At 44.9% G+C, this 41217-nt stretch carries 42 protein-coding genes and 3 pseudogenes; 22 read left to right on the top strand and 23 right to left on the bottom strand.

What is annotated here, in order from left to right:
• The 8 genes and pseudogenes from MiSe_RS27085 to MiSe_RS27120 all read right to left on the bottom strand — a co-directional run.
• The coding region (locus MiSe_RS27085) for a formylglycine-generating enzyme family protein (protein WP_226586322.1) at nt 1-1495 on the bottom strand (1495 nt) is incomplete at its 3' end.
• A 14-nt stretch (nt 1496-1509) separates the two neighbouring features.
• Nucleotides 1510-2328, bottom strand: coding sequence for a VWA domain-containing protein (locus MiSe_RS27090; RefSeq protein ID WP_226586324.1), 819 nt, complete (start codon nt 2326-2328; stop codon nt 1510-1512).
• Nucleotides 2329-2470: 142 nt separating this feature from the next.
• Nucleotides 2471-2617 carry a hypothetical protein gene (locus MiSe_RS27095; RefSeq protein WP_226586326.1) on the bottom strand — a complete coding sequence of 49 codons (147 nt, stop codon included), beginning with the start codon at nt 2615-2617 and terminating at the stop codon, nt 2471-2473.
• Between the two features lie 51 nt (nt 2618-2668).
• Nucleotides 2669-2920, bottom strand: coding sequence for a hypothetical protein (locus MiSe_RS27100; protein ID WP_226586328.1), 252 nt, complete (start codon nt 2918-2920; stop codon nt 2669-2671).
• The gene (locus tag MiSe_RS27105) at nt 2921-3115 is read right to left on the bottom strand and encodes a hypothetical protein (protein WP_226586330.1); all 195 of its coding nucleotides are present in this window, start codon (nt 3113-3115) and stop codon (nt 2921-2923) included. It abuts the gene before it with no gap.
• 129 nt (nt 3116-3244) lie between these two features.
• Nucleotides 3245-3430, bottom strand: coding sequence for a hypothetical protein (locus tag MiSe_RS27110; RefSeq protein ID WP_226586331.1), 186 nt, complete (start codon nt 3428-3430; stop codon nt 3245-3247).
• Nucleotides 3431-3674: 244 nt separating this feature from the next.
• Nucleotides 3675-4166, bottom strand: a pseudogene (locus MiSe_RS27115) (hypothetical protein); the annotation flags it as partial.
• Nucleotides 4167-4223: 57 nt separating this feature from the next.
• Nucleotides 4224-4526: a hypothetical protein gene (locus MiSe_RS27120; RefSeq protein WP_226586334.1), complete on the bottom strand. Its 303-nt coding sequence runs from the start codon at nt 4524-4526 to the stop codon at nt 4224-4226.
• 219 nt (nt 4527-4745) lie between these two features.
• Between MiSe_RS27120 and MiSe_RS27125 the strand changes: the two genes are divergently transcribed.
• Both MiSe_RS27125 and MiSe_RS52945 read left to right on the top strand, forming a co-directional pair.
• Nucleotides 4746-5030: a hypothetical protein gene (locus MiSe_RS27125; RefSeq protein WP_226586336.1), complete on the top strand. Its 285-nt coding sequence runs from the start codon at nt 4746-4748 to the stop codon at nt 5028-5030.
• A gap of 171 nt (nt 5031-5201) precedes the next feature.
• Nucleotides 5202-5399 (top strand): hypothetical protein, encoded by a 198-nt coding sequence (locus MiSe_RS52945; protein ID WP_226586392.1) that lies wholly within the window; start codon nt 5202-5204, stop codon nt 5397-5399.
• Nucleotides 5400-5690: 291 nt separating this feature from the next.
• On the opposite strand, the gene MiSe_RS27135 is transcribed toward MiSe_RS52945, so the two are convergent.
• The 3 genes from MiSe_RS27135 to rimI all read right to left on the bottom strand — a co-directional run bounded on the left by MiSe_RS27135 (nt 5691) and on the right by rimI (nt 8976).
• Nucleotides 5691-8159 carry an ATP-dependent Clp protease ATP-binding subunit gene (locus MiSe_RS27135; protein ID WP_226586338.1) on the bottom strand — a complete coding sequence of 823 codons (2469 nt, stop codon included), beginning with the start codon at nt 8157-8159 and terminating at the stop codon, nt 5691-5693.
• Nucleotides 8152-8328, bottom strand: coding sequence for a hypothetical protein (locus MiSe_RS27140; protein WP_226586339.1), 177 nt, complete (start codon nt 8326-8328; stop codon nt 8152-8154). The genes MiSe_RS27135 and MiSe_RS27140 overlap by 8 nt, the downstream gene beginning before the upstream one ends.
• 96 nt (nt 8329-8424) lie before the next feature.
• A complete protein-coding gene (rimI, locus tag MiSe_RS27145; protein ID WP_226586340.1) occupies nt 8425-8976 on the bottom strand; it encodes a ribosomal protein S18-alanine N-acetyltransferase in 552 nt (183 codons plus the stop codon).
• 65 nt (nt 8977-9041) lie between these two features.
• On the opposite strand from rimI, the gene lysA reads away from it, so the two are divergent.
• The 3 genes from lysA (at nt 9042) to uppS (ending at nt 12516) form a co-directional block, all read left to right on the top strand.
• Nucleotides 9042-10466 carry a diaminopimelate decarboxylase gene (gene lysA, locus MiSe_RS27150; RefSeq protein WP_226586341.1) on the top strand — a complete coding sequence of 475 codons (1425 nt, stop codon included), beginning with the start codon at nt 9042-9044 and terminating at the stop codon, nt 10464-10466.
• A 362-nt stretch (nt 10467-10828) separates the two neighbouring features.
• A complete protein-coding gene (gene cdaA / locus MiSe_RS27155; protein ID WP_226586342.1) occupies nt 10829-11767 on the top strand; it encodes a diadenylate cyclase CdaA in 939 nt (312 codons plus the stop codon).
• Nucleotides 11764-12516, top strand: a complete 753-nt coding sequence (uppS, locus tag MiSe_RS27160; protein WP_226586343.1) for a polyprenyl diphosphate synthase — start codon at nt 11764-11766, stop codon at nt 12514-12516. Before cdaA ends, uppS begins: the two co-directional genes overlap by 4 nt.
• A gap of 73 nt (nt 12517-12589) precedes the next feature.
• On the opposite strand, the gene MiSe_RS27165 is transcribed toward uppS, so the two are convergent.
• From MiSe_RS27165 to MiSe_RS27195, 7 genes are all read right to left on the bottom strand, one after another.
• The gene (locus tag MiSe_RS27165) at nt 12590-12862 is read right to left on the bottom strand and encodes a DUF3143 domain-containing protein (protein ID WP_226586344.1); all 273 of its coding nucleotides are present in this window, start codon (nt 12860-12862) and stop codon (nt 12590-12592) included.
• A 1-nt stretch (nt 12863) separates the two neighbouring features.
• The gene (locus MiSe_RS27170) at nt 12864-13379 is read right to left on the bottom strand and encodes a J domain-containing protein (protein WP_444980558.1); all 516 of its coding nucleotides are present in this window, start codon (nt 13377-13379) and stop codon (nt 12864-12866) included.
• Nucleotides 13380-13572: 193 nt separating this feature from the next.
• Nucleotides 13573-13797: a SpoIIE family protein phosphatase gene (locus tag MiSe_RS27175; protein WP_226586346.1), complete on the bottom strand. Its 225-nt coding sequence runs from the start codon at nt 13795-13797 to the stop codon at nt 13573-13575.
• 45 nt (nt 13798-13842) lie between these two features.
• A complete protein-coding gene (locus MiSe_RS27180) occupies nt 13843-14718 on the bottom strand; it encodes an HNH endonuclease (RefSeq protein ID WP_226586348.1) in 876 nt (291 codons plus the stop codon).
• Complete coding sequence (locus MiSe_RS27185; protein WP_226586350.1) at nt 14709-14987, bottom strand: hypothetical protein; 279 nt, start codon at nt 14985-14987, stop codon at nt 14709-14711. Before MiSe_RS27185 ends, MiSe_RS27180 begins: the two co-directional genes overlap by 10 nt.
• A 359-nt stretch (nt 14988-15346) precedes the next feature.
• Entirely contained in the window at nt 15347-16705 is a 1359-nt protein-coding gene (locus MiSe_RS27190; protein ID WP_226586352.1) for an O-antigen ligase family protein, read from the bottom strand.
• Nucleotides 16706-16776: 71 nt separating this feature from the next.
• Nucleotides 16777-17625: a YaaW family protein gene (locus MiSe_RS27195; RefSeq protein ID WP_226586353.1), complete on the bottom strand. Its 849-nt coding sequence runs from the start codon at nt 17623-17625 to the stop codon at nt 16777-16779.
• Between the two features lie 331 nt (nt 17626-17956).
• On the opposite strand from MiSe_RS27195, the pseudogene MiSe_RS27200 reads away from it, so the two are divergent.
• Nucleotides 17957-18374 (top strand): annotated as a pseudogene (locus MiSe_RS27200) (RNA-guided endonuclease InsQ/TnpB family protein); the annotation flags it as partial.
• 152 nt (nt 18375-18526) lie between these two features.
• Here MiSe_RS27200 and MiSe_RS27205 read toward each other — a convergent pair.
• Nucleotides 18527-20152: a mechanosensitive ion channel family protein gene (locus MiSe_RS27205; RefSeq protein ID WP_226586355.1), complete on the bottom strand. Its 1626-nt coding sequence runs from the start codon at nt 20150-20152 to the stop codon at nt 18527-18529.
• Nucleotides 20153-20563: 411 nt separating this feature from the next.
• On the opposite strand from MiSe_RS27205, the gene MiSe_RS51215 reads away from it, so the two are divergent.
• The 5 genes from MiSe_RS51215 to MiSe_RS27225 all read left to right on the top strand — a co-directional run bounded on the left by MiSe_RS51215 (nt 20564) and on the right by MiSe_RS27225 (nt 25028).
• Nucleotides 20564-20686 carry a hypothetical protein gene (locus tag MiSe_RS51215; protein WP_264196707.1) on the top strand — a complete coding sequence of 41 codons (123 nt, stop codon included), beginning with the start codon at nt 20564-20566 and terminating at the stop codon, nt 20684-20686.
• Between the two features lie 188 nt (nt 20687-20874).
• Entirely contained in the window at nt 20875-21603 is a 729-nt protein-coding gene (locus MiSe_RS27210; protein WP_226586357.1) for an AIM24 family protein, read from the top strand.
• Between the two features lie 478 nt (nt 21604-22081).
• Nucleotides 22082-23101 (top strand): NAD(P)/FAD-dependent oxidoreductase, encoded by a 1020-nt coding sequence (locus tag MiSe_RS27215; protein ID WP_226586359.1) that lies wholly within the window; start codon nt 22082-22084, stop codon nt 23099-23101.
• A 162-nt stretch (nt 23102-23263) separates the two neighbouring features.
• Nucleotides 23264-23611 (top strand): hypothetical protein, encoded by a 348-nt coding sequence (locus tag MiSe_RS27220; RefSeq protein WP_226586361.1) that lies wholly within the window; start codon nt 23264-23266, stop codon nt 23609-23611.
• Nucleotides 23612-23675: 64 nt separating this feature from the next.
• Nucleotides 23676-25028 carry an FAD-dependent oxidoreductase gene (locus tag MiSe_RS27225; RefSeq protein WP_226586364.1) on the top strand — a complete coding sequence of 451 codons (1353 nt, stop codon included), beginning with the start codon at nt 23676-23678 and terminating at the stop codon, nt 25026-25028.
• Between the two features lie 105 nt (nt 25029-25133).
• Here the strand turns inward: MiSe_RS27225 and MiSe_RS27230 are convergent, their stop codons facing one another.
• Complete coding sequence (locus tag MiSe_RS27230) at nt 25134-25751, bottom strand: Uma2 family endonuclease (RefSeq protein ID WP_226586366.1); 618 nt, start codon at nt 25749-25751, stop codon at nt 25134-25136.
• A 148-nt stretch (nt 25752-25899) separates the two neighbouring features.
• Nucleotides 25900-27648, bottom strand: a complete 1749-nt coding sequence (locus tag MiSe_RS27235; protein ID WP_226586368.1) for an ABC transporter ATP-binding protein — start codon at nt 27646-27648, stop codon at nt 25900-25902.
• Nucleotides 27649-28095: 447 nt separating this feature from the next.
• Between MiSe_RS27235 and MiSe_RS27240 the strand changes: the two genes are divergently transcribed.
• A complete protein-coding gene (locus MiSe_RS27240) occupies nt 28096-28773 on the top strand; it encodes a response regulator (RefSeq protein WP_444980557.1) in 678 nt (225 codons plus the stop codon).
• Between the two features lie 82 nt (nt 28774-28855).
• On the opposite strand, the gene MiSe_RS27245 is transcribed toward MiSe_RS27240, so the two are convergent.
• Nucleotides 28856-30139 carry an alkaline phosphatase gene (locus MiSe_RS27245; RefSeq protein WP_444980559.1) on the bottom strand — a complete coding sequence of 428 codons (1284 nt, stop codon included), beginning with the start codon at nt 30137-30139 and terminating at the stop codon, nt 28856-28858.
• A gap of 274 nt (nt 30140-30413) precedes the next feature.
• Here MiSe_RS27245 and MiSe_RS27250 point away from each other — a divergent pair, with 274 nt between their 5' ends.
• The 10 genes from MiSe_RS27250 to MiSe_RS27290 all read left to right on the top strand — a co-directional run bounded on the left by MiSe_RS27250 (nt 30414) and on the right by MiSe_RS27290 (nt 40547).
• Nucleotides 30414-30887 carry a hypothetical protein gene (locus MiSe_RS27250; protein WP_226586373.1) on the top strand — a complete coding sequence of 158 codons (474 nt, stop codon included), beginning with the start codon at nt 30414-30416 and terminating at the stop codon, nt 30885-30887.
• Entirely contained in the window at nt 30869-31204 is a 336-nt protein-coding gene (locus tag MiSe_RS27255) for a type II toxin-antitoxin system VapC family toxin (protein WP_226586375.1), read from the top strand. The genes MiSe_RS27250 and MiSe_RS27255 overlap by 19 nt, the downstream gene beginning before the upstream one ends.
• A 160-nt stretch (nt 31205-31364) precedes the next feature.
• Nucleotides 31365-31496 carry a hypothetical protein gene (locus MiSe_RS51220; protein WP_264196708.1) on the top strand — a complete coding sequence of 44 codons (132 nt, stop codon included), beginning with the start codon at nt 31365-31367 and terminating at the stop codon, nt 31494-31496.
• 366 nt (nt 31497-31862) lie between these two features.
• Nucleotides 31863-32540, top strand: a complete 678-nt coding sequence (locus tag MiSe_RS27260; RefSeq protein ID WP_226586378.1) for a sigma-70 family RNA polymerase sigma factor — start codon at nt 31863-31865, stop codon at nt 32538-32540.
• A complete protein-coding gene (locus MiSe_RS27265; RefSeq protein WP_226586380.1) occupies nt 32537-33715 on the top strand; it encodes a DUF1822 family protein in 1179 nt (392 codons plus the stop codon). The genes MiSe_RS27260 and MiSe_RS27265 overlap by 4 nt, the downstream gene beginning before the upstream one ends.
• Nucleotides 33716-33723: 8 nt before the next feature.
• Nucleotides 33724-35796 carry a PhnD/SsuA/transferrin family substrate-binding protein gene (locus MiSe_RS27270; RefSeq protein WP_226586382.1) on the top strand — a complete coding sequence of 691 codons (2073 nt, stop codon included), beginning with the start codon at nt 33724-33726 and terminating at the stop codon, nt 35794-35796.
• 672 nt (nt 35797-36468) lie between these two features.
• On the top strand, nt 36469-37146 hold the full coding sequence (locus MiSe_RS27275; RefSeq protein ID WP_226586384.1) for an actin-binding WH2 domain-containing protein: 678 nt from the start codon (nt 36469-36471) through the stop codon (nt 37144-37146).
• Between the two features lie 61 nt (nt 37147-37207).
• A complete protein-coding gene (gene xrtO, locus MiSe_RS27280; protein ID WP_226586386.1) occupies nt 37208-38836 on the top strand; it encodes an exosortase O in 1629 nt (542 codons plus the stop codon).
• Nucleotides 38837-39061: 225 nt separating this feature from the next.
• Complete coding sequence (locus tag MiSe_RS27285; protein ID WP_226586388.1) at nt 39062-39211, top strand: hypothetical protein; 150 nt, start codon at nt 39062-39064, stop codon at nt 39209-39211.
• A 103-nt stretch (nt 39212-39314) separates the two neighbouring features.
• A complete protein-coding gene (locus tag MiSe_RS27290; RefSeq protein WP_226586390.1) occupies nt 39315-40547 on the top strand; it encodes a TIGR02921 family PEP-CTERM protein in 1233 nt (410 codons plus the stop codon).
• On the opposite strand, the pseudogene MiSe_RS27295 reads toward MiSe_RS27290, so the two are convergent.
• Nucleotides 40544-41217: pseudogene (locus MiSe_RS27295) on the bottom strand (RNA-guided endonuclease TnpB family protein); the annotation flags it as partial. The gene MiSe_RS27290 and the pseudogene MiSe_RS27295 sit on opposite strands and share 4 nt — an antisense overlap.

Consider the following 41217-nt stretch of genomic DNA (forward strand, 5'->3'; position numbering starts at 1 on the left):
GCGCAGAAGCGTGGGGAAAGTTTCCGTTGTAATTGACTAAATCGGGGGTAATAGTCTCGCCAAAGTGGAAAGGTGTCGTTGTACCCGCACGACAAGCATATTCCCATTCTGCTTCGCTGGGTAGGCGGTATTCCCGTTTAGTTTTTTGCGACAGTCTGGCGCAAAACTCAACGGCGTCTAGCCAGGATACATTTTCTACAGGTCGGTTTTCTCCTTTGAAATAAGATGGATCGGATTCAAGGTCGCGGTTGATTTTAGGCAGAGCAGCAACAGCTTGCCACTGCGCCTGCGTTATTTGGTATTTTCCCATAAAAAAGGACGGAACGCTAACCAAATGTTGCGGTTCTTCATATTCATACCGTTCTGCCTCTGTTTCCGGCGAACCCATGAGGAAAGTGCCGCCGGGGATGGCGACCATTTCTAGAGAGATGTTGTTGCCTAAGTCTTCTGTAAAATAGCTCGCTTGCTTGCGTTCTCGCGTCACAATTTCGCCGCGCGAGTTGACAGTAACAACCTCAAATTCAAACGTTGGCAGTTTGGTTACACCCGGATTTTTTAACTTTACCCCTGCAACGGTTAATTCTGCTGGCAATTGGTTAAATTGTTCGTCAGCACCCTTTTGATTTCCCCTCGCCAAACGTCCCAAACCGCGGGCAAAAGTCAGCAATGGCTGAAAATCAGATTCTGCTAAAGGTTCAGAAAAAGTCGCCACCAAAGAAGCGGCATGAATTTGGTCTTGTTTATCCCCCGCATAAAGTTGTTGTAACCTTAAAGCCAATTGTCGTGCTAGTTCGTTTGGTTCCGTATAAGCTAAAGCAATCCATCGGGGATTTTCGCCAAAATCTGCGGCTTCCCCATCGGGAATTTTTTGCCAGATATAAAACAGCAAGGCATCGGATAGCTGGTTCAACCGTTCGTTACCAAATCTGGGATTTGATTTGAGGTGTTTTAATAATAAATGCCGGACAGCACTATCCATTTCATACAAGCAATACCCCCTCGGTTGACAAAGATTGGACAGTAACAAATCCGGTATCCCGAGCCAAGGAATATCGTAACTCTTTCCTTGGCAATCAAATTGAAAATTTGCCCGCAGGTAGTAGAGTAAATCTGGTGTCAAGGCGAGGGGAAAGGCAGCAAGATAGGCGAGTTCTAAATAATGCTCTCCCCTGCCAGCAAACGAGCAAATCCGACGCGCAGCAATTTGGTACTTGAGCGCATCTTCCTCACATCTTGCACCAAGAGGCAGAGCCTCAGTATTCTCGTTCCCAGGTTCAACCTGGGAACGATGTCCGGGAGGTTCTACCTCCCGTGGTGCAAGATCTGAGTTTTCCCCATCCAGAAACCTGGTATTATAATTCCTCAGAAACTCTTGTGGGGTAGGCGTCTCGCCTGCCTTTGAGCTTAGATCTTGGAGACTTGTATCGCTCATCAATCCTTGTCCGCGCAAATTCCCGATAGTCTTTTGCCATCCAGATAAACTAAATTCAAACATTGGCACAAATTCAGCTATGGCATCAGCAGTTGCGGGATAGGATTAAGCCAAGTCACCTGTTTTACCATCGGTTTAATCCGCCCAAAAAACTCGCGAGTTAATCTAATTCTGCCAGGATTGAAACCTCCCCGCGCTGCACCACCATCGCTGAAAATAAGTATCGTCGTTCGATTTTGATGCCAATGGATAGTCAAATCAGTAATTTTATCTTTTTTAAACGGTTCCAAGTTCGGTTGCAGATACAGAAAATCGCGAATAGCGTTGTTAAAATAATAAACTTTAACCTGACCCACCCGTTCCCCATCCCTAGCTGTTGCGATTAAACGCTCTGCTAAATTATGGAAAGGCAGCATCGAATTACTTTGGTCAATCAGCAGAATTAATTCAATTTTGTTCGCGCGACTGGAAGCCAAGACAGGTTCGAGAAAAAATCCCTGCTGAGAAATGCGTTTAACTGTGGCGTCTACATCTAATTCCGCCGCAATTCCGGAGCGAATTGGATAGCGCAAATACCGCCAACCTCGTCGCAGTTGCCTGCGCGTGACAGGAAAATATTCATGATTGAGGCTAAATTTAATAACCGGAGTTTGCCTATCTGGTTGAATCCCTTGGGTAACAGCTTGCGCGACTTCAATTTCTGCGGTTACTTCGGTTGTTGTAAGCGGATTATTCTGAGGTGTTTTGGCGGTAATTTCTGCCGCAGTTTGAGGCGGCTGCTTTAATTCTGTTTCCGGTGCATTAGGGATTATTCTTGCTGCTTGAATCCCAGCTTCTGTATATAGTTCAAAATCATCATCAAAGCACTTTTTCTCAGCCAGTGACTTGACCCACAAACGACGGCACAATTGCTTTAATTATTGATAACTTTTCGGCTGAAACCCGCGTTCAACCGCTTGCAGCAATAGTTAATAATCTTCTAAGCGCAAGGGCAATCCTGCCGTTCGCAGTCCCGAATATAATTTCCAAAGGTGAGAGTCATTCACTGTCACGGCGTTGTCTCCAATAACGTTTTACCTCATCTGGAGTTTTCAACAAAGTACCTAAAAAAGGAATTCCTTCCTTGAGTTTTTCGGGGACTTGTTTCAGATCGGATAGCAACAGTGCTTTTATCCAATCAAGCAATTCGCTGGTACTGATGCGCTTGTTGCTAACTTTCTCGGTATTGTCACGCAGTTATAAAAAAGTATCGATAATTTCCTCGGTTAAAATTTCCGGTAACTGTTCGCCAAAATGAGCTTTGATAATATTATACAGTTCCTCGGCGATCGGCGGATCAAAGTAGTGAAAAAAGCAGCGTCTTAAGAAAGCGTTGGGTAAATCTCTTTCCCCGTTGCTGGTAATAATTACAATCGGCGGTGCTGCAAGTTGCTCTGGCGAGGGAATTTCCGTTTGGGTTTCTTCAAAAAAAAACCGTTTTTCTTCCATTTATAACAGCAATTCCTTGGGAAATTCTATATCTGCTTTATCGATTTCATCAATTAAAACAATCGTGCGAAACTGACTTTGAAACGCTTTACCCAAGGCACCAAATTTGATATACCCTGCTTGGGTTTTATCTTTTAGGCGTTTAATTCCTTCCTCGTCGAGTTGTTTTACTCCTGCTAGTTGAGCATCGCGCAAGCGCGCGACAGAATCGTAAATATAGAGTCCATCTCTGCCACGACTGGTGGATTTGACATACCAAGCTTCCTAGGGATATTTTTGCAGGTTTGCTGCTTGTAATATCTGCTGATTTTTCTGGGTAAATTCCTAGGCAATGGCACTGGCTAGTTTAGTTTTACCACAACCTGGATCGCCCATAAGTAACAAGGGTCGTTCGAGGTTAATTGCCAGTTTTACAGATTCTAGTAATTCCTGACTGGGAAGGTAGGGACAGGCAGGAACGAGAATTTTTCCGGTGTATTCTAGATTGCATTGAGGAAGTTGATCGTTCATAGGTTTAGTCAACAGATATTTCGTCCCAATTATAGCCACATCGCTTACAAATATTGTTCATTACCATTTCGGGAATTCCTTCGTAACTTCTGTCCAAAAGCGTTTTCGTTATTTCTTGTATTTTTAGAGGTTCCGGAAGTAATTCTTTTAATGTTGTTTGATGCGATCGCCGCCAGTTTTCAATGATTACTCTGGAAAAGTTTTCGATAGGTTGTAAGTCGATAATTTTATCAGGCTGCCATTTTTATAAAGTAACTAAATCGATCTCCCATTTTTCTGAAAAATTGCAATTATCAACCAAAAACATTAAAAAATATGAGTCGCAATAGTTTGAGCGATCGCTCAGCATTGCTACCAAATTTTGCCAAAACTCTTGCAGCATCTTTTTCGGTTCAGTTTCGTAGAGTTGGTCGAGATTATCAAATATTAAAATCACCGTACCATCTTGCCAACAGTTATACAAGTAGTTGACTATTTCTCCAACTGAAGCAGTACGACTTAATTGCAAACTATCCCTAAATCGACTCCATAAATCATCGATATAAACTTCGCGGTTATCAGGAAGTGATCTAAAAATTTTTTTGGCTGTTGTCACATCAAGGCGAAACTCTCGCACCAATCTATTAACTAGCCAACGTTGACAGCTTGCTGGCTTTCCCCGAACTAAAAAAGCGCCAATTTTAGTACTGGTGTCTTGATACCATAAATCATCAAATAATTGTGCTTTTTTTCGATAATTTAAACTCCGTAAAGCGGCTTTAAATTCCGTTTTATTTGTTTGTTTTTGTTTATTTTAAGATGTTTTGTAAATTTTATATGTGGAAGGGTTTGGAGGATTATCATCTATTACTTCTACACAATCCTCATCTGTCAATGTGAGTTTAAGCTTGATGAATAAATTTTCTAGCGGGCCTCGATTTCCAGCAAATTTCTCATTTCTGATTGCGGCGATGGTGTCGCGACTACAACCCAGAGTTGCGGCTAAAGCATGGTCAGAAAGATTTTGTATACCCTCAACAAACAGTGCGTGATTGAATCTTTCTTTGCCATCTTTAGTTAATCTCCACCTCTTTTTGGCGTATTTAGATTTTGGCACGGTGCGCTCCGAGTTGCTGACGATCCTTAGGTGATTGAGGAAGATCCTCAGTGGTTAGACTTCAAGATGGGTGTGGCTGAAAACCTGTCTGGGAAAAGATTTTCGCCTTTTTTGTAATTTCGAGCAAAGTTGAAGATTATCCGCACGGATCATCAGCAGTGCCAATTTTCGCTCCTTATAAGCTGGTGAATGTAAGGGTTAGAGAGGCTTATAACCAATATGTCACAGCCAAACAAAAAACGCGATCGCGATCGCTCTGATGAATTCCTCATCAAGATTTCGGTTAAGCTTCCCCCAAACCATGAAATGCATCTAAAGATTTCCGGTTTATCCGAGGAAATGCAGCGCTGGTTGCTAAGTTCGGTGGGTTCGGTACTGGTGACGGTTTTGACAACAGTGGTATTTCAGTCACCGACACCGCAGCAACCGACACAACCGACTATCCCTGCGGCGGTAGATAGCAGCCTAAGTAGTTCGCTGCAAAAGAAACCCGGTTTTTTTTAGAAAAACCGGGTTTCTGATGGGGATTGATGAAAGATAGAATACAGCTGCTCAGGGGAAAGAGTGCGATCGCTGCTTCAGGAACATTTTCAGCCTCCCAGCACTCCTATTATTGAGCAGCTTGAAACATCACATCCCAACCGCAATCCCTCGATTAATGAGGGGGTGTCTATTATGATTCTGATTCGCGAGGTTGTTCAACAAGTTCTCAATACGGGTTATCTGAGCATTGAAGCAGAAAATCAACTGCGGCGGCTTTTAAGCAGCAAGTACGATACGGAAGACCTCAACGCCTTCCTATCATTACAACAAGCAGCGAGTGAAGGTCGTGTTAAACAAGAGTCCCGCGAACTTTTAAGAACGGCAAGATAAATGATATCTGTTAATATCGCTAATGGTTAATGGCTAATGGCTAATGGTACATTTGGAAACTACCACGAGCAATTAGCTATTAACTCAAGTTGCTATTTATCTCAAACGTGCAGCTAATGGCTAATGTGAGGAAAAATACTATATTAGCAATTAGCAATTAACAATTAGCAATTAACAATTAGCAATTAGCAATTAACAATTAGCAATTAGCAATTTTTAGGCGGAAGATCGGGTTAATAAAAAAACGCTCGAATATTAATTCGAGCGTTTTTGGGTTATTTAAAAGTTGGGTTATTCAGCAGCTCCAGGCGCAAGGACGCGCTTTTCGCCTTGAACGACCTTGACTTTACCTTCTTCATCTACATCCACAACTGCGATATCGCCGCTCTTGACGCTACCCGACAGGATTTCTTCTGCTAGGGAGTCTTCCAACAGGCGCATAATGGCACGACGTAAGGGTCTTGCACCGTAGCTGGGGTTGTAGCCTTCGGTCACCAGGCGGTCTTTGAACCGTTCGGTGACTTCCAGGGTAATTCCCTGCTCTTTCAGGCGACCAAACACCTCTTTGAGCATGATATCGGCGATTTCTTTCACCTCGTCGCGGTTGAGTTGGCGGAAGACGATGATTTCATCGAGACGGTTGAGGAACTCTGGACGGAAGTATTGCTTCAGTTCTTCGTTCACCAGGGACTTAATCCGGTTATACTGGGCATCGGTTTGATTTTCGGCAAAATCGAAGCCCAAACCGCCGCCGCCTTTTTCAATCACCTTGGAACCGATGTTAGAAGTCATGATCAGCAAGGTATTCTTGAAGTCTACCGTGCGACCTTTAGCATCGGTGAGGCGACCGTCTTCCAGGATTTGCAACAGCATGTTGAATACATCGGGGTGAGCTTTTTCGATTTCGTCGAATAGCACCACGGTGTAGGGACGACGGCGCACTGCTTCGGTAAGCTGACCGCCTTCGTTGTATCCTACGTAACCTGGAGGCGAACCGATGAGTTTGGAAACCGTATGGCGTTCCATATATTCGGACATATCCAGGCGAATCATCGCCTCTTCCGACCCGAAGAAGTAAGAAGCCAAAGACTTCGCCAATTCTGTCTTCCCAACCCCGGTGGGACCTGAGAAGATAAAGCTGGCAATCGGTCGGTTGGGGTTCTTCAGACCCACCCTTGCCCGCCGGATGGCGCGGGAAACGGCGGTTACTGCATCGTCCTGACCGATTAAGCGCTGGTGCAGGGTATCTTCCATGTGCAACAGCTTTTCCGATTCGGATTCGGTGAGTTTGTTTACCGGGATACCCGTCCAGGAGGCGACGATTTGGGCGATGTCTTCTTCGGTGACAACGGGAGAAACATCGCGATCGGTTCCTTCGGATTTTTTAGTGGCGGAAATTGCCCGTATTTGGGCTTTGATTTCCATTTCCCGATCCCGCAATTCTCCGGCGCGGTCGAAGTCTTGGGATCTAACCGCGTCGTCTTTTTCCTTAAGTACCGCCCTCAGTTCCTTATCGAGTTCCTTCGCTGCTGGGGGCAGTTGGGAGTTAATCAGACGTACCCGCGATCCTGCTTCGTCGATCAAGTCGATAGCTTTATCGGGCAAATACCGATCGCTAATATACCGATCTGATAACTTCGCGGCTGCAAGTAGCGCCTCATCGGAGATTTTCAGCTTGTGGTGTTGCTCGTAGCGATCGCGCAACCCATACAATATTTCGATTGTTTCTTCTACACTGGGTTCGCCCACCATCACGGGTTGGAATCGCCGTTCTAGTGCTGCGTCCCGTTCGATATGCTTGCGATACTCATCTAACGTTGTGGCGCCGATGCACTGGAGTTCACCCCGTGCTAAGGCTGGTTTTAGAATATTCGCTGCGTCGATTGCACCCTCTGCTGCCCCTGCGCCGATCAGGGTATGGACTTCATCGATCACGAGGATGACATTCCCCGCGCTGCGGATTTCGTCCATAATTTTTTTCAACCGTTCTTCAAATTCACCCCGATATTTAGTACCTGCTACGAGCAGCCCTATATCGAGAGTAACGACCCGCTTGTCTTCCAGGATGTCGGGAATGTCGTTATTGGCGATGCGTTGGGCTAACCCTTCTGCGATCGCGGTTTTTCCGACCCCTGGTTCCCCAATTAACACCGGGTTGTTCTTGGTACGACGACCCAAAATTTGAATTACCCGTTCGATTTCTTTCTGGCGTCCCACGACGGGATCCAGCTTGCCTTCCGTCGCCATTTGGGTCAAGTTCGAGCCAAATTCGTCTAAGGTTGGCGTCTTAGTGCGTCCAGATTGAGCGCCCGTTGTCACTTCTGCGGTTTCGCCCAACATGCGAATCACCTGGGTTCGTACCTTTGACAGGTCTACCCCCAGGTTTTCCAGGACTCTTGCTGCGACGCCTTCCCCTTCCCTGATCAGGCCCAAAAGCAGGTGTTCTGTGCCAATGTAGTTATGACCTAGTTGGCGAGCTTCTTCCAAGGACAGCTCCAGAACTCTTTTGGCGCGTGGGGTAAAAGGAATTTCAACCGCTACGAACCCCGAACCCCGACCGATGATTTTTTCTACTTCAATCCGGGCGTCTTTGAGGTTTACGCCCATAGATTTCAGCACTTTGGCGGCGACGCCGGTCCCTTCTCCAATCAGACCCAATAAGATCTGTTCTGTGCCTACGAAATTGTGTCCCAGGCGACGAGCTTCTTCCTGGGCCAACATGATCACTTTAATGGCTTTTTCTGTAAACCTTTCAAACATGGCGTTCCATCACCTGCTCAGTGCCGGTAAGCTTGATTTTAGCATAGGGAATTTCGCCAGCTATCGTCCACAAGCGATAGAGGGCTGTACTGATTCCCCCATAGGGAATAGATCGGTTTTTACTGAGAGCGGGTAAGTGGACGTACAACATCGACACCCCTACAGGCAAGGATGTATTCGCTGGCCTTGGGAGTTGCGCTCGCTGCTAATTTTCCACCAAGTGGAGATTGTCGGTACAGAGTGACCTCACCGTCAAGCGGTTTGGTCAATATAAATTCCATCCAAAGGAGGCAAGGCGCGAACTTATTTCCCCGTACCAGGAGGCCAAGGTTTGCTCAAACTGAGGATATCCCAGCCCGCTGCGCCATAAAATTAAAGCATCTTCATTATTGTCTTGGTAGTAGCGTCGCCGTCGTCCAGCCGTCTGGAAGCCAAACTTCTGGTAGAGCGACAGTGCTGTAGTATTAGATTCCCGGACTTCCAGGGTGGCTCGCTCCATCCCGCGCGTCCTTGCCGATTTTAGCAGACCAAAGAGCAATGCCTGACCCAAACCTTGTCCTCGGTATTGGGGATGCACCGCCACCATCGTAATGTGAGCTTCATCCACAATTGCCCACTGACAACCTACTGCCAAAATAGGAAGATTGTTGTCGGCTTCTGGAATCGACAATACCAATAAATCGCTGTTGGGGCCCTCTAACTCTCTTTGGTATGCTTCTTGAGTCCAAAGTCCGTTAAAACAAAGCCTATCAAGTTCTACGACAGCCGGTAGCATTTCGGCTGTTATCGGTTTGAGTTCTAAGGGAGTTACACCCATACAAATGTAAACTGGAAAGGGAATAAAATCACGCCCCTGACTTAAGCAAGGACTATCACCGCATCATGGTATCGATTCAAGCTCCAGAGGTTCGCAATTCTGGCAGTCAGTATTTGCGGAGTAACGCTAGGACGCCAGAAATTGTTTCTCCCAACCAAGAACTTTTACCCCTGACAGCCAAGGTCAATAGCCGAGATTGCTTAGAAATTGGTGGCTGTGACGTGACAACGTTGGTTGAGCAATTCGGCTCCCCACTTTATATTTTGGATGAAGAAACGCTGCGAACTGCTTGCCGTCAGTACCAAGATGGCTTTAAACGCTACTACGGGGGTGAGTTTGAGGTCGTTTATGCCTCCAAGGCTTGGAATTGTATCGCGGTTTGCGCCATCGCCGCTGCTGAAGGTTTAGCCATCGATGTCGTATCGGGAGGCGAACTCTACACTGCCAGCGTTGCCGGGGTTCCTGGTGAAAAACTCTATTTCCACGGTAACAATAAATCTCGCGACGAACTCCAGCTGGCGATCGCTATCGGCTCCACGATTATGGTCGATAATTGGCTGGAACTGAAAACCCTCGCCGAACTTAGCCAACTCCCTAACTCAGTATCCAAAACTCGCATCATGTTGCGGGTAACACCAGGTATAGATTGTCACACGCACGAATATATTCGCACGGGACACTTAGATAATAAATTCGGCTTCGATCCAGATCAAATGGAAGAGGTGCTAGCATTTGTCAGCCAGCAACCAACGCTTTCTTGCATCGGACTGCACGCCCACATCGGCTCTCAGATTTTTGAATTGCAAGCCCATCGGGATCTACCAGAAGTAATGGTGCAGTGGTTTAAGAAAGCGGCGGCAATGGGTTTGCCGGTGGAATGTATAAATGTTGGCGGAGGGTTAGGTATTTGCTATACAGAATCTGACGATCCCCCTAGTATTGACGAATGGGTGAAAACAGTCAGCCTCGCGCTCAAGGCAGCTTGCGAAACCCAGCAAGTACGCTTACCTAAACTGATGTGCGAACCGGGACGGTCTTTAATTGGCCCTGCCTGCGTGACGGCTTATACTTTGGGCAGTCGCAAAGAAGTTCCCGGGATCCGGACTTATCTGGCAGTGGATGGCGGCATGTCTGACAATCCCCGTCCGATTACGTATCAATCGGTGTACCGATGTGTAGTAGCAAACCGGATGTCCGAACCCATCACGGAAAAGGTAACAATTGCCGGGAAACATTGCGAATCGGGAGATGTTTTAATTAAAGATGCCTTATTGCCGAAAACGGAAGCGGGAGACATTCTCGTGGTGATGGCAACGGGAGCGTACAATTACAGCATGGCTTCCAATTACAATCGCGTCCCGCGTCCGGCGGCGGTATTGGTGAAAGATGGAGAAGCGAATATTATATTGCAGCGGGAAAGTTATAAGGATATTACTCGCAGCGATCGCTTACCCGAACGCCTGCGACTAGACGCAGCGCGTGTAAATTGAGGATCTAGCAGCAGTAGGGGGGCACATCACCAACGCGCCCCTTGACTACACCGAAATACCACGCAATTTGTGCGCTGTCAAAGTGTTGTGCAACCAAAAATCTGTAACGGGTGGCGAGGGGCGAATTGGGAAAAAAGCCCCACAAATTGACTGCAAAATCCCTGGGCTGCCAAAACTCGCCTAGAGAGCAAATCTGGTGAGACTATTTGAGCGCTCGCCAACAACAGAAATGTTAGAAGTACTATCGTGGGTTAGCACAGGTGTGTGCCCCTAGCCGAAACCAGAATATCGAATTAATCGGAGATGATATGAGAGACTCGCCCCAAGCTAGAGTTTGGGTAGGGTAGTTTATTCCAGATGCGATGGCAGATGCGTTAAGGCAATGGCTGACCAACTACGACTGGACTAAGTCCTTGCTTGATTTTGGCAGCTGGGCTAAGTCGTTGCTCGATGTCGGTTTGGTGCTGGCGCTCACTTATATGGTGTTGGTGATTATTAGCGAGCGTCGCACGCTTTGGGTGGTGCGAGGATTTATTGTCCTGATGCTGGCGACGGTTGTCAGCAATAGTTTAGAACTGAAACTGTTGAGTTTTGTGCTGGAAAAGTTGGTAGTCGGATCTGCCGTAGCGATGGCTGTGATCTTCCAGTCCGAGTTTCGCCGATTTCTGGAACAATTAGGTCGGGGCGAAATTCGCCAGCTGTTTCAACAGTCCGGTTTAGCCGTCCCCAAGCCCGACAGCGTGATCGATGAAATTGTGGTTGCAGTCAAAGAACTGTCCCAAAAGCGCATCGGTGCTTTACTAATTCTAGAAACCAGCAGTCCTATTGATGAGCGAGATTTTTCCGTACCTGGGGTAAAACTGAATGCAGAAGTTTCTAAGGAACTATTGCAGACTATTTTCCAGCCGACTACTCTATTGCATGATGGGGCTGTTTTGATTCGGGGGTCGCGTATTGTGGCTGCTGGGGTGATTTTGCCGCTTTCGGAACGCACGGCGTCGCGACAATTGGGAACGCGCCATCGCGCTGCTATGGGAATTACAGAGCGAGTCGAAAATTGCTTGTGTGTGGTTGTATCTGAAGAAACAGGATCTATTTCGTTAGCGGAAAAGGGAATCCTAAATCGGCCCTTGACCAGCAGTAAACTGAAGGAACTGCTGGAGGCGAGATTCTCTCCATCGGTAGAGCGGGATGTTTCCCCGGCTTTACGCAGTTGGGGGCGCCAGATAGAGTCCAAGGGGTTAGCATTGGTTTCGCGTTTACTCCGTCGTCCATCATCTGCTTCACGGGAAAGAAAATGACTGCAAAGCAAATTATTTTACAAGAGTTGCCTGCTGACCTGGATCGAGAACGACTGCCCAGACATGTGGCGGTGATTATGGATGGGAATGGTCGGTGGGCAAAGCGCCAAGGTTTGCCCCGGATTATGGGTCATAAGCGGGGGGTGGATGCGCTGAAGGAACTTTTACGCTGCTGTAAAGATTGGGGAATTGAAGCGCTGACTGCCTACGCTTTTTCGACGGAAAACTGGGGACGCCCGTTAGAAGAAGTCGATTTCTTGATGACGCTGTTTGAGCGAGTACTGCGGCAAGAATTGCGGGAGATGATGGAGGAGGAGGTTCGCATCCGGTTTGTAGGAAATTTGTCAGCTTTGCCGCGCAGTCTGCAAGCTGAAATTGAAGGATCGATGGCTCAAACTCAGCACAATCAAGCGGTTACATTTACGGTGGCGACGAATTATGGGGGACGCCAGGAGATTGTAGAAGCTTGTCGAGCGATCGCATCTCAAGTCCAACAAGGTTTGTTACAACCAGATCAAATCGACGCGGCTTTATTTGAGCGCCATCTTTATACATCAGGCATTTGCGACCCAGATTTGCTGATCCGCACCAGCGGAGAGATGCGAATTAGCAATTTTCTGCTTTGGCAAATGGCTTATGCCGAATTATATATTACCGAAACGCTTTGGCCCGATTTTGACCGCGCCGAGTTTCACCGCGCTTTATGTGCTTATCAGCAGCGCGATCGCCGATTTGGTAAAGTCCGATAATTTTAGATGGCAGATTTTAGATTTCAGATTTGGTTTTAAATCTAAAATCTCAAATCTCAAATCTAAAATTCTCTTAGGGGCCAGCAAAAACAGCTTCTTCTACATCCTGTCTGCTGAGGGAGTATTTAAACGAGCGTTGTACGTCTTGACCGTTCTCGCCTGCTTTAAGATAGCGGACTGTGAGCTGATCGATATCTAGCCATAACTCGGCTTTCCAGTCGGATTGCTCTACTTTCCAACAATGCAGTTCTCTGCGGTCTTGTTGACATCCCCGCTGTTTTAGCCACTGTTCAATTGCCGGGAGGGGATGGTTATAAAGCGGGGTATCGGAAGGAGGAAGAATCATATCAACGATTTAATTCAAAATGAGATAACTTTTCGTTTTTCTTACTGTATACCTGTTGCTCTTGCGATGCTGAATTTGTCGCCAGGGGTTCAAAGCCGACATCTCCACGGGTTAATCCAACGGCAACGGCTAACAATAAACATCCTACAAAAGTTAGGACTAGAATAAACAGGGCGAAAATTTCTCCCGCTGAGAGGGGTCGATCCGTGGGGTCTAGGTATGCCGAAGAGGAGGTGTACCCCTTTTGGGAGGAATTGTGAAAGTGTGGCGGGGCTTGAAGGACGCTGATGCGGGAATACCCTATTTTGGTATCGTAGGCTAGCCGTCGCTCTGGGTTGCTCAGCGTGGCGTAGGCTTCGTTGAGTTGTTGGAATTTGGGGGTAGCGATCGCACTTGGCAAGTCAGTGGTATCCGGATGGTAGCGCTTGCTCAATTCCCGATACGCCCGCCGAATATCTATCGCCGATGCGGAAGGATGCAGCCCTAACAGGGCGTAATAACTAGAAGCGAAGGGTATTTTAGCTGATATCGTCCGATTTTCGCCGTTCGGAGTTGCCCTGTTGCTTGTCACCGACGCTTCCCTTTAACGAGTTGTGACGGGTTTTCAATTATTTTAACCAAGAGAGCGATTAGCGATCGCTATCCTTCGGCATACTCACTACAGCCACTTGGCTAATACACATATTTTTGCTTTTGTCAATATCTAATGCCTACTTTTGTTTAATTACCAACAAAGTAATATCATCAAATACTTTTTGCTCCCCAATATGCCGCCGCACATCATCTATGACGGCTTGTCGGATTTCTTGTGGCGATCGCGCACAATTTAGCTTGACATTGATTAAAAAATACTTCCAGGTGTTCGTTGTAAATACGCGAGATCGCAGCGCTATAGTATTTTTCCCTACTCCCAACTCCGGGGTGTGGAACTGCATTTTGAGACTTGACGTGAAAAGTTAAGGTATAGAACTGTCGCAAAATTATCTATACCACCCACAATGGTAACACCGCCATTTAAGTGCCTCTTTTTTAGGTAAATAAGCTTTGTTTTTGGGCAGTTGCAGAGGTTTCCCATGAAGATCGCGATAGCTTGTATGGTGTAAGTCAGGGGCAAGGTGTATCCTCATCATCTCTGGGTCAATTGTAATCAGGTTGAGGTCAAAGAGCGTATGTAAATCTGCCCGAAGCAATAAGCCATTTGAGGGGTGATTATTTTCAGTTTCAATATAGGGGATGATGTGGGCAGCTTCGAGGGCTTCTTGGGCATCGCAACCAGTTATGGCACACCGATAGTTGTAAGCTTCAAGCAACGTTTGACGGAACTTAGAATGTCCTTGTCGCCGAGCAATAGATATAGTAATTCGCTCTTTAGCTTCTTTGATACTTTTTGGGCTGAAGTATTTTTCAGCATCAAGATACTGTTGGGCAAGATCAAGATCATCACGCTTTTGAACAACATGGTTAATTTTGTTTATTGATTTTTGGCTTCCATTTACATAATCATCTTCAAAGTTAAAGTCTAAATTCATTTGATTTAATAAATTCCTTTTTTCAATCTTCATTGAATTGCTTGTTAAAGCTTCCGAAGCTCTGGATTTTTTGATGTTTATAATTGGCTCGCTTTCAGTGGATAGTAATATTAAAATAAAAAGTGGCTTTAACTTGTTTCCTATCAGAACGCTCAAATTTTCAGCATTAATATCTAGAATATCCTTCGGTTTGAGATGTACGGCAGCATAACCACCTGCTTGTTTAAGATTCTTCAGCCAATCCTTCAATGTCCAATTGGAATTGCAAATTTTATCCCAATAGCCATAAACCATATTGTTATCATCGAATTGCTCGATTATCGACAATATTTCTTCTCAGATCTTGCACCTTGAGGCAGAGCCTCAGTATTCTCGTTCCCAGGTTGAACCTGGGAACGAGATCCTGGAGGCTCTGCCTCCTGTGGTGCAAGATGTAAGTCTTCTTGATTATATTGAAAATTTTTGATAAAATTTCCTTGTGATAATCCGGATAAACCAATAACAAATACCTCCGAATAGATAGATACAAATAGGTCTGGATAATCAGAATTAAAACCAGACCAGCGCTGACCTTGTAGATAATCATTTAAATTCATAAAGTGAAACCTAAGCGAACATCCCATGAGATTGTGTTGTTCGTTAAAGCAATGATTAATTTCCCAGTTTTTCCAACCTTCTATATTCCGATAATACGGACAAAAAGATCTCATTTTGAGCGATTGGGACTCGGCGATCTGAGCCACTTGTCTAACCACAGGCTTAAGAAGGCTCAAAAATGGCTCCGAAACGTGTTTTCGATACTCCTTTCGCAGCAAGCTATTTCGGTAGAAAGCGCTCGACTGATTCACTTGAGTAAGAATTTCAAAAGTTTTGGTTGAAAAAGGGCAGTTAGGATGTAAATTGTTAGATGCTGGAAACATTTGTTTTTTGAAATGGTAAATTATCTAACACAGTCTTAACGCTTGCTCACACTTGCATCGCCAATCTTCACTTGAATACAATTGACAACGCCCCAAATAGCTGCTAACATCAACCACCCAAATGTATTCACACGAAAATCAAATAAAGTCACATCAACTGTATTAAACAAAATACAGCCAACAAACGCAACTAAATAACTAAAAAATATCAATTTACCTCCTGATTCACCTGACCAATTTTTTAGTAACAGGACGCCTTGAGCGACAACCCAACCTACCAAACTACAAAATAAAATAGTTGCGGGAATCCCTGTTTCAGCGGTTAGCATTAAAAACAAATTGTGGGGATGACCCAGCCATAGATGCATTTTTGCTTCGTAAAGCGGGGTAAAATTACGCAATCCCCACCCCGTCCAGGGACGCTGCTGAATCATCGACGCCACAAACTGCCACTGAGTCACGCGCATCAGTGCCACTGGTCTATTTGGAAACATATCGTCGGTGAGCCTTGCCCAAAAGAAAGCGGGTACAATCGCTCGCAACCATTGCCGTATGGGGTCGGGGCCAAAGGCAGACCAGAGGATAGTGCCGGTAATTCCTGCTACTACGGTCACCAACCAACGCCAACCCAGGTAAAGCGCGAAGGCGAGACTAGCTAAAGCAGCAATCCCCCAACCGTTGCGGGAGTTGGTGAGGATGAGAGCGATCGCATTGCCAAGGACCGCAATACTTAAAAATAAAGATTGGTAATGGGTAATTGGTAATGGGTAATTGGTAATTGGTAATTGGGGATTTTCTTTGCTATTAGCTATTAGCGATGAGCGATTAGCGATGAGCAATTTTTCAATTAACAGTCCCAGTGCCAGAATGAAAGTGATGGTCAAATAGGCAGCGAAAATATTGGCGTACATGAAGACGGACGCCATTCTACCTGGGGGGTTACCATTGGGAGCGATCGCCGACCCTAAAATATTGGCTAATGACCCGGATATAGACCAATTTAAAAATAACTGTCCTAAACCGAGAATGACTATCGGCACGGAAGGTATAACCAAAATCCAAGCAATTCGCCGCAGTTGAAAAGGTGTTTGAATCAGTTCGCTAAATGTGACAAATAGCAGGAAATATGGCAGAAAATTAGCCAACCCCAAGAAAGCTTCTGATGGCTTAAAAGCGAGGGTTGCTGTAATAACTAACCCCTGGCTGAAAATTGCGATTCCCCAGTTAAGGGGGCGTCGAATAATTGTATTGAATTGCTGCTTAAGAGCGATCAGAATAGCCGCGACGAGTGGCAATGCTGCCAAAGCTGGCATTATCGGAAACAATAGCAGCCCAATTTGAGCGAAATTCCAGCAAAGATTTTGGATTTTGGATTTTGGATGGTAATTGGTCATTGGTAATAGGTAATTGGTAATTGCTATTTTCCATCACCCATTACCTATTACCCCATCTAAAATCTAAAATTTTAAGCGGGTTCCCAGCAGTATTCGTCTGAACGGGTGAGGCGAATTTGAGCCAGGGCAAAGATGGTGGGGATAATGCGGGCATAGTTGGTAGAAATGGCGCGCCAACCGAGGTCGGCAAAGAACCAAGCCCACAGCATTGGTCCTAAAAAGGCAAATACACCCCGGACAGCACTGTATCGGGCGGCACTCACAGCCATTCCCTGTTGAGCGCTTTTGACTAGCATATAGCTTTGTACCTTGGTTGCGACTGCTGCACCGCTAGAAACAACGGCTTCCTTAGCCATCTGATAGGTAGCAAAGTGGATAGCAAACTGACGGGCAATTTGTTTAAGCAGCATTGGTTGGAGTAGCGAAGTGACTGCGAAGGCGCTACCACCCTTAAGCAGCCAACCCAAGGGATCGCGCTGTACGGACAGGGGTAGGGGTTGAGAAAGTTTGGACTCGGAGAGACTTTGTACAATTCGCTGCTTCAACTCATTTTGCTCCGATGGGGGTAATTGTTTCGATGCCCGTTTCAGCAGGTTGAGAAATATCTCTGCTTCGATATCGGTGGTGGAAAGCTTGTGGGAGTATGGAATTTTCAGATAGCGACAAACTTGAATCAACGTTTGCCGATAAGTTACCTGATGGGTGCGCCCTTGCAATACCGTTAACCCATCGGCAGCCAAGAACCGAAAGCGCTGTTCGATCGTATCTAACCACGCTTGGCGATCCTGGCTTTGCACTTCTATCGGTTCGGGTGTGTGAACGTAGTCTAGGGGATTGAACCGGCGACAGAACAGAATAGCCGTCAGCTGCTGCAATTCTTCTTCTGTTGCCAACTCCAGCACTGCTCTTAACTCATCCAAAGTCAAATCCTCCAAGACCCCAGATTCTTGCTGTTCCCTATTCTACCAAAAACATCATAAAAGCTGAGAGCCACCGTACTTTAGTCGGTGGATGAAAGCGAGAGAAAGGATTTATCCTTCTCAACTGGGATGGATAAAGTATGTCAAATCACGAGAAATTCCAGACGGGTTTGTTGTAAAGCAAGCCTGTAAGTAGGTGAATATAAATAAACTCACCACAATGGCGGGCGATTAGCCCACCCCACAAAACCTTCAATCTCTTGTGGGGTAGGCGTCGGTGCCCGCCATAGGTAGGGATAGCTATTTTCACTTTATTTACCTGCACCTACTTATTGTCCGCAAGGCACCTGGATATTTTGTGATGCTGACGCTCGAATGTGATGTCAACTTGCCTGACTGTGTACCATCGGGACATCCGGTTGGCATTGACTTAGGACTTGATAAATTCGTGGCAACATCTGATGGGGATGTGATAGATAGACAAGGATTCTTCCAGGTACTGCATCGTCAGCTGAAATTGCTACAACGCCGACTCAAACATCAGAAAAAAGGGTCAAACAATCGTCACAAACTAACCCTTAAGATTGCTTGGTTGCATCAACGCATCAGCGATACTCGGAAAGACTGGCACTTCAAGTTGGCTCACAAGTTATGTGACGGTGTTGGGATGATAAATGTTCTAGGATATCGATTTCCGGGTATGGGCAAAGCGAATGTTTGGTAAACATACCTTAGATGCTGGTTTTGGGTATGATGACGACTTGAGGTATGGAAAGATCGATCGCGATCCAAGGTGATACCAAAAAATAAACTCGTTCTTTTGCCCAGCAAAGGAACGAGTTGCGGGAGAAATTTGTCTCCCAAGATAGAGGCACAGAAGTATGATGCCAGCAGTGGGTTTTTAGGTATTGTAAATGTAAGCTTGTCTTAACCGCCGCACCATCTCTCTACGCACTTCATTATTGACGCGGTAGCCCCGCTCCCAGTGTTCTAACCTGATATTGTCAACGTAGAACTTGACGGTAAATTCCATCTCAGATCCTGCAATATTGTTCAGGCGAATTTTTGGCTCTTTCCACATGGTTTGGGACTCTTTGAAGTTTTCGTGCATCCACTCCATAAACTTAGTCGTATAATCATCCAACCTGGTTTCCTGCCCACCAGGGTTGGATATTATCTGATATAGTTTGTTCATTTTGGCCTTAAGCACTTCAATCTTTTGTTCCCATTCTTCTGGTAATATCGTCTGGTCTTCCACTACCAGATCTGGGTCTTTTAACCAAACTTGATACCAATTTCTGATTAAGCCGATCAGGCTATCTTTCAAGGCAGTTTCCTTTTCTTCATCAACTCTTGTTCGCTGTTTTCTCCCCTGGCGTTCTCCGCTCGCACGCAACCCTACCAACTTCAAAATTTCTAGGTAATTTGTTTGAATTTTTCTGATTTCCTCTGATTCTAATCCTCCTTTTTCTAAAACCTGAATCTTACCAATCATATTCTCAAACGCTTCTTCAATTTTTTCTAGTTGTTTGTTGACATCTTTTTCGGCTAAAATCCGCTGGCGTGCGACTTCTTTCTTTGAGCTATTTCCCGGTTTATCTTCATTCAATGAATAATATTTGTCGATGTATAACAGCTTTTCATCGATATTACCCAAGATGTCTGGATGTCCCATAACAATTTCTCTCAAAATTGTGGTTGCTGTTATAGGATCCGCATCAACTCTGACTCCGATCTTAATTGAATAAGCATAGTGAGGGGTAGGACGGCTGAGATTAATGATGTCTTGACCGCCAAAAGAGGAATTGGGTGTATAAACCTCGCAATGGGTATCGATTAGGTACAATTTTGTCACTCGGATGCCTACATTTTTAATCACAGCCATTGACCCGTTTAACGAAATGACATCTCCGAATTTAAATGGAGTATCGACCAATAAGACCAATCCGCCGAAAAAGTCGCTTAAAATCTTCTGTACGGATAAACCAATTACAACGCTAATGCTGCCAACTGCTAACCCAATTCCGGTTAAATTTACTCCCAGGGTTTGTAAGAAAATCGAGACCCCTATCAGGTAAGTTAAAAACGGGATAGATCGTTCTAGAATTGGTACCAATACATCGTCCCAAACCGCTTCTGTTTTCCTGGCTTTCTCTCTCAAGTATGAGATAACGACTTGAGTAAATAGTTGGGTAATCCAGTGAGTAACAGCCAAAACCAGCAAGGCGTCTAATACTTGCTGAATTCCATTAATGATTGGTGCCGCATCTAATTGATTAAAGGAAAATTTTAGGCTCAACAGTAAGAAAATCGCTAGAACTGGAAGCCGCGAAACGTTTAGACTGACGAGGGCTGCATCGTTTTCCATCTGGCGAAATACGCTTCGCAGCAGTGCGAAGATGACTAGGTCTAGCATTATTGCTACCAATGCAGCGATGACTAAAGTAATGAAGAATGTGGCCAATTGGGCTGAAGGGGGCAGTAAGAATCCTAGCAGAATAGGTTGAAAGGCGAAGATAGTAATCATTTGTGTCTCCATATACCAGCCAATAAACTGGCAACAAAAGTTTTATGCCTGGTTACTTCAAGCATTTTCCTTTGCTGTGAGTTAAATTTGAGAGCAGAATCGTCCCAGGGTCAGACTTACAGGTTATTAGTGACAAAAATCTTTGCCAACTAACACTTCTGGGTTTAAATATTTTCTATCCCAGGGTAGATATTACGAAATTATACCATACAGGGAGACGTGACTTTATAGCGGTTGGCGACAAGATGGAATACAGTAGGGGCGGGTTTATAGATATTGTGGTGGCGAACCATAAATCGAGATAAACCCGCCCCTATAACAGGTATATTCAACCAACTTGCTTTGCCGCTATATGAGTAATTATACTGTGGAGATCGCTGAAGACAGTATCCGCCTGTTGGGGCGATGGGTATGTCTGACACCCAACTAACACAATTGCTGGGAAATATTAAAGCACAGCAACCCAGAGTTATCGGTCTTGAAATCTATCGATTAACAGCAGATGATTCCGGAAAAAATAGCGCTGATGTCTAGGCAAAATTCTTAGACAAATCGGCGGATAACGGAGGTTTTTAGCTCGATTTTACGGCTCAGCCGCCCGCAGTAGAAAAGATGCTGTAAAATTTGTTAAAATCATCCCAAACAAACCGGGATTATGCTCCTAACCTTGACAAGGATGCCAAAATAAATTAGCTTAGACGAGAAAAGATTTGAAAATAATTATGCAACACGAAGTCAAGATTTTGTCACCCACAGATATTTGGTATATCCAAAATGGCATCAATAAAGAAACGAACCAATTTTATCATCCAACCAAAAATATTCCCTTGATTCAGCAAGTTGAAATTAAGCTGAATAATTCGGGGGTGATCCTGCAAAAAGGAACTTTGCATAGGTGCGTCGGTAAAATCAATTACGGCATTTATAAAACCGATAGTCGTTTGCGAGATATATGGGTTTCCTTGACCACAGAGATGGAGTATAACGCCCCAGTTTATAAAGGAACGGGAACCGTCCACCTCGAACCTAGACAAAAAGGCAATTTTCTCCATTATACGCCAATTGAACTGTCAGAATCGGAGCAATGGGAGTTTGATGACGGAGTATTTCAGTTTTGTTCTGACAATGTAGTAATCGGGGCAAAAAAATTAAAATACCGACAAATGATGGGTTCTACTGATGGTCGGTGGAGGGTTGCTATTAAAGCTTTACCCGGTCAAATTGCTAAAGTTGTAACGGGTACGCTTGCCCCAGGCAAAGTGATTGAAATAACCAGAGGGGAAGTTGTAATTGCCGACTATGACCTAGTCAAAGGATTTACAAACGGGATTGGAGAAGATTACCGCAAATTAGGACATTTTGGTAAAGGCGGCGGCGAGGGTTATGTTTGGGTTTATGAGGGTGAAGGTAAATTATTGGTATCTGAAAATGATGGAATGGGTTTGGGGTGAAATCCTGGCACGCTTCGTGAGGTAAGCGACAGAGTTACTCGTGTATAAACCTATATCTATTGCCATAGTTAGTAGGTAGTATAGGACTTACGCGCAAGTTCCCGGCTTCTATGAAAAATCGTTGGTTTGGCAACCAGAGATATGCATACCCTAGCTGGCGCGAACGACGGTCTCACCTTTGTTTCTTTTCTCGTCGTGCGTCAGTTTTGTAGTAACTCAAGTTGCTAGTTATCTCAAACGCGCGGCTAATGGCTAATGGCTAATGGATCGATCAGGAAAAATGCTGACGAAGCTTTCTCGGAATTAGCAATTAGCAATTAACAATTAGCAATTAGCAACGCCCAATGTTTATAACTAGCAACTCTAGTTAGTAGTCAATCTTACCCAATACCCACTACCCTCGCCCAGAAACCCGGTTTTTTGGCAAAACCGGGTTTCTGGCACCCCTCAAATTTAATCGCAGGAGGCTACAAAATTAATGTTTGATGTTGCTGTAATTGGTGCTGGAATTGCTGGTTTGACTTGCGCTCAACAATTGCATCAAGCTGGATATAATACCGTCGTGGTAGATAAGTCCCGTGGTGTTGGCGGAAGGGCGGCGACGCGGCGGGTAAATGATATTCGCGCGGATCATGGGTTGCGCTATCTTGAAGCTAATGGTGAGAGGGTAGAGGAGTTAATTGAGGTATTGCTCTCGCGCAATATCCTTCAAATTTGGTACGAGTCAGAAGCCAAAATTCCCCGGTATGTAGCGCCAGATGGGATGAGCGCGATCGCTAAATTCCTCGCCACTAATTTAGAGATTAAATTAAATCGCCGCGTCGAGTCAATTACCCTCAACACCGATAACATTTGGCATCTCACCTTTGCAGCAACAACCGAAACATTAACAGCGTCATCAGTCCTTGTCGCAATTCCCGCCCCGCAAGCTTTAATCTTACTCGAACCTTTAGCCGAAACAATTTTACCAGCCACATTTTTAGATAGCTTGCGTCGGGTTGAATTTGACCCTTGTTTGACTGCGATCGCTAGCTATTCAACGCCTTTAAATTTAACCGGGAAAGATATCTCTTTTCCCCCTAATTCTGACTTATTATGGATTGGTTTAGATAGCAGCAAGCGCATCAATTCTCCAGCACCCGTATTGGTGTTTCACAGCAGCGCCGATTTCGCTTGCGCTAACTTAGAAGCACCAGATTTAAACTTAATCGGACAACATTTATTATCCCGCGCCGCCGCCGAATTAATGCTTCCCTGGATAGATGCGCCAGAATGGTTTCAAGTCCACCGATGGCGCTATGCTTTTCCCAGTCGTCCGTTATCGGAAATCTGTTTAGATTCTCAGCTACCGCAGCCTTTAATTTGTTGTGGCGATTGGTGTGGTGGTAATCTAGTAGAAAGTGCTTTAGTTTCTGGAATAGCAGCGGCGTCTGGAATTAATCGATATCTTAAACAACTCCCGCTCCCCGGTACTAATTTTTTGCATAATCTGGGATAGCTTCAATTCAAAGGCAGGACTTACGCAAAGAAACCGCGTTTCTGGCAACGGGTTACAGCCATGTCTAAAATTAATCATCATTTAACTTTCTGGCGCGCCCCGCTGCCAATTTTTTAGATATTATTTTAGAATAAAATCCTGAAACTCCTGTTGTGGAGCGAGATGAATCTTAGTATCGTTGGCGACAAATTGCTGATTGACTTGGAATGGTACGAGCAACTTTGGGCATTTACGCTGAACAAAACCTTTGAAATTCCACTCAACCATATCAAACGGGTAACCACCGAAGAACCCCAAAGTAGTTGGGCGGAAATTCGCGCCCCTGGAACTTTTCTTCCAGGAGTCATCAAAGCCGGAACTTATTATACCAGAAATGGTAGAGAATTTTGGTATGTCACGGGAGAGCAAGACTATTTAGTTTTAGAATTAGAAGATGAACCGTTCAAAAAAATGGTTCTAACAATCTCGCAAAGCGAAGCTTGGTTAGAACGAATTGAGCCAAATAAATAGCTGGTTGAGCAAAGCTTTCCGGAGGAATCGCATCTATTTTGTTTAGTTATCTTGGGGAAGAATTATGACAGCCGCTCAAACTGTTTATGAAGTAGCCATCATTGGCGCTGGAGTCTCTGGAACTGCATTGCTGTATAGTTTAAGCAATTACACTAACATCAACCGCATTGCTTTGATCGAAAAAAACCCAGAAGTTGCTTTGGTTAACTCCCATAGAACTAGCAATAGCCAAACGCTTCACTTTGGGGATATAGAAACCAACTACACCTTGGAAAAAGCTAAAAAAGTTAATAAAGCCGCCAGCTTGGTAAAAAATTATCTTTTGCAAAACGACGCGAGACAAGAAATCTACAGCAAGTATCACAAAATGGTTCTGGCGATCGGCAAAGAACAAGCAGACCAACTGAGAAACAGATATGCAGAATTTAAATCCCTATTTCCCGAGTTGAGATTAATAGATAAAGACCAAATACAATCGGTGGAACCCAATGTTTTGAAAGAGAGAGAAACAGATGAAGAAGTTCTCGCTCTCTTTACTGAAGAAGGTTATACAATCGATTACCAAAAGCTGGCTCAATCATTTTTGCAACAGGCGCTGGAAAACTCCAACAAAAATATCGATTTGATGATGGGGACAAAAGTCAAGCGGATTACAAGGGAAGGAGACTTATATTACATTCAAACTGCTCGAGAAACTATCGCAGCAAAAGTAGTTGCTGTTACCGCTGGAGCGCATAGTTTATTATTTGCCAAATCTTTAGGTTATGGGAAAGATTATGCGCTTCTGAGCGTTGCTGGCAGCTTTTACTTTGCACCGGGAGTTTTAAACGGTAAAGTTTATACCGTGCAACTTAAAAAACTACCTTTTGCCGCCATTCATGGAGATCCAGAAGTTCACAATCAAAGTCAAACTAGATTTGGTCCGACTGCAAAAGCTATTCCCATGTTAGAGCGGCATCATTATGGGACTATTTGGTCATATTTTAAGACGGCTGGACTGAGTTTGGATGCTTTTATCAGCTTCTTTAAAATTCTTTCCGAACCCGTTATCTTGAAATATATCGTGAAAAATTATATTTATGATATTCCCTTCATTGGCAAGAGATTGTTTATTAAAGAAGTCAAAAGGATTGTGCCTTCAATAAAATTGAGCGAACTGAAGTTTGCCAAAAAATATGGAGGAATTCGACCTCAAATTGTTAATCTTAAGACTAAAAGTCTGGAACTTGGAGAAGCAAAAATTTTAGGAGAAAATATTTTGTTTAATATAACCCCTTCTCCAGGCGCTTCAACCTGCTTGCAAAATGCTGAAGATGATACTGAAAGAATAATATCTTTTTTGGGTGAAGAATACAGGTTTGATAAGAATAGATTTTTGCAGGATTTAGGGATGGAGAATCGCCAGATATTAATCTAGCACAGCCTTAAGGCTCTCGTTTGTATAGCGGCTGCCATTTTTGCTGCCGCTATACAAACTCAGAAACCTGCCCAGAAACCCGGTTTTTTGGAAAAACCGGGTTTCTTACGCCATGCGGGGTTGACTTGCTGCTACAACCATTGCGACAGTTAATTCTAGCTCTGGGAAAATCTGGGAGATAATTCTATCGTCGCCTGCGTATCTCGTGACTTGGTATTGTCCATCGACTAGCTGATGCACAAAAACAGAGGGGACTTTAGGATTTCCCAGATAACTACGAGAAGCAATAGCAAGATAATCCACAATCCAATACTCAGAAATGCCCAATCTTTGATATTCATCTAGTTTATCAACGTAGTCATCTTCCCAATTCGTTGATACAACCTCAACGGCTAAAAGTAGGGGTTCTATAATACCGGCGTAGGTGTTGAGATATCTTTCCCAAATTCTCCCCTCAATTACGCTCACATCTGGTCTTCTACCTTGTTCTTTCCCGCCACTGGTGTAAGTCCTGACGGCTATATCTTTGTCAACTATGTAGTCGAGTCCTAATCGATCAATTTCTCTGTCAAAACTCCTGACTATAAATCTCGAAACACTCTTATGCGCTCCTGTACAATCCACTTTGACAATCTCCCCATTTATCAGTTCATAACTGCCATCTTCTGGACAGACTTTAAGAAACTCTTCAAAGGTGAGCGGTTTAGTTGTTGTATAGGTCATAGTATTGTCTCCATTGCATCGGCGAGAGACTATAACTATTTTAGCATACAGCAGATTGCTTTTCGAGTCATGTACAGCCTTTTGGCTGAGTTTGTATAGCGGCACCCTTAAGGGTGCCGCTATACAAACTCAGGTGTACCTGTCTGTTTTAGCGCAACAATTCCTCTAACTTTTGTTGATTCCAAAGCGACTGGTATAAACCAGATTGTTGCAACAATTCGGCGTGAGTGCCTGTCTGAACAATCTCGCCTTTATCCATGACAAAAATGCGATCGCATGTCGCCGCCGCCGATAATTGATGGGAAATAAACACCACGGTTTTGCGATCAGTTCCTGTGGAAAGATTATCCAATATTGCCTTAGCCGTTTGATTATCGACGCTGGAAAGAGCATCATCTAAAATTAACACCGGAGCGTCGATTAATAAGCCACGAGCGAGGGCAGTCCGCTGGCGCTGTCCGCCAGATAAAGTGATGCCGCGTTCTCCTACAATCGTTTTGTATTGCTGCGGAAAATTGATAATTTCTGGGTGAATTTGGGCTTGTTTGGCAGCGTATTCAACTGCTGGTTGTTCGGCTACCGGATCGCCGTAGCGGATGTTATTTTTAATCGTGGTACTGAAGAGAAAACTGTCTTGGGGGACGTAGGCGATCGCACTCCGCAAATCCCCTAATTTAATCTGGGTAATATCGTACCCATCGAGAAACAATTGATTTGGGGCAATATTCAATAGTCGCGGTAAAGTATTGGCAAGGGTTGACTTTCCAGAACCAATTGGCCCTACAATTGCTACGCTTTCCCCTGGTGCAATGGTAAAGTTGATATTCTTCAGCGCCGGGGTTTTAGCACCCGGATAGGTAAAGCTAAGATTGCGCGCGGTTAACTCGCCTTTGACTTGAGTTAGCGGCAAACTTATGCTGTTGGTTTTATCTTCAATTTGGGGTTCGACGCTGAGAATATGTTCAATGCGGTCGATACTAACTTCCCCTCGTTGATAAGCAGTAATCGTGAAACCTAATAATGCAGTCGGGAAAACTAGGCGTTCGACGTATATGATTAGCGCGACGAAGTTACCGATGGAAAGCGAACCAGATGCGATCGCTCCCGCTCCAGCTGCCAGCAAAACCAGTAAACTAATATAAGACAAGCCTTCTACCATGGGAAATAAGGTAGTGCGGGTTTTGGCAAGTTGGAGATTAGCTTTTAGCAAGCGATCGTTTAATTTACGGAATTCCTGCCGCTCGTTTTGTTCTTGAGCATATATTTTAATTAAGGCAATGCCGCTCATATCTTCCTGGATCAGTTCGCTGAGGTTGGAAAGTTCCTCTTGTACTGACAGTTGTTGCGCGCGTAGCTTGTCGCTGAATAACTGGACGACTAATAACATTAACGGGTAGACTGCGATTGCTTCCACAGTCAACCACCAGTTAATTGTTAGCATCACTGGCAACGTTAATCCATAGGCAAATACCGTATTCGCCAAACTCAATACTGCAAACCCCAACAACCTGCGAATATTATCCACATCGCTAGTAGCGCGGTTAATCAAATCTCCCGCAGTATTGGTGGAAAAATAAGACGGTTCCAGGGTTAGCAAGTGTTGAAAAATCTTTTGTTTCAGGTCAAATTCCACCTGACGTCCGACGCCAAATAAAAACAGGCGCGACGCCACCCGGATAAACCACATTACTGTTGCCAGCACCAAGATTAGCACCGCATAATACCAAATCCGATCGAAATCGAACTGTTTTTGCAGTGAGTCAATGCTATTGCGAATTAACAGCGGGATATAAACCCCCATCGCATTAACAATTAAAAGCGCTAGAATACCCAGCGCCACTTTTCGCCAGTGGGGACGCAGGTAAGCACCTAGTTTTCGCAGACGAGATTGTGCCATGATGGGGAGCTTTTTGAGCGGGTGAGCAGGTGAACAGGTGGGTTGCGGCGGGTGAGAATTATAAATGTCAAATTCCCAATGCCTTAATCGTCAATTACCGATTACCAATTTGCATCTCTCCAAAGGTAATATTTTAAGGACTTACGCACGCGGGGTCAAAAACAAAGGTGATGCGTCAATCTCGCGACTTTCAACCCACGATTTTTCGGATCGCCCTTTGTTTTTTTGCGTAAGTCCTGATTTTATTCCCTGAATCAGAAACCCGGTTTTTTAGATAATACCTTTGGGAATTTAGGCGAGGTTGACATAGGGGGAAGCCGGGTGAAGACGGCGGAAACAGGATATGGGAGCAAAAATCTGAGCCAATAAAACTGGATCAGGTTTTTCCCGAAGTAATTTTATAATTCTAATTGTATACTCAGCACTGCGTTGGGCGAACATTTTTCTATGTCTTCCGCAACAGTTCCATCCGAGAATTCCCTTGAAGAACTGCCATTGCTGCGGGTTTTATTGGTAGAAGATGACCCGATAATGCAATTGGGCCTAGAGCAGTTTTTGACCGAACAGCCGAATTTTAACCTAATAGGACAGGCAGGTGATGGTTATCAAGGCGTCGAGATGGCGCTTGACCTGAAACCGGATTTGACGATCATGGATATTGGGTTACCCCAACTCGATGGGATTGCGGCGACGCAGCAAATTAAAGCCGCTTTACCAGATATGCGGGTGGTGATGTTGACTTCTCACAAAGCAGAAAATGAGATGATTGCTGCGCTTTCTAGCGGGGCGGATGCTTATTGTATTAAGGGAACGAGTTTGAATCAATTGTTGAAAGCGATCGCTTGCGCTATTGAAGGTGCTGTTTACCTCGATCCCCAAATTGCCCGCACGGTAGTTAAAAACCTCAAACCCCCTTCTCCTAAAAATAATATCGCCCAACTTTCCCAACGGGAGTCAGAAATTCTCAAACTGATTGTAGAAGGGAAAAGCAACCCGGAAATAGCAGCCATGCTTTATCTCAGTCTGAGTACTGTTAAAACCCACATTCGCAGCATTATGAATAAATTGGCTGTGGATGACCGAGTGCAGGCGGCGGTGGTAGCATTGCGGTCGGGATTAATCTAGGGAAATACTTGTGGCAAAGAATTTAAAGCTGCAATATCAGTTGACTGAGAAACCCGGTTTCTTTAAGAAACCGGGTTTCTGGTTAATTCTCAGGTAGTTTAGTTCCAAATAACGTTGCATACATCATCCGGTAAATATCGGTATTATCTACCGTTTTTGGCAGCATTTCGGCGTTGAGTCCGTGGGCTTTTGCAATCACACCACCCGACATATCGCCGAAACCAGACCAGGCGATCGCCATCGAAAATCGCTGTCCATTTTTATCGGGTGCTGAAACAAATGGCAAGGTTTTTGTCCCATCTCTTCCATCAATTGGTGCGCCATTTCCATATTTAGCCGGTAATGGTTTATCCTGGGGTACATCTTGCGCCTGTTCCCCAATTACTTCGAGTCCCCCCGCATCGCTATCTGCTGCGGTTATAACCAGCGTATTCGGGTTTTGAGCGACATAATTCATCGCTACGCCAATCGCATCATCCGCGCGCTTTATCGCTTCTAAACACCCTCTGGCGTTATTGTAATTGCAGAAATTATCGCTACCTTCTTCTTCCAAAACCACAAAGAAACCCTTGGGATTTTGGGATAAAATTCCTAAAGCAGCTTGTAATTGTTCCGCCACCGTTGGTGCAGTTTTGACGTATAAAGGTAAGTTCGCTGCTTTTAATTTTTCTTCTGATTCATCGTTGTAGGTATCTTCGGCGGCAAAAATGCCCAAAACCTTCTCAGTATTTGCTGGTAAATTCAGCAATTCTTCGCGGGTGTAGACAACTGCGTACCCTTTACTTTTGGCGATTTCGATTAGGTTTAATCCATCTGTTCGCTTGCTAACAGATGCGGGGGTATGTCGTCCGGCGGTTCCTTTGGGAAGATACCACATTTCGCCGCCACCTAATATTACATTTACCCCTGATTCGATTATCTGCTTGGTAATTTCTGCGTGGTTGCGACGGTTATTTACCTTGGCTAAAAAAGCACCCGTTCCCGGTTCGGTGATAACGCCGGAATTGATAATGGCGGTGGATTTACCCGATGCGATCGCTTCTTCCATTATCGTTTTATTATACCCGGAAAGCGCCTCTACTGGCTTTCCTTTGGAGTCCAATCCAAACGAATTTGCTTCTACTTTTACTCCCGTCGCGTGAATCACAGCACCCGCGTTAGAAGTTGCCGTTAATTGATTTTTCAAATGTCCTAAATAGACGCCGAGATTGGACATTTTATCCCAATTTAGCCTACCATCTGGCCCTTTATACAACATCCGCGCCGCACCCCAGTGGGAAGCACTCGTACCATCCGGGTGAATAAAAATAACATTTCCTTGACGCGGTGCGGTGGCGTTTCGCACCAGTAACGCCCCGCCTAGCATCGCCGCCAGCGTTAACAATACCGTGCCGATAACTCGTTGATTAAAATTATTTGGTTCTCGGCTGATATTAGATGAATCGGGAGCGGAATTCGGGGGGATGGGGTTAATTAGATGTAAGTCCATATCCAATTTGTCGGGTTTAGCAGTCTGGTTATTTTATAGTTTAACCGCAAATTTTCAATAAAAGTTTAACACCCCAAGCCCAACTGACGCTACTCAAACGATATAATTTGTGTCAAAATAGTTTCATCTATGGGCAAAGGAGTTGATCGCAATGGAAAGCGGGACAACCGTAGCAGGAAGGGAAGAACCAAAAACAATAGCGGCGATAGGAATTGAAGAACTCAAAGCGTTAATTGCTCGCGCTGTTAACGAGCAATTAAACTTGTTGCCAAAACAGCCTAATAACCCGGCTGATAAAAAAGTAGTAGCAGATTTAAAAATTGAAGAATTTAAAGCATTAATTGCTCCAGCGATCGCCGAGCAGCTAAAAATCTGGTTAAACCAGCAATCTTCAGAAGAAAAAAAAGTAGCGGATTTGACAGTAGCAGAACTCAGAACCTTGATAACCCAAATAGTCGATGAGCGATTAATACTATGGGTACAGCCACCACATCCAAAGAATACCCGCTCGCCGCAGGAGATTTTAGCAGCGATGGATCGTCTCAGGTGGACACCACCACCAGGAGCGCCAACGGGTAGTGAAATGATAATTGCGGAGAGAGAAAAATGGCGACAACCTATGTAGTTGACGCCAGCGTGGCGATTAAATATTTCATCACAGAAACTTACACGCCAGAGGTGCGGGTATTAGTCGCTCAGATGTACTCTGGCTCACATCAGTTACATATTCCAGAGTTTTGCCTAATTGAATGCGTCAACGTTCTCTGGACGAATGTCCGATTTCGGGGCTTGCCACAGACTGATGCAGAGCAGATGATTGTTGAAATGTTGGCGCTACCGTTTCAAATTGTGTCCGTCACAAGTCTGCTGTCGCGTGCTTTGCAAATTGGTTTGATGCATCAATTAGCAATATACGATTCGCTATATAACGCAAGTTGCTAGTTATCTTTTTAGGGCTGCTCATGGCTAATGGCTAATAGCTAATGGCTAATGGCTAATGGTAGAACCGAAAAATATTCCCATAAGCAATTAGCAATTAGCGATTAGCTTCTGCTGTGCAACCCACGATAGTTATAACTAGCAACTTGGGTTATATATCGCTTTGGCATTAAGACTTAATTGTCCGCTGATTACGGTTGATGTTCGACAATTGAATGCAGCAACTGCCTGCGGTGCGGTTATCAAACCCATAACCGATTTCGCGTCTCTTGGCGATCGCATCATGGCACAATAGGTTTTGCGGCAATATTATAGCAGTTTGTGGGTGGAATACAGTTTGTGTAGCGGCACCCTTAAGGGTGCCGCTACACAAACAGAGCAACCCCTACGCGGACTATTAACTTATGCAAAAAAGTGTATTCTATCAAGTCGCTTTCCCGCTATAGGTACGGATTGGCATCGTGGCTTGAGAGCGGAGAGTGTCAAACAACCGCTCTAACATCAGACAGTCCAACTTTTCCCAGGAAAATCACAAAATTTTTGGCAAATCTGCGAAAAAGGTTGTAGATCGTGCGTGTAAATAACTAACCAGCTAGTTGGGGCCTATGAAGGTTCGAGCCACTCTAACAGTTACGGTAGACGAGTTTTGGAGCGATCGCCTGTGAACGATCTGAACCAAACACTGCAAACGCTGATTGCCGAAGCGTGTCAATATGAACCCAGGAGTTTAGAGAGGCGATCGCGACTTGCTTGCGTGCATCGACTCGTCATGGCATCCGGGAAGCTGTGGAAGGAAAGCAAACCGTATTATAACGATGCCCTTCAAGAGATGTGGGAATTTTTCTGTCAGAATCCAGAGTTATATGACCCAAGCGTGAAAGGCCCGATCACCTGGCTAGATGATTATCTCAAAAAGCGATTGAGAAATTTACGGGATTCCAAGTACAGGCAGCAAAAGCGAGAGATTAACACCCTGCAAACCGAGTCTGGAGAAACAATCGACCCGATTGCGATTTTACCTGCTCGTCCCGACATTCAACCTGTGTTGGAGATATGGGAGAAAACCCTCGCTTGGGTGGAAACCGATCCCGATGGGAACTTACGGAACACCTGTTTTAGAAACTGTCGTGAGGTGAATTGCCAAGCGTTAATTTTGCGTCGCCTCCCACCGGAAACTCCTTGGAATGCGATCGCCAAAGAATTTAACCTCACCCCAGCGGAAGCGAAAGATTTACCTAAAGTCTACAACCGCAAATGTTTACCCCAACTGCGACAATTTGCAGAATCTCAGGGATATGTTGAACCCCAAAATAATTCCAGTCGGAGAAAGCAATCATGACTGACATTGCTCAGATGCCACAATCAGTTTTAATGCCAATTACCCAAGCAGCACAACAGATGGCTCGCCAGTTTGCCATCGAACAGCCAACCGAGGAGAAAGCACTTCAAGTTTATCTCAACACATTAGCAGTGTATGCGGTGAATAATTATTTACGAATCATGGATATTTCTACCGATCTGAAAGGGGGTGATAGCTGGAATCCCGTGATTCGATTCGCCTGTGATGTTGCCGATTTATGGGTCACAGGTGTGGGACGATTAGAATGTCGTCCGCTGCAAGTTATCAACCGGGATCCTTCAAACTTGCCGTTTAAAACTGACCAAGAAGACGCTCTGACGGGGAGATGGGGAGACGGGGAGAGCGACCCTGACCCAGATCTAAGCACCTGGTCTAGCAGCCCCCCCGAATTTATTCGTGGAGAATCAGAAAATTCTTCCTTGCTGGAATCCCCTGGCTCCTACCATGGGGTATCCCCGCGTCACCGTGTCCCCGCTTCAGAGCGTCCTCTTCAATCCCAACCTGCCTCCATTTCTTGTTACGTTCCACCCGAAACTCAGGATGACCGAATTGGCTATGTGGTGGTTCAAATTGATTTGGAACAGCAAGAGGCGACTCTGTTGGGATTTGCGCCAACTGTCACGAGCGAGCAGTTAACGATCGGCGAATTGCAACCCATAACCGAGATGCTCAAAAACCTTGAAAGTCAAAAAACACAACTTGTTCCCCTGGCGAAATTGAGCCAATGGTGCCAGGGAATATTTGAAGTTGGCTGGCAACCTGTGGAAGCATTTTTAGATAACGCGCTCGCGCATTCTTCATTCACTCAGGTTGCCTTTCGACGCAGTATCACCAAAGAAATTAAACGAGCAAAGCTAATCAATTTTGGCAGACACAAACCTGGAATAGCGGTGACGCTGGTTGTGACTTTGACACAACAGGAAAAAACCAATGGCATTGGCTTACAAGTGTTTCCCCAAACAGGTGAAAGTTTTTTACCAACCAAACTAAAACTTGCAGTTTTGGATGAATCAGGAACCTGTTTCTTCGAGATTGCATCGGGAAGCAATGACCGTTTCATTCAGTCACGGCAATTTAGCGGTCAACGCGGAGAACGATTCCGCGTGCAGCTTAGTTTTGGTAAAATTAGCCTGATGCAGGACTTTGCAATCTAACTGCTTTTATGAGTAAGGTAGTTGTGTTAAAACTAGAGCGAGGTGACTTTGAACGAGGATTCCAAGTCACCCTCGATGTTGCGGAAGAGGGGAAGTTTCCCTACATTATGGGAGTGAGCGGTTATTTACGACAAGCTCCAGAGATTCCTGAACTTTATCGAGATTGGCAGAGGAAATACTACAACCTGGAGTCTATTTATCGCCGAAAACGACTCTATTTCATTGATGAAACAGCTGGCGCTCCAAGCGAGCAACCAGGAAACTTGCTCCAGGAATGTTACGAAGCAGCGGAAAAACTCAAGGTCAGCTTTCAAGAGTGGCTCAGATGCGATGGATTTCGCACTATTGAGGCAGAATTATTAGCCAACTTAAGTAAATCCGATCGGGTGCGATTTATCCTGCAAACCGACGATGACCAGTTACGAAAATTGCCTTGGGAAACTTGGAGCTTCTTCCAGAGATTTCCCCAGGCTGACCTTGGCATCAGTTCATTAATTTCTTACAGTTACAAACAGTTGCCAAAACCAGCCAAATTAAAAATATTGGCAATCTTGGGGAATAGTGATGGTATTGATATTCAGTCAGATCGAAAGATTTTAGAAAATTTACCCTTAGCCGATGTTTGTTTTTTAGTTGAACCAACCCGCGAACAGTTTAAAAGTCTTTGGCAATCATCTTGGGATATCCTCTTTTTTGCCGGACATAGTTCCAGTCAGGATGGTGAAAAAGGTTATCTCTACATCAACCAAACGCCAGAGGGAAAGTTAGAAATTAGCGAGTTAGAAGAAACTCTAAGAACCGCCATTGATCTCGGGTTAAAACTTGCCATTTTTAATTCTTGTGATGGATTAGGATTAGCTCGTCAGTTAGAAAAGTTACACATTCCGCAAGCGATCGTGATGCGGGAACCAGTCCCCGATAAAATTGCCCAAAAATTTTTGCAGTATTTTCTAGAAGACTTTTCTCAAGGTGGATCTTTATATACCTCGGTGCGGCGATCGCGCATAATTTTGCGAGAATTGTTGCAGGTAGATAGAGAATTTCCCGGTGCTAGTTGGGTACCCGTAATTTGTCAGAATCCGGCGGCTGAACAGTTTGTTTGGCCTTCGCCTCGCCGTAAATATTTATGGCTTGATTCCATCATCAAATTGAAGCAATATGCTTGGGTGGCAATCTTTAGCGGGTTTGCTGGAAGTGCGATTACTGTTACAGCGACCTGGACTAATTTTACCCGATCGCCATGTCCATTGGCAACCGAAAAGAAAGAAGCGCTAGGATGCTTCAAGGATTTACAAAAAACCCCCTTGGTCATTGGATTCTTAGCAGCACCTCACCAGAATTTATATCCCAACGATCATCTCTATTTAGCATTTGAAAACTATCTAAAAAAAGAGTTAGGAATTAATGTCAGAGACGTGCGGATTAAATTTGGCAATGCCATCTCTTATCAGGAAATAAAAAAGAAAATTGCTGACAATGAATGGGACATCATTTTTACCAATTCTCCCATGAACTCTTGGACAGCTAAAAGTAATGGCTATTCCTGGTTAGGTCGTCAGTACCTTCAAAATCCATCTTATTACTACTCGGTTCTGTTTGTCAAAGCCAACAGCCCAATTCGTTCAATTGCTGATATTAAACCAACCACAACGATCGCTTTAGGCTATATCGGTTCCGCATCCAGTTTCCATGTCCCGCTCTACAATCTCTATGGTAAGAGTCTGAGTATAACTCTTGGACATTCCCATGAAAAAATTCAAGAATTGGTAAGGAGTGGAAAGGCAGATATTGGCGCATCAACACACCATATCGCAGCCAACCCAGAATGGAGAGTGATTCATCGTAGCAAGGCTATTCCTATTTCAGGTATTTTTATTTCTCCTAAACTTTCACCATCCGACCAAACTCGCATTAAACAAATTTTTAAACAAGCACCTACAGACATTAAAAATATGATTCTATTTAAGTCAAGTCCGGAAATAAATTATGAGTCTATGGGGGCAGTTTCTGACAAGGTGGAAAAGATCGTGAAATGTACAAATTACTTTGATAAAAATCCAGTTGACCTTTATTGTAAATAATACAAGACTTATGCAAAGTTTCTATACGTAGGGTGCTCTCTTCGCAGCGTAACGCACCATCTACCATTTCCTTTTCTTATTTGTGTCCTACTCTTTGGGAAGCCGAAGAAAGCGTCTATTGCGTCTAATACTAAATCCGGTTTCATTATCCGCTTAATGCCGAACGACTCGCATTCGCGGCTACACAAACAAAGACCGCCTACGCGGTCTATAAGAATACAAAGACCGCCTACGCGGTCTATAAGAATACAAAGACCGCCTACGCGGTCTATAAGAATACAAAGACCGCCTACGCGGTCTATAAGAATACAAAGACCGCCTACGCGGTCTATAAGAATAAAGGGGGTCGCTAAGGCGATTTTAAAAGCGGATTTGGTATGATTTCCTGGCGGGCTTGATTAACTTATATAACAGCCTAAATAAATTTTTGGCATATCCTTGAAAAAAATCTTGGATTTGGGTGCGAAAAACCTTGTTGAGAGGCGTCAGTAAATAGTAACGCAAGTTGCTAATTATCTCAGGCATAGCAGCTGATGGCTAATGGCTAATGGCTAATGTCAGTAAAAATCCTTTATTAGCAATTAGCAATTAGCAATTAGCAACGCCAAAGTTTATAACTAGCAACTTGCGTTAGTAGGCGACCAACTGAGTTTCCAACCAGAGGAGGATAGGATGCACTCGTTTACGGTATTAATGTCTCTTTTGCGCGAGCGCGCCCGTTTCTTAGAAGAAATTTCTCAAGGAATTAGACTCGATGATAAGGTTTTCTCACTTCTAGTCTCTAGCTCAATATTTTTGGCAATCTATGGGGCAATTATTGGCTCATCTAATAGCTGGATGCAAGTCATTGCTTCCGCAGTCAAGCTACCAGCACTGTACTTAGTCACGAGCATCATTTGCTTACCAACTTTATACTTGTTTGGTGTGTTTTTAGGCTCCCGTTGCAATTTAAAACAATATCTTGCTCTTCTGCTAGCATCAACATCAATAATTGGAGTCATGTTGTTCGCCTTTGCACCAATCGTGCTATTTTTTCGCCTCTCTATTAATAGTTATGATTTTTTTAAACTGATGAATGTAGTCTTGTTTGCCATCACAGGATTGATGGGAATTAATTTGTTTTACAAAGGAATTATGTTGCTTGAGCAGCATGATGGTAAGTCGAACAGTCGAACTTACATTCTCAGGGGTTGGCTATTTCTGTATGGCTTTGTAGGCAGTCAAATGGGATGGATACTCAGACCATTTTTTGGCGATCCTGACAGTAAATTTCAACTGTTTCGTCAGCTAGAAAGTAACTTTTATCTCCACATCTGGGAGATAATTTATCGGGCGATCGCTGGTCATTAAGCTACTAAAAATACCGCTCAAATAATTTGAGTAAAAAAGTCAATTTAGGAGGGAAATACCTATGACCAGTGAAAGTAATCTGGTTCGTTTGGATACCAGAGCGGCAGGCTCGAATCAACTGGGACTGATAGGCACTGGCGCCATTCTCTTGAGTTGGTTGTATCTGAATTTGCCAATTCTGGGATGGCTAGCACAGACATTGCAACAAATTTCGCCGTTCAATAAAGGATTGCTGATCGCAGGGGGATTGCTCTTGCTGGTGCAAGGGGTGCGCTATCGGCAACAGTTTCGCTTTTCGCCGGTACCCGTCCTGCGCTGGAGTCCGCTAATTGTAACGATCGGCGCTGCGTTGTTAGCTCACGCATCTCGTTGGCTGTTGATTCTGGAACAAATACCCGTTGTGTTTGCATTAATCGGCACTTACGGGTTGCTGGGATTATTTCTGGAGTTTACCACCTGGCGAAAAGGGTTACCGATTGGTGTGGCGATCGCTCTCTTCCTCCCCTTCGGCGTACAATTTAGCAGTGGATTGGGCTTCCCTGCACGCATTCTCACCGCTCACATCGTCGAATTCATCCTCAAAGCTTGGAACGTTACCGCCCTCTCTTCAGAAGATATCATCGTCCTCGATACTGGCATCGCCCATATAGATTTGCCTTGCAGCGGCATCAGGAGTTTATGGACGGGTACGCTGTTCCTACTCGCAGCAACCTGGCTTGAAGGTCGGCAATTTGGGTTACGCTGGCTGGTGGTATTTGTCGGAAATTTGGCGATACTGGCGATCGCTAACCTGGCACGAGTCCTAACTCTAGTACTGATCGCACAGGTGTGGAACCAGCCTATTTTGGCAGAAATCCTGCACGTACCTCTAGGATTAATTGCTTTTATTGTCGCCTGCGGCTTCACCTGGGTACTGCTGCGCTGGGTTCCACCCCAGGGAGTCAGAGAGAGGCAGCAGCTCACCCCCTCGTTCCCAGGCTCAGCCTCCCCCTCGTTCCCAGGCTCAGCCTCCCCCTCGTTCCCAGGCTCAGCCTCCCCCTCGTTCCCAGGCTCAGCCTGGGAACGAGATGATAGAGGCTCTGCCTCACCGATCTTATTACGATTCAACTCAGGCAGACTGTCTAATCTAAAATCTTTTCTTCTAGCTGCCTGCATTTTGGGACTAACACTCATTCCCCATCCACCAGCCATTTCAAATTCCCTGCCAAATTTGGCAAATCTACAATGGTCGAGCGCGATTCAAACGCAACCGATAGAACTCACTTTAGTTGAAAAAGACTTTTTTGCCACACATCCCGGTGTGGTAACTCAGAAGCAGCATTTTGAATTTCCAGGATTGACAGGTTCTATCTTATTTGTTTCTGGTCCCACCTTGCAGGCACACCATGCACCAGAGATGTGTTTGGTCGGTAGTGGATTTCGCCTCGATCAAATCGTTCAACAACAGTTCGCACCGAGACTTTTTGGGCGTTGGTTATCCCTGGATGACCAAACTCACTCGGCTGTCTATTGGTTTCAATCTCCCCATCAAACCACGGGAGATTTTCTCGTGCGATTTTGGCAGCAAGCCTCGCGACAAGAGTCATCTTGGACCCTAGTTTCTATTTTGTTTGATAAATTCCACAGTCCCAACGATCCGGTAGTGCAAGCTTTTGTGACTGAGGTTTATCGAACCTTGCAAAAAGCTTAACTCGAATCATTCAGGACTTATATCATGTCCAGTAGCAACGGTTGTGTAACTGCTAATAGCTAATCGCTAATGGCTAAATAAAAAAGAAACAGTCAATCATTACTGAGCAGAGCTATGGCAATTGACAAGTTCGCAATTAGCAATTAGCAATTAGCTATCCATACACTACCCATGCCTAAGGAAATGATATTACGCAAACACCAAAGTTTCTCTCAAAAATCGTTTATGGCAACTAGAGATATGCATACCCTAGCTGGCGCGAACGCAGGCAGAAACCCGCGCCCAGAAACCGGGTTTCTGGGTCGCCCAAGCGTAAATCCTGTCCTTGTATTGCAAGTCAGTGAGGTACAGCCTTTTGGCGCTTCGTTTGTGTAGCGGCACCCTTAAGAGTGCCGCTACACAAACGAAGCGCGATTTCGCTGTACTTCACTCGGCTGCAAGCCGCTGTATTTTTGGCTCTGTTTAGTGAGGATTTCTTATGCAACCATCCAATAATGACTTTAAGCAAATATTTGCAGTCTTCTTTTGGGTATTCAACGGGATGCTGCTTTTGATTGTTTACGTGGGAGTTCTCCCATTTATGGGATTCTCTCTTTTGGGAGATGCGATCGCTGGGCAAGTTCCGCTCAATTTCCTGGTCACGTTTTTTGGGCTAGTCAGCGTTCCCACAACCTGCTCGCTCTTGGCGACTAAAGCAAAGCGGTGGCAAGAAATTACCCTGTTTCAGTTGTTTTATGGGATTGAAGCACCGCTATTGATTGTGTGTATCGCGCGGTTTTTCTGGCTGCGGGATTTGACAGTGGCGAGTACGTTTTTACTGCTAACAATTGTCTTTGGGACAATTGCCACCGCCCACTGGTTACTCAGTCGGCGAGACAATCCAATGGCAGTCAACCTGTGGCATTTGGCAGGACAAACCCTGATGCTAGCGATCGCTGTATATCTTACGGCACTGGCTGCATTTTACGTACTGCCTTCCCTGACTGTCGTGGGATTGCTGATAATGCTGTTTTATACTGTCATCCTGATCCCGGTGGCAATATTTGCCCTGGGATTGTTTACCCTTCCCTTCGGCATGGTGAGGATGTATCTGCGATCGCGTTCGGAAACCCTCAAACAATTGGGAACCCGCTACGGAGAATGGCGAGTGCGGGCGTTTACAGACGTTATCTTCGCTGGGTGGCTCTTAACCTTCCTACTGTTGCAGCAACAGCCCCAGGTGGTAGCATTTCGCTTACTCAGTAACCCACCCCAAACCGACGCGCAGCGACAGGCACTCCTGCAAAAATCAAATACGATCCGCACTGGATTACTCAATGCTTACCTGTCTCCCTATCGCTATCCTCGCTTAGAGAACACGGCGATGCGAGATCTGTATCAACACACGCTCCACTTTCCTCCAATTGCAGCTCAAATCGTTCAAGACTGGTTCAACTTCCTGACTGCTCCTTTTACCTATCAGGGTACAGCCGCAGACGTAGACAAAGCAGCTCAACTCTATGCCCAGTTTTTTGATGCGCCCATTTTGCGAAAAGAAAACCCAGCGATTCAAAAAGCCTTGCAATCTACCTTCGATCGCAGTGGCGCAAAAGCAGGACTGGATAACATCAACCAGAAACGAGTTTGGCTCGAACAACAAAACATCACCGTCAAACCCCACGGAGACTGGGCAGATGTAGAAATTTCTGAGTTGAGCCACACCCCGCTCTAAAGAGACGGGGATTCAGGCCAGGAATTAAAGTTAGCTTTTCGCTCATTAATAGCTATCTGGCTAACCGTTTCTGGCTTCATGCAGAACTGCTCTGAGGGTGAATGACTCAGCCTACTTTTGGACGCGCCTAATTGTTCGCAGTTTGTTTGAAAGTCCTTCCATGCCTGCATTAAGATTGGCTCCAACCTTTCCCACTCACTTTGAGCAAGATGCAATAGAAGGTTATCTTCGTCATTGACATATCTACTCAGGTATGCAGCGAAAAGATCGCGATGCATCACAACTCCTGTTTGGTCAAAATGAACGCGCTCTGAAAGTTTTTTCTTAATCCGTTCACCAGTCAAATGGGTTTGTGACAGTGCAGTACGTGAAGTAGAAAACTTAATGAATTGCCCACCAGCACTTACAGCCTTGCGGGCTAATTCAGATTGCACAAAACCGGGAGACTTAGCAGAAATAGCTTTACCATATCGCTTCTGCCATGCCTTTACCGATACATTTTCAGTTTTAATCTGATTACCATGCCTCAAAATCTCATTGACGATTCTCCGGTTTTGAGACTTAGCATAAGCGCTCTTACGCCGCTCTATTTCTCGCTTTTTACGAGCTAACTTTTGATATGTTTTAGACTTTTTCCATTGGCGACTACCCGGTTTTACTTTACCTTTCT

The organism is Microseira wollei NIES-4236 (assembly GCF_020521235.1).
Taxonomy (GTDB): Bacteria; Cyanobacteriota; Cyanobacteriia; order Cyanobacteriales; family Aerosakkonemataceae; genus Microseira; species Microseira wollei.

Bases quoted from the DNA above. Each gene is read 5' to 3' on its own strand.
- cdaA (WP_226586342.1), top strand. From the start codon at position 10,829: ATGGCAGATGCGTTAAGGCAATGGCTGACCAACTACGACTGGACTAAG.
- MiSe_RS27225 (WP_226586364.1), top strand. From the start codon at position 23,676: ATGACAGCCGCTCAAACTGTTTATGAAGTAGCCATCATTGGCGCTGGA.
- MiSe_RS27205 (WP_226586355.1), bottom strand. From the start codon at position 20,152: ATGATTACTATCTTCGCCTTTCAACCTATTCTGCTAGGATTCTTACTG.
- MiSe_RS27110 (WP_226586331.1), bottom strand. From the start codon at position 3,430: ATGAACGATCAACTTCCTCAATGCAATCTAGAATACACCGGAAAAATT.
- MiSe_RS27135 (WP_226586338.1), bottom strand. From the start codon at position 8,159: ATGTTTGAAAGGTTTACAGAAAAAGCCATTAAAGTGATCATGTTGGCC.
- MiSe_RS27245 (WP_444980559.1), bottom strand. From the start codon at position 30,139: ATGCTAGGCGGGGCGTTACTGGTGCGAAACGCCACCGCACCGCGTCAA.
- MiSe_RS27290 (WP_226586390.1), top strand. From the start codon at position 39,315: ATGCAACCATCCAATAATGACTTTAAGCAAATATTTGCAGTCTTCTTT.
- MiSe_RS27210 (WP_226586357.1), top strand. From the start codon at position 20,875: ATGCAACACGAAGTCAAGATTTTGTCACCCACAGATATTTGGTATATC.
- MiSe_RS27270 (WP_226586382.1), top strand. From the start codon at position 33,724: ATGAGTAAGGTAGTTGTGTTAAAACTAGAGCGAGGTGACTTTGAACGA.
- MiSe_RS27215 (WP_226586359.1), top strand. From the start codon at position 22,082: ATGTTTGATGTTGCTGTAATTGGTGCTGGAATTGCTGGTTTGACTTGC.
- MiSe_RS27190 (WP_226586352.1), bottom strand. From the start codon at position 16,705: ATGACCAATTACCATCCAAAATCCAAAATCCAAAATCTTTGCTGGAAT.
- xrtO (WP_226586386.1), top strand. From the start codon at position 37,208: ATGACCAGTGAAAGTAATCTGGTTCGTTTGGATACCAGAGCGGCAGGC.
- MiSe_RS27240 (WP_444980557.1), top strand. From the start codon at position 28,096: ATGTCTTCCGCAACAGTTCCATCCGAGAATTCCCTTGAAGAACTGCCA.
- uppS (WP_226586343.1), top strand. From the start codon at position 11,764: ATGACTGCAAAGCAAATTATTTTACAAGAGTTGCCTGCTGACCTGGAT.
- MiSe_RS27285 (WP_226586388.1), top strand. From the start codon at position 39,062: ATGGCAACTAGAGATATGCATACCCTAGCTGGCGCGAACGCAGGCAGA.
- MiSe_RS27220 (WP_226586361.1), top strand. From the start codon at position 23,264: ATGAATCTTAGTATCGTTGGCGACAAATTGCTGATTGACTTGGAATGG.
- MiSe_RS27185 (WP_226586350.1), bottom strand. From the start codon at position 14,987: ATGAATTTAAATGATTATCTACAAGGTCAGCGCTGGTCTGGTTTTAAT.
- MiSe_RS27125 (WP_226586336.1), top strand. From the start codon at position 4,746: ATGTCACAGCCAAACAAAAAACGCGATCGCGATCGCTCTGATGAATTC.
- MiSe_RS27165 (WP_226586344.1), bottom strand. From the start codon at position 12,862: ATGATTCTTCCTCCTTCCGATACCCCGCTTTATAACCATCCCCTCCCG.
- MiSe_RS27275 (WP_226586384.1), top strand. From the start codon at position 36,469: ATGCACTCGTTTACGGTATTAATGTCTCTTTTGCGCGAGCGCGCCCGT.
- MiSe_RS27265 (WP_226586380.1), top strand. From the start codon at position 32,537: ATGACTGACATTGCTCAGATGCCACAATCAGTTTTAATGCCAATTACC.
- MiSe_RS27235 (WP_226586368.1), bottom strand. From the start codon at position 27,648: ATGGCACAATCTCGTCTGCGAAAACTAGGTGCTTACCTGCGTCCCCAC.
- MiSe_RS27250 (WP_226586373.1), top strand. From the start codon at position 30,414: ATGGAAAGCGGGACAACCGTAGCAGGAAGGGAAGAACCAAAAACAATA.
- lysA (WP_226586341.1), top strand. From the start codon at position 9,042: ATGGTATCGATTCAAGCTCCAGAGGTTCGCAATTCTGGCAGTCAGTAT.
- MiSe_RS27230 (WP_226586366.1), bottom strand. From the start codon at position 25,751: ATGACCTATACAACAACTAAACCGCTCACCTTTGAAGAGTTTCTTAAA.
- MiSe_RS27100 (WP_226586328.1), bottom strand. From the start codon at position 2,920: ATGGAAGAAAAACGGTTTTTTTTTGAAGAAACCCAAACGGAAATTCCC.
- MiSe_RS27175 (WP_226586346.1), bottom strand. From the start codon at position 13,797: ATGCAGTTCCACACCCCGGAGTTGGGAGTAGGGAAAAATACTATAGCG.
- MiSe_RS52945 (WP_226586392.1), top strand. From the start codon at position 5,202: ATGATTCTGATTCGCGAGGTTGTTCAACAAGTTCTCAATACGGGTTAT.
- rimI (WP_226586340.1), bottom strand. From the start codon at position 8,976: ATGGGTGTAACTCCCTTAGAACTCAAACCGATAACAGCCGAAATGCTA.
- MiSe_RS27255 (WP_226586375.1), top strand. From the start codon at position 30,869: ATGGCGACAACCTATGTAGTTGACGCCAGCGTGGCGATTAAATATTTC.
- MiSe_RS51215 (WP_264196707.1), top strand. From the start codon at position 20,564: ATGTCTGACACCCAACTAACACAATTGCTGGGAAATATTAAAGCACAG.